At 39.4% G+C, this 48,380-nt stretch carries 42 protein-coding genes and 8 tRNA genes; 20 read left to right on the forward strand and 30 right to left on the reverse strand.

Features of this window, described 5'->3' with window-relative positions; genetic code table 11:
- The first annotated feature begins 662 nt into the window (after positions 1-662).
- Positions 663-2,078, forward strand: coding sequence for a sodium:alanine symporter family protein (locus H5122_RS18450; protein WP_182682266.1), 1,416 nt, complete (start codon positions 663-665; stop codon positions 2,076-2,078).
- Between the two features lie 164 nt (positions 2,079-2,242).
- On the forward strand, positions 2,243-3,841 hold the full coding sequence (locus H5122_RS18455; protein ID WP_182682267.1) for a BCCT family transporter: 1,599 nt from the start codon (positions 2,243-2,245) through the stop codon (positions 3,839-3,841).
- 469 nt (positions 3,842-4,310) lie between these two features.
- On the opposite strand, the gene H5122_RS18460 is transcribed toward H5122_RS18455, so the two are convergent.
- From H5122_RS18460 to H5122_RS18515, 12 genes are all read right to left on the reverse strand, one after another.
- Positions 4,311-4,397: transfer RNA gene (locus H5122_RS18460), tRNA-Leu, on the reverse strand.
- 38 nt (positions 4,398-4,435) lie between these two features.
- A tRNA-Cys gene (locus H5122_RS18465) sits at positions 4,436-4,509 on the reverse strand.
- A 19-nt stretch (positions 4,510-4,528) separates the two neighbouring features.
- Positions 4,529-4,604, reverse strand: a tRNA-Gly gene (locus H5122_RS18470).
- 49 nt (positions 4,605-4,653) lie between these two features.
- Positions 4,654-4,740: transfer RNA gene (locus H5122_RS18475), tRNA-Leu, on the reverse strand.
- Between the two features lie 39 nt (positions 4,741-4,779).
- Positions 4,780-4,855: transfer RNA gene (locus H5122_RS18480), tRNA-Gly, on the reverse strand.
- Positions 4,856-4,919: 64 nt separating this feature from the next.
- A tRNA-Leu gene (locus tag H5122_RS18485) sits at positions 4,920-5,006 on the reverse strand.
- Positions 5,007-5,043: 37 nt separating this feature from the next.
- A tRNA-Cys gene (locus tag H5122_RS18490) sits at positions 5,044-5,117 on the reverse strand.
- 31 nt (positions 5,118-5,148) lie between these two features.
- Positions 5,149-5,224 (reverse strand) — tRNA-Gly (locus H5122_RS18495).
- 212 nt (positions 5,225-5,436) lie between these two features.
- A complete protein-coding gene (gene pgsA, locus H5122_RS18500; protein WP_182682268.1) occupies positions 5,437-5,982 on the reverse strand; it encodes a CDP-diacylglycerol--glycerol-3-phosphate 3-phosphatidyltransferase in 546 nt (181 codons plus the stop codon).
- Positions 5,983-6,024: 42 nt separating this feature from the next.
- Positions 6,025-7,848 carry an excinuclease ABC subunit UvrC gene (gene uvrC / locus H5122_RS18505; protein WP_182682269.1) on the reverse strand — a complete coding sequence of 608 codons (1,824 nt, stop codon included), beginning with the start codon at positions 7,846-7,848 and terminating at the stop codon, positions 6,025-6,027.
- A 9-nt stretch (positions 7,849-7,857) separates the two neighbouring features.
- A complete protein-coding gene (uvrY, locus tag H5122_RS18510) occupies positions 7,858-8,508 on the reverse strand; it encodes a UvrY/SirA/GacA family response regulator transcription factor (RefSeq protein ID WP_002963136.1) in 651 nt (216 codons plus the stop codon).
- 108 nt (positions 8,509-8,616) lie between these two features.
- Positions 8,617-9,768 (reverse strand): dicarboxylate/amino acid:cation symporter, encoded by a 1,152-nt coding sequence (locus tag H5122_RS18515; protein ID WP_002963137.1) that lies wholly within the window; start codon positions 9,766-9,768, stop codon positions 8,617-8,619.
- 362 nt (positions 9,769-10,130) lie between these two features.
- Between H5122_RS18515 and cysK the strand changes: the two genes are divergently transcribed.
- Positions 10,131-11,099 (forward strand): cysteine synthase A, encoded by a 969-nt coding sequence (gene cysK, locus H5122_RS18520; protein WP_002963138.1) that lies wholly within the window; start codon positions 10,131-10,133, stop codon positions 11,097-11,099.
- Positions 11,100-11,241: 142 nt separating this feature from the next.
- A complete protein-coding gene (locus tag H5122_RS18525; RefSeq protein ID WP_182682270.1) occupies positions 11,242-11,676 on the forward strand; it encodes a hypothetical protein in 435 nt (144 codons plus the stop codon).
- A gap of 438 nt (positions 11,677-12,114) precedes the next feature.
- Here the strand turns inward: H5122_RS18525 and H5122_RS18530 are convergent, their stop codons facing one another.
- Entirely contained in the window at positions 12,115-14,391 is a 2,277-nt protein-coding gene (locus H5122_RS18530) for an acyl-CoA dehydrogenase (RefSeq protein ID WP_182682271.1), read from the reverse strand.
- Between the two features lie 167 nt (positions 14,392-14,558).
- On the opposite strand from H5122_RS18530, the gene H5122_RS18535 reads away from it, so the two are divergent.
- A complete protein-coding gene (locus H5122_RS18535) occupies positions 14,559-16,406 on the forward strand; it encodes a M2 family metallopeptidase (RefSeq protein WP_182682272.1) in 1,848 nt (615 codons plus the stop codon).
- A 66-nt stretch (positions 16,407-16,472) separates the two neighbouring features.
- Here the strand turns inward: H5122_RS18535 and H5122_RS18540 are convergent, their stop codons facing one another.
- The 8 genes from H5122_RS18540 to H5122_RS18575 form a co-directional block, all read right to left on the reverse strand.
- The gene (locus H5122_RS18540) at positions 16,473-17,276 is read right to left on the reverse strand and encodes a putative porin (RefSeq protein WP_182682273.1); all 804 of its coding nucleotides are present in this window, start codon (positions 17,274-17,276) and stop codon (positions 16,473-16,475) included.
- A gap of 648 nt (positions 17,277-17,924) precedes the next feature.
- Positions 17,925-18,719, reverse strand: a complete 795-nt coding sequence (locus tag H5122_RS18545; RefSeq protein WP_002962833.1) for a putative porin — start codon at positions 18,717-18,719, stop codon at positions 17,925-17,927.
- 199 nt (positions 18,720-18,918) lie between these two features.
- Positions 18,919-19,293, reverse strand: a complete 375-nt coding sequence (locus H5122_RS18550; RefSeq protein WP_007377979.1) for a PH domain-containing protein — start codon at positions 19,291-19,293, stop codon at positions 18,919-18,921.
- Entirely contained in the window at positions 19,293-20,201 is a 909-nt protein-coding gene (locus tag H5122_RS18555) for an ABC transporter ATP-binding protein (protein ID WP_182682274.1), read from the reverse strand. The genes H5122_RS18550 and H5122_RS18555 overlap by 1 nt, the downstream gene beginning before the upstream one ends.
- The gene (locus H5122_RS18560) at positions 20,198-21,025 is read right to left on the reverse strand and encodes an ABC transporter permease (protein ID WP_182682275.1); all 828 of its coding nucleotides are present in this window, start codon (positions 21,023-21,025) and stop codon (positions 20,198-20,200) included. The genes H5122_RS18555 and H5122_RS18560 overlap by 4 nt, the downstream gene beginning before the upstream one ends.
- A gap of 143 nt (positions 21,026-21,168) precedes the next feature.
- Entirely contained in the window at positions 21,169-22,350 is a 1,182-nt protein-coding gene (locus H5122_RS18565; protein ID WP_182682276.1) for a cystathionine beta-lyase, read from the reverse strand.
- A gap of 9 nt (positions 22,351-22,359) precedes the next feature.
- Positions 22,360-23,280: an NAD(+) diphosphatase gene (nudC, locus tag H5122_RS18570; protein ID WP_002962842.1), complete on the reverse strand. Its 921-nt coding sequence runs from the start codon at positions 23,278-23,280 to the stop codon at positions 22,360-22,362.
- Positions 23,281-23,454: 174 nt separating this feature from the next.
- Positions 23,455-23,958, reverse strand: coding sequence for an NYN domain-containing protein (locus tag H5122_RS18575; RefSeq protein ID WP_002962844.1), 504 nt, complete (start codon positions 23,956-23,958; stop codon positions 23,455-23,457).
- Between the two features lie 150 nt (positions 23,959-24,108).
- Between H5122_RS18575 and H5122_RS18580 the strand changes: the two genes are divergently transcribed.
- Positions 24,109-24,732, forward strand: coding sequence for a hypothetical protein (locus H5122_RS18580; protein ID WP_182682277.1), 624 nt, complete (start codon positions 24,109-24,111; stop codon positions 24,730-24,732).
- Positions 24,732-25,487 (forward strand): DUF3307 domain-containing protein, encoded by a 756-nt coding sequence (locus H5122_RS18585; RefSeq protein ID WP_182682278.1) that lies wholly within the window; start codon positions 24,732-24,734, stop codon positions 25,485-25,487. Before H5122_RS18580 ends, H5122_RS18585 begins: the two co-directional genes overlap by 1 nt.
- A gap of 124 nt (positions 25,488-25,611) precedes the next feature.
- Here H5122_RS18585 and H5122_RS18590 read toward each other — a convergent pair whose 3' ends face one another.
- Both H5122_RS18590 and H5122_RS18595 read right to left on the reverse strand, forming a co-directional pair.
- Entirely contained in the window at positions 25,612-27,006 is a 1,395-nt protein-coding gene (locus tag H5122_RS18590; protein ID WP_024595752.1) for a DEAD/DEAH box helicase, read from the reverse strand.
- A gap of 200 nt (positions 27,007-27,206) precedes the next feature.
- Positions 27,207-28,046, reverse strand: a complete 840-nt coding sequence (locus tag H5122_RS18595; RefSeq protein ID WP_182682279.1) for an isopenicillin N synthase family oxygenase — start codon at positions 28,044-28,046, stop codon at positions 27,207-27,209.
- Between the two features lie 266 nt (positions 28,047-28,312).
- Between H5122_RS18595 and H5122_RS18600 the strand changes: the two genes are divergently transcribed.
- Positions 28,313-29,515, forward strand: a complete 1,203-nt coding sequence (locus tag H5122_RS18600; protein ID WP_182682280.1) for a bifunctional alpha/beta hydrolase/OsmC family protein — start codon at positions 28,313-28,315, stop codon at positions 29,513-29,515.
- A 58-nt stretch (positions 29,516-29,573) separates the two neighbouring features.
- Here the strand turns inward: H5122_RS18600 and H5122_RS18605 are convergent, their stop codons facing one another.
- Positions 29,574-30,341 (reverse strand): alpha/beta hydrolase, encoded by a 768-nt coding sequence (locus H5122_RS18605; RefSeq protein ID WP_182682281.1) that lies wholly within the window; start codon positions 30,339-30,341, stop codon positions 29,574-29,576.
- A gap of 129 nt (positions 30,342-30,470) precedes the next feature.
- Here H5122_RS18605 and H5122_RS18610 point away from each other — a divergent pair, with 129 nt between their 5' ends.
- On the forward strand, positions 30,471-30,794 hold the full coding sequence (locus H5122_RS18610; RefSeq protein ID WP_007377991.1) for a hypothetical protein: 324 nt from the start codon (positions 30,471-30,473) through the stop codon (positions 30,792-30,794).
- A gap of 72 nt (positions 30,795-30,866) precedes the next feature.
- Here the strand turns inward: H5122_RS18610 and H5122_RS18615 are convergent, their stop codons facing one another.
- The 3 genes from H5122_RS18615 to aspS form a co-directional block, all read right to left on the reverse strand.
- Positions 30,867-31,463, reverse strand: a complete 597-nt coding sequence (locus H5122_RS18615) for a pentapeptide repeat-containing protein (RefSeq protein ID WP_182682282.1) — start codon at positions 31,461-31,463, stop codon at positions 30,867-30,869.
- A gap of 14 nt (positions 31,464-31,477) precedes the next feature.
- Complete coding sequence (locus H5122_RS18620; RefSeq protein WP_182682283.1) at positions 31,478-31,708, reverse strand: hypothetical protein; 231 nt, start codon at positions 31,706-31,708, stop codon at positions 31,478-31,480.
- A gap of 117 nt (positions 31,709-31,825) precedes the next feature.
- A complete protein-coding gene (gene aspS / locus H5122_RS18625) occupies positions 31,826-33,604 on the reverse strand; it encodes an aspartate--tRNA ligase (RefSeq protein WP_182682284.1) in 1,779 nt (592 codons plus the stop codon).
- A gap of 247 nt (positions 33,605-33,851) precedes the next feature.
- Between aspS and H5122_RS18630 the strand changes: the two genes are divergently transcribed.
- The 5 genes from H5122_RS18630 (at position 33,852) to H5122_RS18650 (ending at position 38,936) form a co-directional block, all read left to right on the forward strand.
- Positions 33,852-34,700: a DUF72 domain-containing protein gene (locus tag H5122_RS18630; protein ID WP_182682285.1), complete on the forward strand. Its 849-nt coding sequence runs from the start codon at positions 33,852-33,854 to the stop codon at positions 34,698-34,700.
- A 24-nt stretch (positions 34,701-34,724) separates the two neighbouring features.
- Positions 34,725-35,225 carry a M48 family metallopeptidase gene (locus H5122_RS18635; RefSeq protein WP_182682286.1) on the forward strand — a complete coding sequence of 167 codons (501 nt, stop codon included), beginning with the start codon at positions 34,725-34,727 and terminating at the stop codon, positions 35,223-35,225.
- Between the two features lie 71 nt (positions 35,226-35,296).
- Complete coding sequence (locus tag H5122_RS18640; protein ID WP_182713005.1) at positions 35,297-37,333, forward strand: PHP domain-containing protein; 2,037 nt, start codon at positions 35,297-35,299, stop codon at positions 37,331-37,333.
- Positions 37,314-37,604 carry a hypothetical protein gene (locus H5122_RS18645; RefSeq protein WP_182682288.1) on the forward strand — a complete coding sequence of 97 codons (291 nt, stop codon included), beginning with the start codon at positions 37,314-37,316 and terminating at the stop codon, positions 37,602-37,604. Before H5122_RS18640 ends, H5122_RS18645 begins: the two co-directional genes overlap by 20 nt.
- 345 nt (positions 37,605-37,949) lie before the next feature.
- Positions 37,950-38,936, forward strand: a complete 987-nt coding sequence (locus H5122_RS18650) for an IS110 family transposase (RefSeq protein WP_182682289.1) — start codon at positions 37,950-37,952, stop codon at positions 38,934-38,936.
- A 43-nt stretch (positions 38,937-38,979) separates the two neighbouring features.
- Here H5122_RS18650 and H5122_RS18655 read toward each other — a convergent pair whose 3' ends face one another.
- Positions 38,980-39,669 (reverse strand): DUF3334 family protein, encoded by a 690-nt coding sequence (locus H5122_RS18655; RefSeq protein WP_101163167.1) that lies wholly within the window; start codon positions 39,667-39,669, stop codon positions 38,980-38,982.
- Positions 39,670-39,785: 116 nt separating this feature from the next.
- On the opposite strand from H5122_RS18655, the gene cmoA reads away from it, so the two are divergent.
- The 5 genes from cmoA to H5122_RS18680 all read left to right on the forward strand — a co-directional run bounded on the left by cmoA (position 39,786) and on the right by H5122_RS18680 (position 44,133).
- Positions 39,786-40,511: a carboxy-S-adenosyl-L-methionine synthase CmoA gene (gene cmoA, locus H5122_RS18660; RefSeq protein WP_007378000.1), complete on the forward strand. Its 726-nt coding sequence runs from the start codon at positions 39,786-39,788 to the stop codon at positions 40,509-40,511.
- 12 nt (positions 40,512-40,523) lie between these two features.
- On the forward strand, positions 40,524-41,492 hold the full coding sequence (cmoB, locus tag H5122_RS18665) for a tRNA 5-methoxyuridine(34)/uridine 5-oxyacetic acid(34) synthase CmoB (protein ID WP_182682290.1): 969 nt from the start codon (positions 40,524-40,526) through the stop codon (positions 41,490-41,492).
- Between the two features lie 190 nt (positions 41,493-41,682).
- Positions 41,683-42,735 carry a phosphoribosylformylglycinamidine cyclo-ligase gene (gene purM, locus H5122_RS18670; protein WP_002959993.1) on the forward strand — a complete coding sequence of 351 codons (1,053 nt, stop codon included), beginning with the start codon at positions 41,683-41,685 and terminating at the stop codon, positions 42,733-42,735.
- A complete protein-coding gene (gene purN / locus H5122_RS18675) occupies positions 42,735-43,382 on the forward strand; it encodes a phosphoribosylglycinamide formyltransferase (protein ID WP_002959994.1) in 648 nt (215 codons plus the stop codon). Before purM ends, purN begins: the two co-directional genes overlap by 1 nt.
- A 16-nt stretch (positions 43,383-43,398) precedes the next feature.
- Positions 43,399-44,133, forward strand: a complete 735-nt coding sequence (locus H5122_RS18680; RefSeq protein WP_002959996.1) for a DUF3108 domain-containing protein — start codon at positions 43,399-43,401, stop codon at positions 44,131-44,133.
- Positions 44,134-44,181: 48 nt separating this feature from the next.
- Here H5122_RS18680 and H5122_RS18685 read toward each other — a convergent pair whose 3' ends face one another.
- The gene (locus tag H5122_RS18685) at positions 44,182-44,946 is read right to left on the reverse strand and encodes a class II glutamine amidotransferase (protein ID WP_007586947.1); all 765 of its coding nucleotides are present in this window, start codon (positions 44,944-44,946) and stop codon (positions 44,182-44,184) included.
- 324 nt (positions 44,947-45,270) lie between these two features.
- Between H5122_RS18685 and fadE the strand changes: the two genes are divergently transcribed.
- Positions 45,271-47,727, forward strand: a complete 2,457-nt coding sequence (fadE, locus tag H5122_RS18690) for an acyl-CoA dehydrogenase FadE (protein WP_002960075.1) — start codon at positions 45,271-45,273, stop codon at positions 47,725-47,727.
- 466 nt (positions 47,728-48,193) lie between these two features.
- On the opposite strand, the gene H5122_RS20110 is transcribed toward fadE, so the two are convergent.
- Positions 48,194-48,380, reverse strand: a 187-nt coding sequence (locus H5122_RS20110; protein ID WP_220496135.1) for a hypothetical protein, incomplete at its 5' end; no start/stop codon positions are given.

Genomic DNA, 48,380 nt, shown 5'->3' on the forward strand with positions numbered 1-48,380 from the left:
AGCCATGATCAAACTCTTCAATTAAAAAGTTTTATGTCTTTCGACAGCTCAATGAATTCTGAATTTTTGTTTTTGTTGCCAAAAACGAATTGACTGTGCGTTATTATTTTCACTTTTAAAAAAGTAAAATCAAAACAGCTCAAGGCTGAATCTTTTAATAACATATGGTCACTCAGTTTCAATTGAGACTCTAATTTGTTTGCCTCGCTACCTAAGTAGTTTGGCTGTTAGAACTCAATCTGTACGAGTGCCCACACAGATGATTGCTTTATATTGTTAAAGAACGTTTGAGTCGCTTTAGCGACTCAAGGGATGCGAATAATACACCCTTTATTTTTCGAGTCAACACTTTGTTTTAAACTTTCTTTTGGAAGATTTAAAACCGAAGTTTTATTTAACTCTCTGAGTAGTTCGTGCCTCGCTATGCGTTGGCGTTTCCCGTCTCAGTGTGGTCGCATTATAGGGAGCGGCGGATTTTACGCAAGCGTTATTTGCATAAAACAGTAATTAAAATTAAGCCCCAAGCAAGCGCACACGATAGACACAAGTTACCCACAAACCCCTGTTGATAACTCTGTTTTTGAACTTTAAAACTAAACACTTTTATCCTGATGTGATAAGTTGCGGTCACTTTTTTTAACTCATGTATTTAGGCAGTATCCATGACAGACATAATAAATAGTATAAGTGCCCTTCTATGGGGGCAAGTTCTCGTCTACTTATTAATAGCAGCGGGCCTCTTCTTTACTTTTCGACTAGGCTTTATTCAATTTGTGCAATTCCCACATATGTTCAAAGTTATGTTTGGTTCTCGTAAATGTGCCGATGACGAAATTTCATCCTTTCAGGCTTTTTGTACTTCATTAGCAGCTCGTGTCGGTACTGGTAATATGGCAGGTGTTGCTGTCGCCTTATACCTAGGTGGCCCAGGTGCTATTTTCTGGATGTGGCTTATTGCATTAATAGGTATGGCTACAAGTTTTGCCGAGAGTACTTTAGCTCAGGCTTATAAAACAAAAGATGCAGATGGTAATTTTAGAGGTGGCCCTGCTTATTATATGCAAAACGGTTTAGGTCAACGCTGGATGGGGACTTTATTCTCGTTATGTTTAATTTTAGCCTTTGGTTTAGTATTTAACGCAGTACAGTCAAACTCTATTGCTGCAGCATTTGAAGTAGCGTTTGATGTACCTAAGTATATAGTAGGCATTTGCTTGGTTATTGGCTCTGGCATCATTATTTTTGGTGGCCTAAAAACAATTTCTCGCTTTGCTGAAATGGTTGTGCCATTTATGGCATTAGCTTACCTGCTGGTTGCACTTTATGTATGCGCCATTAACTTTACTACACTACCTGATGTGCTAGTGCTTATTATAAAAAGTGCTTTTGGTATTGAACAAGCTGGTGCAGGTGCAATTGGTTATGGTGTTACACAAGCTATGATCCAAGGTATAAAGCGTGGCTTATTCTCAAACGAAGCTGGTATGGGTAGTGCAGCTAATGCTGCAGCCACTGCGACACCTTACCCTCCTCATCCAGCATCACAAGGTTATGTGCAAATGCTAGGTGTATTTATTGATACTATTGTTATTTGTACAGCGACTGCTTCTCTTATTTTACTATCGCAGCAATTAGTACCTGAATCTGGTGTTATGGGGATTGAACTTACACAAGCAGCATTGCAAGAACATGTCGGCGACTGGGGTACTTACTTTATTGCCATTGCTATATTGTTTTTTGCTTTTACTTCTATTGTGGCTAATTACTCTTACGCTGAAACAAATTTAATGTTTTTAGAGCACAACTCTAATAAAGGTATGTTTATCTTTAGACTTGTTGTTTTAGGTATGGTGATGTTTGGTGCTGTTGGTGAGCTTGGTTTAATTTGGACGCTGGCAGATATATCAATGGGTTTAATGGCCATTGTAAACGTTATAGCGCTATTTATGCTTTCAGGTGTTGTTGTATGGCTTTCAAAAGACTATAACGAACAACGCAAAAAGGGCTTAATACCCACCTTTGACAAAAGTAATCATCCTAAACTTGCTAAAGAGGTTGACCCAGAGGCCTGGGAATAGAAAATAATCAGCGAGCTACGGCTCGCTTTTTTAGTTCTAAAAATAACAAATACTACGCTTAATCATCTCATTTCTTATAAATAAAAGTTATATTAATTTTAAAACTATTTTATATTTAATTACGTAGGATGTATGAATTAAGTTATCTATAAAAAGGAGATCCGATGGATGACATGACAAAAAAATACAGTATAGACACTACTGATTACCAAGTTGGGCAAGATAATGTACAAAAGTGGGGATTTGATATCCATAATCCAGTATTTGGTATAAGCGCCTTCTTAGTTGTTTTATTTGTAATACTTACCCTAGTTTTTGACCCTACCGTTACCCGTGATGCACTAACCTCGACTAAAGACGCAATAATTAATCAATTTGATAGTTACTTTATGTTACTAGCCAATGCCTTTGTGATCTTTTGCGTTATTTTAGCATTTTCTCCTTTAGGTAAAATTCGGTTGGGTGGCGTAAAAGCTCGTCCAGAACATGGTTACATGTCATGGCTTTCAATGCTCTTTGCGGCAGGAATGGGGATTGGCTTACTGTTTTGGGGAGTTGCTGAGCCAACTGCATATTATACTGGTTGGTATCATATGCCTATGGGCGTTGAGCCAAATTCACCGCAAGCACACTCATTAGCTTTGGGTGCAACCATGTACCACTGGGGTTTACATGGATGGGCGATTTACGCAGTTGTTGGGTTAAGCTTGGCTTTTTTTGCATTTAATAAAGGCCTTCCTTTATCTATACGTTCGGTTTTTTATCCATTATTTGGTGATCGCGCCTGGGGATGGCTCGGTCATATCATAGATATACTCGCTGTACTGTCTACTTTATTTGGTTTAGCTACATCGCTAGGCCTTGGCGCTCAACAAGCTACCAGCGGGATAAATTATCTGTTAGGCACTGATTACGGGACTGCTTTTCAAATATCTGTTATTGGTTTAGTAACGTGCATTGCAATTTTCTCAGTTATTAGAGGTATTGAGGGGGGTGTTAAAGTACTGAGCAATGTTAATTTAATTTGTGCATTTATTTTATTATTAGCCGTTATTGCCCTTACTTTCTCTGATGCAATTACTGCTGTTTGGTTTACCCTTGGGGCGTACGTAGAGCACTTTGTACCTTTGAGCAATCCATTCAATAGACCCGATGAAGATTGGATGCACTCTTGGACTGTGTTTTATTGGGCATGGTGGATATCATGGTCGCCGTTTGTTGGGATGTTTATTGCCCGAGTTTCAAAGGGGCGCACTGTACGCGAGTTTTTACTCGTCGTCATTGGCCTACCAACGCTTATTAGTTTGGTTTGGATGGGCGTATTCGGAAATATGGCAATTACACAAGTTATAGATAAAGTTGGCCCACTTGGACAAAATGGTTTAACTGATATCTCAGTGACTTTATTTCAAGTATACGAGCAGTTACCTCTTTCTAGTTTTATTTCTATTATTTCTATAGCACTCGTTTTGGTGTTTTTTATAACGTCGTCTGATTCAGGATCGCTTGTAATAGATGGTATAACTGCGGGCGGTAAAATAGATGCACCAGTGCCACAACGTATATTTTGGGCTACAGTCGAAGGCGTGATTGCAGCAGTATTGCTCTGGGTTGGTGGCTCGCAAGCATTGCAAGCGCTTCAGTCGGGCGTAGTTACTACAGCTTTGCCGTTTTCAATAGTACTTATTTTAATGTGTGTTGCGCTTATTCAAGGCTTGTTGAGCGAGTATCCAATTTACAAAGCTCAGAGTAAACTGCAATAACAATTTATCCTTTATAAGCGATCCTCAAGGGTCGCTTATCAAATCTTCGCAATTGGTATAACTAAGTGCTTAACGCATTCCTTATAATCCTACCTTAAATTTATTTTAGACACCGCACTTCTATTACATTCATTAATGCCACCCCTCGTTAAAACTTAGGTACAGGAGTAATTGCCAAGAAAATTAAATAACCAGCGTTCTGATTTTTTGCTCTGTTATAAACAGGTGCTCTTATACCAATTCAGTTAATTAACCAGCTGGGATAAAAGTAGTAACGGTTAAATACAAACAGGCAGCTTTATAAATGTATGATGGTGAAACTCTAAGATATTAAAAAGAAATAGATTTTAAAGGTAAGTAAGTATTAAAAATAAGATTAGAGAATTTAAGTAAGAATAATTTTTGAATGTTTTAAAATTAGAAGCAATTTAGAATTTAAGTGAATTCTATCTGAGGATTTTAGTAAAGATGGTGCCCGAGGCCGGACTTGAACCGGCACGACTTGTTAGTCGAGGGATTTTAAATCCCTTGTGTCTACCAATTCCACCACTCGGGCATCGAGTTTGCTAATTAAAGCGTGTGGAGTAAATTATATGGAGGCGGAACCCGGAGTCGAACCGGGGTAAACGGATTTGCAATCCGGTGCATGGCCACTCTGCCATTCCGCCTAAATGTTTCCAAATAATTTGGAGCGGTACACGAGGCTCGAACTCGTGACCTCGACCTTGGCAAGGTCGCGCTCTACCAACTGAGCTAGTACCGCAAAATACTATTTTATCAACTTTAAATTATCTTGGTTAAACAATTTAAAGTGGTGCCCGAGGCCGGACTTGAACCGGCACGACTTGTTAGTCGAGGGATTTTAAATCCCTTGTGTCTACCAATTCCACCACTCGGGCATCGAGTTTGCTATTTAAAGCAAGTGGATAAAACTAATATGGAGCGGTACACGAGGCTCGAACTCGTGACCTCGACCTTGGCAAGGTCGCGCTCTACCAACTGAGCTAGTACCGCATCATATTAATTCTAAATTAACCATTTTATAAATTACACTTGGTAATGCAATTAAACCACAAAGTGGTGCCCGAGGCCGGACTTGAACCGGCACGACTTGTTAGTCGAGGGATTTTAAATCCCTTGTGTCTACCAATTCCACCACTCGGGCATCGAGTTTGCTAATTAAAGCGTGTGGAGTGTTGAAATGGAGGCGGAACCCGGAGTCGAACCGAGGTAGACGGATTTGCAATCCGGTGCATGGCCACTCTGCCATTCCGCCCCAGTACGGGGTATTAACCTTAAGATAAACTTGGAGCGGTACACGAGGCTCGAACTCGTGACCTCGACCTTGGCAAGGTCGCGCTCTACCAACTGAGCTAGTACCGCATTTTATTTATCAGTTATTTGAATTAGCACATGATGATTTATGTGAACATTCAGGTAACTGATTAATTACCGTTTTGTTTATCTCGGGGGCTATGCCCTCTCAACACGGACGCATTCTACAGAGATTATTAAACGCGTCAATACAAAAAATGCTAGTTTTGAACTGTTTGCTTGTTTTTTATCTAAAACGGTGCGTTATTATACATTTAGAGTTAATTTTTAGTCAATTCACCCCATGCTGCACGTAAATATTGCATCATAGAACTCAAGGTTAAAAAGGTCGCAATGTACAGTAGTCCAAAACTTAAATAGTTCATCCATGTATCATATTGCCAAATCAAACCGATAATGGCTAACATTTGTGCAGCCGTCTTAATTTTACCCATGTTTGATACAGCGACATTACCACGCTTACCCTGCTCTGCCATCCATTCACGAAGTGCAGATATGATAATTTCACGGCTTATTATAATAAGAGCAGGTATTGTCATGTACATTGACTGGTACTGATCAGATAACGCTACAAGTGCGGCACATACCATTACTTTATCAGCAACAGGATCTAAAAAAGCACCAAAAGGGGTTGATTGCTCAAGCTTTCTTGCTAAATAACCGTCTAGTATATCGGTGATTGATGCAAGCCAAAAAATAAAGGCGGCAACAAAAAAAGCCCAGCTATAAGGCAAATAAAATATCACCAAAAAAACGGGGATAAGAAAAAGTCTAAATGTTGTGAGTGTGTTTGGAATATTCCACATAACTACTTGGATATGTCTTTTTTGCTATATTCGCATGTAGGGCTAGCCCTTGTCATGCAAATGGTTAAATATCTTCTCAGCCATGTCAGGGCTGATCCCAGGAACTTTCTTTAACTGTTCTATATTAGCAGCTTTTACTCCCTGCATGCCCCCTAAATATTTTAATAATGTTTGCCGACGCTTAGAACCGACTCCATTTATTTCTTCTAGTAGTGATTGCGTACGTTGTTTTTGGCGTTTATTACGATGCCCTGCAATTGCAAAACGATGAGATTCATCACGTATATGCTGTATTAAATGTAGCGCAGGTGCATCTGAATCCATAGGAATGGTTTTTCGACCACCGTCAATTAATAGTGTTTCAAGGCCAGGCTTACGGCTAGTACCTTTAGCAACACCTACTAACAAAGGCATTTTTGTATGTGGCCAGTTAGAAAAGTACTGCTCCGCGCGCCCCAGTTGCCCCTTACCACCATCAATAAAGATAACGTCTGGAATTTTGTCTTCATCTACTAATTTGTTGTAACGCTTATTAAGTGCAAACTCCATTGCAGCATAATCATCACCACCGGTTATACCCGTTACATTATAGCGCCTATACTCTTTTGTATTTGGGCCTTGTGAGTCAAATACAACACAACTTGCAACAGTGTTCTCACCCATAGTGTGGCTTATATCAAAACACTCCATTCGTGTAATATCATCAAGTCGCAATGTTGCTTTTAATTGTGCATAACGTTTATTAATAGAGTCTTGGGTACTTTGCTTAACTGCGATACTGTTTAATGCATTTTTATTGGCCAGTTGTAAGTATTGAGCACGCTCACCACGGGTAACTACTTTAAGTGTTACTTTGCGCTCACTTATTTGTGTGAGTGCTTCACCGAGTGCCCCGCTCTCTTCTATTTCAAACGCTAATATGATTTCTTTTGCAATACGCCCTGTTGCTCCTGGCGCTAAATAGTACTGTCCTAAAAATGAAGTCAATATTTCTTGCTCACTTGAATCTTTAGGTACTTTTGGAAAATACGTTTTACTACCCAATACTTTGTGATCGCGGATCATTAATAAATGAATACCATTTAAACCATTTAAATGAGCAAAACCAACTACGTCCATTTCAGCAAAATTACCTGATATAGACTGTTGCTCCTGCATTTTACGAAGTAGCATTATTTGGTCGCGAACTTTTGCCGCCAGTTCAAAGTTTAATTGTAGGCTGGCTGCTTCCATTTTCTTTATTAAATCAGCAATAACTTCGTGAGATTTACCCGTTAAAAACTTACGGACATAGTCAACTTGCTCGCTGTAATCATCATCCGTAACTTTATTCACACACGGAGCTGAACAACGCTTAAGCTGATATTGCAGACACGGGCGACTTCTTGCGCGGTAATAAGCATCTTCACATTGACGAACAGGAAATATTTTTTGCATTAACCGCAAGCTTTCAGATACCGCTCCCGCGCTCGGAAAAGGCCCAAAGTACTCACCTTTAATTTTACGACTGCCACGATGAAACGCTAAACGAGGGTGTTTATGGCTAGTTAATAAAATATAGGGATACGACTTATCGTCGCGTAATAATATGTTGTAGCGAGGCTGGTATTTTTTTATTAGATTATTTTCAAGCAGCAGCGCTTCTGTTTCAGTATTAGTGAGTGTGACTTCGATGTCACAAATATTACTCACTAAAACGCGTGTTTTGCTATCGGTAATGTTACTTCTAAAGTAACTGCTCACACGCTTTTTTAAATGCTTAGCTTTACCAACATAAATAACTTGGTTGTCACTATCAAGCATGCGGTATACACCCGGCTCACTTGATAGCGTTTTGAGAAAATGTACGTGATCAAATTCAGACATAAATTATAGTTAGTACGAAACGTCTATATCAATCATTTTATGACGAATTGCTAAATGGGTAAGCTCAACATCACCACCTACATTTAGCTTTTCAAACATACGATAGCGATAGCTATTTACTGTTTTTGAACTTAGGTTTAAACGCTCAGCTATATTTTGTGCTTTTTCACCTTTAGTGATCATAAGCATAATTTGCAGTTCGCGTTCAGATAAGCTCTGAAAAGGATTTTCGTCTGTGCGACCTGTCACTTGCGCAAGTGCTATTTGCTGTGCAATTTCAGGGGCAATATAACGCTGACCGGCATGAACACAACGGATGGCACGCACCATTTCGTCAGAGCCAGCACCTTTAGTTAAAAAGCCATGAGCACCAATTTGCATTACTTTACTCGGAAACGGGTCTTCACAGTTAACGGTAAGCACAATAATTTTTACATCAGGGCAGTAACGACAAATCTTTTTAGTCGCTTCTAATCCGCCCATGCCTGGCATATTCATATCCATTAATACTATGTTTGGCGCATGCTGACGACAAAACTGTACAGCCTCTTCGCCAGTTTTAGCTTCACCAATTACTTTAAACCCCCGTACATCATCAAGAATACGCTTTATTCCTGTTCGTACAAGTTCATGGTCATCAACTAAAAGTACATTAATCAATGGAACATCCTCACTTACCTAACAACATGCAATTTAATTAAATTAATTTGCCACAGTAACATACATAAAGCGAAACAATAACTAATATTATTGCCTCGCCCTAATAGTTTAAGATGACGATTTTTCGCTAAATCTGTCAACCCATAACGCAATGATACCATCACCCGTTACATTACACGCAGTACCAAAGCTATCTTGTGCCAAATAAAGTGCAATCATTAATGCAACCGCGCCTTCATTAAACCCAAGCATGCTTGTTAATAGACCAAGCGCCGACATAACTGCGCCACCTGGAGCACCTGGTGCTGCAATCATTACTACACCTAACATCATAATAAACGGTAGCATACCCATTAATGAAGGGACTTCCATGCTTGGCGATAAAAACATAACAGCCATTGCACAGGTTACTATAGTGATAGTTGAGCCAGATAAGTGAATAGTCGCGCAAAGTGGTACGGTAAAGTTAGCTACATCTTCTTTAACGTTATTTGCTTTACTTGATTGAAGCGATACTGGAATCGTTGCTGCACTTGACATAGTACCTAACGCTGTAAAGTAAGCTGGTAGCATATTTTTAACTAATTCGATTGGATTACGTTTTAATAGTACACCTGTCGCTATATATAAAACGCTTAACCATAACCAGTGCATAACAAGCGCTGCAATTAGTACTACGCCAAATGTTTGCAGTGTATCTACCACAGTACCCGCTACCGTCATTTCGGCAAATACACCTGCAATGTAAAATGGTAAAGCAGGAATAATTACTTTTGATAATAATCCGTCAATCACATCACGGCCCTGATCAGACACCTTTTTAAGCGTATCCAGCTCTAATTGGCTCATGCCTATACCAAATACAAAAGCAGTTACTAATGCGGTCATTACCCCCATCAGAGGTGGAATTTCTAAATCAATAAAGCTGCCAATTTCTGTAGCAACTTCTGCCTCGAATGTAATACCACCGCTTAAAAAAGGGATAACAGCACTTACTAATAAAAATGCAAGCGTACCGGCAATAATTGTAGAGCTATAAGCAAACCCGACTGTTTTACCAAGTAAGTGACCAGACCCTTTTGGTAGGCCTGCAATACCTGATGCAATAAAAAATAATATAATAAGTGGAATGGTAAAGGAGATAATTTGACCAATCAGCTCTTTTACTGTGAATAAAAGTTCAACACCAGTTATAGGTACATATAGTCCAACTAGGATACCGGCCACAATACCGGCAATTAATTTTAAGATTAATTTCATTGTGATTGCTTAATTGAATTTAGATACGTGTTTTTATCATGTTTTAGACGCATTGTGTGATAAAACTATTCAAGTTACATTCATATGCACAAATATTGAACAAACACAGCTTAATTCAATACTCTTTTGAACATTTTTTGACTAAACGAGGTTTTACTCTTTAAATTTTAAATTAAGCCCGCACCTATAATAACTAAAGCACCGCTAATAATTGATTTTTATTTCGACTGGTTATAAGCCCAATAGATATATGTTATAGCCAAACTTTACTTTAGTTTTTTTAAACTCACAGTAAAGTGTGTTTATATACTTAGTAGCAAAGGCTATTAACACGTTGATCAGATTGCATCCAAAGGAACATTATGTCTACTATTTTTGAAGATAACTCACTAAGCATCGGTAATACACCGCTGGTAAAACTTAACCGTGTTACAGGTGGGAATGTATACGCTAAAGTTGAATCTCGTAATCCAAGCTTTAGTATCAAATGCCGCATTGGTGCATCGATGATTTGGGAAGCTGAAAAGTCAGGTCAGCTTGTTGAAGGTAAAGAACTTATTGAACCAACATCTGGGAACACCGGTATTGCACTTGCATTTGTTGCAGCAGCACGTGGTTACAAGTTAACGCTTACTATGCCAAACACCATGAGCCTAGAACGTCGCAAGCTATTAAAAGCATTAGGTGCAAATCTAGTACTTACCGACGGTGCAAAAGGTATGAATGGCGCAATTGAAAAAGCAAAAGAAATTCAAGCAACAGCACCTGATAAGTATATTTTATTACAACAATTCGAAAACCCTGCAAACCCAAAAATTCACTTTGAAACAACAGGCCCTGAAATTTATGATGCGCTTGATGGCAAAGTAGACTTTTTTGTAGCCGGTGTTGGTACTGGTGGTACTATTACAGGTGTTAGCCGCTACCTCAAAACAGAAAAAGGTCTAAACGTTAAATCTATTGCTGTTGAGCCAACTAACTCTCCAGTTATTAGCCAAACGCTTGCCGGTGAAGAAATTAAACCTGGTCCTCATAAAATCCAAGGTATTGGTGCTGGCTTCATTCCTGGCAACCTAGATATGGACTTAATTGATGGAGCAGAGCTTGTATCTAACGAAGACGCCATTGCAATGGCACATCAGTTAATGAAAAAAGAAGGTATTTTAGTCGGTATTTCGTCAGGTGCAGCGGTTGTTGCAGCTAAGCGAATTGCTGAAAAGCCTGAAAACGCAGATAAAAATATTGTTGTTATCCTACCTAGTGCAACTGAGCGTTACTTATCAAGCCCAATGTTTGATGAAGAGTTTAGTGAACAAGAGCTAGTACAATAAGTAATTTTAAGATTTTTAGAAGGATGCTTTAGGCATCCTTTTTTATTATTTATTATCCAATTTTCTATTTATTACCCGCCATACCTTTACATCTGCATAGATAAACCACACACTTTAAAAAAACTAATTAATAATAATTAATATGAAAAAAATCACGAGTTTATTAAGTTTGGTCATCTGTTTATTTTTATCAGCCTGTGGTGACGATAACAAAACACTCGGCGACACTCCTGGCGATACAGCAACCGCTTATTTTGATGCGCTTTATAACCAGCAAGACCTTCAAAAAGCCAGCACCATGGCAACCCCCAACCTTACACGTATAATGAAATCCTACGGCACCGCTAAACAGTTTTCCCGTAACTTAGTAAACATGCAATACGATGAAGTAACCATTGAAGTTGATATGACCAATATGAGCGTCCGTGAACAATACGGCGATAACGCTAAAATAAACCTTATTTTTACCGGTTATTTAAATGGTGACAAAATTGACGAAATGCGCAGTGTAAAAATGCTTCGTAAAAAGGGCAAATGGTACATAGATAAAATTGTTGCCGACCCTTACGCTCGTTAAAAACAACTGAATTAAACATAAAAAGGCCTTACATTTGTAAGGCCTTTTTCGCTTTAGTTAGGGCGTGTTGATCTTTGTGGATTGAAGTTTGTTCAATCTAGGGGCGATTTAATCGCGGCGCGAGGTTTGTAACCTAGTGAGCTCGGTAACTGCTTCTGCGTTACCCTACTGGCTTACATCCATGTAAGAATAAGTAAAAACCGAGCAAAGCTTCCGCGTCCTGCTCTCGCCCTTGACCTACATCCATGTAGGCAACAAAGAGTTAATCGTCCCTAGAAAGAACCCAAAGGGCAGCGCATGTTTGGCATTTATGCTGCGTTACCGCCTATTTATGGGGAATAACCACTCTACATAGGCTCTGCCTTGCCTAAAAACCAAACAGCCTGCTGCAAATTCAACCACGAAGGTTCAACACGCCCTAGTATTTAAAGTACTGCGCTACAGCTCACCAGGTTGAAAGTTATCAACTGCAATGGCTTTCTTACGTAGCTTATTAGCATGATGCATTGCATCTGCATCAGTTTGCTCTAACAACTTATTTTCAAGCGCATAATTTATAGCACCTTCAATATCAAGCGTTGCAGGCACACTGCCCTTACGCTGCCATTGTTTTAAGTCTTTAAACTGCGCTTGCATATCATGCATAGCTAAAAATGCGCTTTCCATGACCCCTGTACCTGCATTTTCATCTACATAACATAAATGCGTTAAGCGGTTTCTAAATACACCAGGTTGAGTCATACGCTCGCAAATACTTTGTGCTATTTCATCACTTGGTCTGTGGTAATGGTTTCCCAGCGGGAACACGATACGTTTAAGGATAAAATTAACAACCGGATTTGAAAAGTTTTTAAAGAAGCCATTAAACGCTTGGCCAATTTCAAATAATGAGTTCTCAATTGCATATTTTACAAATGGTAAATCAGCTTGTTGGCGCCCTTCATCTTCATAACGTTTTAAAACAGTTGATGCCAAGTATAAATGACTTAATACATCACCCAAACGCGCTGATATCATTTCTTTACGTTTAAGCTCACCGCCAAGCATTAACATAGCCACGTCTGTACAAATAGCTAAGCCTCGGCTCATTCTGCTCAGTTGCTTATAATAAATAGCCGTTTCACCACCTACAGGCGCTTTAGCAAAGTAGCTACGTGTTAAGCCATGCACAAATGCCATGCCTGCATTACTTGCTGCAAATAATATATGGTTCATTAATAAACCATCAAATTGTTCAAGTGCTGCGTCGTCATCTTCCATTGCAGCGGCTTCCATTTCTTTTAAAACAAATGGGTGGCAGCGCGTTGCGCCTTGGCCAAATATCATTAAATTACGCGTTAGAATATTCGCCCCTTCTACCGTAATTGATACTGGAATCCCCATGTAGCCATGCGCCAAATAGTTATTAGGCCCTACTTGAATTCCTTTACCTGAATGAATATCCATTGCATCATTCATTACCGTACGACCCATTTCTGTCATATGGTATTTAGCAATCGCTGTTACAACCGATGGGCTTAATTTTAAATCAATCGCACCTGCGGTCATTAATCTGCACGACTCAAGTGTGTAAGTTAAACCACCAATACGCGCAAGTGCCTCTTGCACGCCTTCAAATTGCCCAATTGATACACCAAACTGCTGGCGTACCATGGCATATGCCGATGTCATTTTTGAAGCTAAATGCCCAGTTGCTGCACTTAACGCTGGTAGTGATATACCGCGCCCTGCACTTAAACACTCAACAAGCATTCTCCAGCCACGCCCTGCGCACTCTTGACCACCAATGATCCAGTCCAGTGGTATAAATACATCTTTACCGTAAGTGGTACCATTCATGAAGGCCATGTTAAGCGGATAATGACGCTCACCTGTTTCAACACCCGGATGATCGGTTGGTATAAGCGCACACGTTATACCTAGCTCTTTTTTATCACCTAATAAAGCATCAGGGTCATACATTTTAAATGCTAAGCCGAGTACAGTAGCCACTGGTGCAAGTGTAATGTAACGCTTTGACCAATTTAAACGCAGGCCCATTACTTGCTCGCCATTGTGCTCACCCATACACACCACGCCTGAATCAGGAATGCTGCCAGCATCAGAGCCCGCCTCTGGCCCCGTTAATGCAAAACAAGGAACATCTGTACCATTAGCTAAACTTGGCAGCCAACGATCTTGCTGCTCTTTAGTACCATAGTGAAGAAGTAACTCGCCCGGACCTAAGCTATTAGGCACCATAACAGTGACTGCGGCTGTTAAGCTTTTAGTCGAAATTTTTGACACTATCGTTGAATTAGCAATTGCGGAGAACTCACGACCGCCAAATTTTTCAGGAATGATCAGCGCAAAAAAACCTTCTGTTTTTAGGTAATCCCACACTTCTTTTGGTAAGTCTTTGTCTTTTTGTACAATTTGATAATCATCAAGCATCGCCAATAAGGTTTCTACTTGGTTAGCCATAAATGCGTTTTCTTTATCGCTAAGCTCTGGTTTAGGAAAGCGGTGCAGTTTTTGCCAGTCTGGGTTACCACTAAATAACTCACCATCCCACCAAACATCACCTGCTTCCATCGCCTCTCGCTCTGTTTGCGATAATGGCGGAAGCACCTTTTTGAACATTTTAAACGTAGGACGACTAATCAAGTTTAGGCGAATATCTTTAACCGCAAAAATAATCACCACCACGACCAGCAATATTATAAATATTAACATGCGCACATTCCTTACACATTGAATGAAAATAGTAACTTAATTATGACCCATCTTAATTTAAATACAATCATTGCACGACGAGTCGTGAGCCTTAACGCATTCATTTTATTGTTTTAAACATCACTGCTATTATCAACGTTTTAATAACAATAAATTAAAGGAATAACATGACCCCCTTTCGATTTAAACTAAGTATGAGCGCCTTAATGGTAGCAAGTACTCTTGCTTTAACGGCCTGCGATGCGCAAGTATCTATCGACACTACCGATTCAAAACACACTAAAAAAGCTGTAACAGCTAAAGATGCAAATACATTTATAACAAACACAGAAAAAGAACTGAGTGCACTTTATTTAGAATCGAGCCGTGCAGAGTGGATTTACGCAAACTTTATTACTCATGATACGTCGGCTCTATCCGCTGAAGTTAACCGTAAAATGACCGAAACAGTCGTGCGTTTAGCAAATGAAGCTGCAAAATACGACGAACTAGAGCTTGATTACGATGCTCGCCGTAAGCTTGAGAAACTAAAACTAGCACTTACACTTCCTGCCCCACAAGACGCTGATAAAACAGCGCAACTTTCACAAATTGTCGCAGAGCTTGGCGGGCTATATGGTAAAGGTAAATACTGTAAAGAAGATGGCAGCTGTTTAAGCCTTGGCGACATGACCTCAAAAATGGCCACCAGCCGAGATTACAACGAACTACTTGATTTATGGCAAGGTTGGCGTGAAATATCAAAACCCATGCGCCCACTTTACGAGCAACAAGTAGCACTTACCAACGAAGGTGCAAAAGAGCTTGGTTATGCCGATACGGGTGCTATGTGGCGCAGTAAATACGATATGCCTGCTGATGACTTTACCACCGAGCTTGATCGTATTTGGGGCCAAGTTAAACCACTGTATAACTCGCTACATTGCCATGTTCGCGCAAAGCTAGGTGAAAAGTACGGCACCGACAACGTACCTCAAGATCAGCCAATACCAGCGCACTTACTTGGTAATATGTGGGCGCAAGCATGGGGTAATATTTACGATGTAGTTGCACCAGATAACGCCGATCCGGGTTACGATGTAACCGAGTTATTAGCTCAAAATAATTACGACGAACTTAAAATGGTCAAAGGGGCAGAAAACTTTTTTACCTCAATGGGTTTTGACGCACTACCAGAGACATTTTACGAGCGTTCATTGTTTGTAAAACCAAAAGACAGAGATGTGCAGTGTCATGCATCAGCATGGAATATCGATAGTAAAGACGATTTACGCATTAAAATGTGTATTCAGCGCACAGGCGAAGAGTTTTCAGTTATTCACCATGAATTAGGTCATAACTTTTATCAACGCGCTTATAATAAACAACCTTTATTTTATCAAGAAAGTGCAAACGATGGTTTTCATGAAGCCATTGGCGACACCATTGCCCTTTCGGTTACACCAGGCTACTTAAAAGAAATTGGCTTACTAGAGCAAGTACCTGATGAATCAAAAGACATTGGTCTATTGATGAAAATGGCACTTGATAAAGTGGCTTTTGTGCCATTTAGCTTAATGGTTGATCAATGGCGTTGGCAGGTATTTTCAGGTGAAGTAACCCCAGAGAACTACAATAAAGCATGGTGGGAACTACGTGAAAAATACCAAGGAGTGCAAGCTCCTATCGCACGTAGCGAAAACGACTTTGATCCGGGTGCTAAGTACCACGTTCCGGGCAACACGCCTTATACACGTTACTTTTTAGCGCATATTTTACAATTTGAGTTTCATCGCAGCTTATGTGAAATTGCCGGTAACGATAAAGCCATTCATCGCTGCTCTATTTATAATTCAAAAGAAGCAGGGGATAGGCTAAACGCTATGCTTGAAATGGGTTCATCTCGCCCTTGGCAAGAAGCGCTTGAAACTGTAACAGGTAAGCCGCAAATGGATGCAACAGCAATGCTCGATTACTTTGCACCATTACAAACATATTTAGATAAACAAAACGGAGGCCGCAACTGCGGCTGGTAAATAGCGCTGAACAAAAAGCCCGCTCAAATGAGCGGGCTTTTTATTCATATTCTAATTTTAGTTATATTAGAACTGTAAGCTTACATTTGCAAAGTAAGCATCATAATCAGAATCATCCCAGTTATTGCCGTAACCTGCTTCTAAACCAACATTGTTGTTGAAAAAGTGTTGAGCACCAAGAGTGTAATCATCATTTTTATTAACTGTAACAAAAACCGATGTTGCTTTGCTGAAATAGTAGTTAGATGCTAATTCCCAGTTACTTGAACCGCCATCAACATCTTCAAACTTACCTTCAACAGTTAAGTAGTTACCTTGCTGTAAATCAACAAAGTACTTAGCTGCTACTGCACGGTAGTCAAACTCATCATCTGCTGTTACTGTAAAGCCGATATAATCAGTGCTGTTTAACTGGTGGTTATATGCTAGGTCAAACACAAACTGATTGTCAGCATCTTCAACATCTACAAACGTTGCTTTTAATACAAGGTTTGGGTTAAAGAAGTAACCAGCTGAAAGTTCAATTACATCCGTGCTTGAGCCAAAATCACTATCGAAATTATTGTACTGTGCACCTAATACAAAATCTTCTACAAAATACTCACCGCCAATGCTAGTAACATCTCCAAAATCATTATCACTGTATGCACCATAAACATTTGTTTGCTTATTGATGTATTCAAATTGATCGTAAGGACCTAAAGTCGCTTTTGGAGAAAAATAATAAGTTGAGTCAACAGTTACTGTGTCATCACCATCTACATCCACGTATCCTACATGGCTGATTGATTGGTAAGTATCTGCAGCTATTGCAGTGGTTGCAGCGCTTGATAATAAAATGCTCGAAATGATAACGGCTAATTTTTTCATTTTAAATTCCCTATAAATATTACTTTTATGCCTCAGCTGTCTAGCCAAAGTCGGGGCGCATCCTAACGCCAAAAAAATGAACAAAAACTGAATGAGAGGTCAAATTAAAACCACTAAAAATGTAAATAATTACAAGCAAATGTAAACAATAGGTATCATCAAAATCTACGTAACAATAGCCTGTCATCATTTAAACTCAAAAAGTAACAAATAAGGTACAAATTGTCGCTAAATTAAACACAACTCAATTATTCGATAAACCTCATCAATATAACCTCCCCTAACTAAATTTTTCTAATTTCTCAAAATAATGACTATATTTAATTCATTATTTCTGAATTTATAATAAAAAATAGGTTTGTATAAGTGCATATTTTTATCTGTTTTTTCCAGTAACCATTATTTACCAGCAAAAAAAACTCCAATACTCATTATTTTATGGCTATTATCATCGACTCTACTTAATGGCTTTAATAACAATCTAGCCATTTATGGCAACTCTATTTATAACTTAAAGGGGTTATTTAGATGAGCATAATAAAAGCCGTAATTATGGTTAGTAAAAGATCAAACATTTAAAACGACAAAGCCCGCTAAATTTAGCGGGCTTTTGATATTACTTTTGTATTAACTAAGTACGGGACTTAATTAAAACTGAAAACGCATGTTAGCAAAGTACGCATCGTTGTCAGAATCATCAGCGTTGTTTTCGTAACCCACCTTTACGCCAATATTTTTATTGATGAAGTGCTGAGCACCAAAGCTGTAAGTGTCTTGCTTGTTGTAGTTAGCAAATACAGATGTTGCTTTTGAGAAGTAGTAGTTAGTTTCTGCTACCCATTGGTTTTCTGCGTCATCAATGCTTTCGTATTTACCTTCAAAAGTTAGGTAGTTACCTTGCTGTAAATCAATAAAGTATTTAGCAGCAACTGCACGGTAATCAAAATCGTCGTCTGATGTAAGTGTAACACCTACGTAATCTGTGCTGTTTAGCATGTAGTTGTAAGCTAAATCAAATAATGCGTAATCGTCGCCGTCTTTGTTTTCAACTAATGTTACTTTTGCAAGTAAATCAGGGTTGAAAAAGTAACCACCCGTCAGTTTATAAAGCTCACTGTTAGAACCTGAATCTGGGTCTAGGTTTTCGTAAGATGCGCCAACAACAAATTCATTAATAAAGTATTCACCACCAACCGATGTTAAATCGCCAAAGTCGTCATCAGCGTAGCCACCATATACGTTAGTTTGTTTATTGATGTATTCAAACTGATCGTACGGACCTAAAGTTTTTTTAGGAGATAAGTAGTAAATAGAATCTACAGCAACGGTGTCGTTGTTATCGCTATTTTTGTAGCTTAGGTTACTAATTGAATTATAGCTGTCTGCAGCAGCCGCAGTGCTAGATAATAAAATGCTCGAAATAATAACTGCTAATTTTTTCATTGTAAGACTTCCCTATGTACATTGCTTTTTATGCTCTAGCTGTATTGCTAAAGTCGAGGCACATGCTAACGTTAGGAAACTGAATGAAAACTTAACTAACCAGTTGTATTTATTAAGTTAATTGTAAGGAAGTGTTGTAAACTGTAAAATTAAAGTAGTTGCAACATCTAGTCAACAACTACTTAAAACATGTACCGTATTAAAGCGCGTGTTGGCTAATAATTCGGTAAACATCGTTAATATTATCGCCCGACTTAAACTCTTTACTAATAGGAGTAGGATCTGAGCCAACCCATATTTTTAGCTCAGCATCTAAGTCAAAATGGCCTGCACTTTCTTTACTAAACTTGGTAATTTTAGAGTAAGCAATACTCACCATTTCCATTTTAGAACCGGTCATACCTTGCTTATCAATTAAGATTAAGCGCTTATTAGTAAAAATAAACATATCACGTACTACTTTATATGCTTTTTCTACTTGCTCGCCGTCAATTAATGTATTGGCGAGGATTTTTTCTAAATCAGAATCGTCAACTTCGCTTGCATTACCCATAAGTCCGCTAAGTAAACCCATTATACTTTCTCCTGTTTAAATATTTGATTCTCTAATGTATGACCATTAACTAACTGTCGGTACTGCCAGTGTTGTTGATGACAAAAATTCAGTAGTGCAATATCAAGTGGATCGCTCGTTGGCTGATACTCAACTACATACTCTTTATGTTGGCTCATATACACACGACTCACACCTGCAATTGCTTGAAGCTGTTGCTCAACATTTTGATAAGCCTCGCTTAGCATTAATGTATAAAAGTGTTTATCGGTATTATTAGTTTTTGTTTGATGCTCGCTTAGTACGCCTTTATCTAAATGAAGTACCTGTGAGCATAGTCGCTCAAGCTCAGTTAAATCGTGAGAGCTTAAAATAAATGTAGCCTGTTCACTTAATTCTGATACCAGCTCACGTACTTCTCTGGCATGAATCGGATCAAGCCCTGCGGTTGCTTCATCAAGCATTACAATTTGTGGTGCGCCAATAAGTGCTTGCGCTATCGTAACGCGCTTGCGCATACCGTGCGATAAATCCCCCGCACGCTGCTTTGCAATTTCTTTTAAGCCAACTAAATCAAGTACACGTAGCGCCTCAGTTTGGCTTTGCTTAGCACCCATACCTTGCAGCTTTGCATAAAAGGCGAGTTGCTTATCTATATTAAAGCGAGGGTCAAGTTGCGCGTCTTGCGGTAATGCACTTACTTTATTAAATAAAGCAGCGCTACCTGGCTTATGTCCTAATATTTCAAGGCTGCCTTTACTTGGCGCTATATAGCCGCACAACAAACTAAATAAGGTAGTTTTACCCGCACCATTTGGTCCAACAAGTGCCACTGGCGCGCCTTTGTTAATTTCAAAGTTCACATTATTAAGCGCAAGTTTTGCACCATACGATTTACTCAAACCGCTAGCTGTAATTAATGGTCTCATAGTGAGCTCCTTGCAAAAATACGTTGAGCAACGCTTAGTAATACCGCTGTTTGCACAAGGGGAATAGCCACAGCGCTCAATAATGGTAAATTTTGCCCCGCTAATAGCTCTATTTGCACACCCGGAAATAAATAATCAAGCAAGCCTAATGCGGGTATTTGCCATTGTAGTATTCCCACAACAATACCTCCTGCTGCAAAATATAAAATTGCCAATACAATAGATAAACGCGATGAGCGAGCAAAGGTATTAATTAACGTCATTAGTGCTACAAATGGGCACAGAGTAATCACTAATATTAAAAATATAGAAAGCGCACGAGCAAAACCACCAGCCAGTAAACTTGGATCTCTAAAACCCAATACCGCGAGTGTAGCCACAAGCGTTATACCCACCAAACATGCTAATACTCCTAGCTGCCCTAAAAAACGGCCAAACAGTATTTCAAAGCGAGTGGAGCGCAGTGATAAAAACCTTAGTGTGCCGCGCTCTCTATCGCCTACCGTTTGGTCGCTACAAATAAATAAACCAAAAACGGGAAAGCTATAAAGGGCTATTAACCAGTACATAGCAAATTCGGCCTCAGGCCAATCCAATAATTTACTTAAACCAATAGAACCTGATATATCACGGGCTATTTGCTCAAAATCGGGGGCACTTACAATGCCTACTGCCTGCCCTATTGGGTAGCGCAGTATTATTAGCCACACCAATGCAAAGGCAGCTAATGCAATAAGTCCACGTTTAGTTAAAAACATACGTACAAGCTCAAATCCCGCTATTTGCGTTAATCGTCCTACGTTTATCGGTAATGATGTTGCCATTGACTATCCTTAATGACTTTTTATTTTCTGTGTATTTATCCACACTAAGTGTAAACACCTTGAATTACCAGCAAAAAAAAGCCCACCTGTGGTGAGCTTTGTAACAATACATTTAAATGTAACAGTATAAATTGCGATATAAATTATAAATGCCGCTTATAAACCTCAAGTGCTTGGCTTAAATCGCTAATTAAATCTTCTACATCTTCAAGACCTATGTGCAAGCGAATAACCGGCCCTAAATCCCAACCTGTATTTGAGCGCAACCCTTTCATGGTTAAATTAGCCGTTACCAAACTTTCAAAACCGCCCCACGAAAAGCCCATTTTAATATGCTCAAGACTATCTAAAAAGGCATCAATCGCTTTTTGATTGCCGGTTTTCATCACAAATGAAAACAACCCATTACTGCCATCAAAGTCACGTTTAAAAAACTCATGCCCTGGGCAGCTTTCAAATGCAGGGTGTCGAATATGATCAACAAGCTCATGTTGCTCGAGCCATTTAGCTACTTCTATTGCTGCTTTTTCATGTTGATTTAAACGCACACCCATTGTACGCAGGCCTCTAAGTGCTAAATACGCATCATCGGCACTGGTACATTGCCCTAGTAAGTATGAGTTTTCGCGCAAGGTTGGCCAATACTTTTTATTAGCAACAGCCACCCCCATCATCACGTCTGAATGGCCAACAATATACTTTGTTGCAGCTTGAATACTAATATCAACACCGTGCTCTAACGGGCGATAATGCAGACCGTTACCGTAGGTATTATCAAGCATGGTCATTACGTTGTGCTCATTGGCTTCTTTTACCATAGCGGGCACATCTTGCACTTCCATCGTAATAGAACCTGGAGATTCTAAAAACAACACTTTAGTATTTGGCTGAATGTAATCTTTAATACCTGCGCCAATGGTTGGCGGGTAATAGGTTGTTGTAATACCCAGCCCCACTAAAATTTTATCGCAAAAATCACGAGTTGGTTCGTACACGTTATCAACCATTAAAATATGATCACCGGTTTTTAAAAACGATAAAAATACTTGGCTGATCGCCGCAGCGCCACAAGGGTACAATGCACACCCTTCGCCGCCTTCAAGTTCTGTAATCGCTTCTTGTAGCGCAAAGTGTGTTGTTGTTCCTCGGCGCCCATAAAATAACGTTTTATCGCCACGGGTTTTAGCTGCTTCTTTTAAATCGGCTACAGTATCAAATACAATGGTAGATGCACGCTGTACAACGGGATTGACTACGCCATGTGTATAGGCTTTTTTTCGCCCTGATGATACCAGCTGAGTGTTTTTATTACTTTTACTCGACATTATTAATCCTTAGGGGTTTGTGCGCCAATGCTCAATTAAATAACGAGAGATAGAATCGGTTCTAGGCAGCTTTAAATGCTCGCCTTCTTCGTGCCAATTACCAAATTGCTCTAAGTCTTCACGACTAAACCATTTTGCATCGTCTAGCTCTTCTTTATCTACGTTAATTTGCTCAGATGTCGCCTGTGCAAAAAAGCCAAGCATAATTGACGATGGGAACGGCCATGGCTGAGATGCAACATAACGTACGTTATCAACTTCTATGCCTGCCTCTTCTTTAACTTCACGCGCAACAGCTTGTTCCAGTGTCTCCCCTGGGTCTACAAATCCAGCAAGCGAAGAATACATACCTGTGGGCCACGCAGCTTGGCGACCTAATAAACAGCGTTCTACTCCGTCAGCAAAGACTTTAGTAACGACCATAATTACCGCAGGATCGGTGCGCGGGAATGTAGGATGCTTACAGTTTTCGTTTTCACATACACGAGAATGCCCGGCTTCCACTGAACGGTTTTTACTACCGCAGCGCCCACAAAAACGGTGCGTAGCATGCCAATAACATAACCCTCTCGCAAGGGCGGCTATTGAGGCATATTTAATGGTTACTTGAGGCCCATATTGGCGAATATCAAAAAACTGAGCGCCCTCGATTAAAGGCGAAAGTACGCTTTCATCCAGATCAGAAACATCCAATGCAAACACACCATGTTTAGCATTGTTTAAACCAACAAAAATAGCACTCGTTAAATCTAAATGTGCCACTTGTTGATACGTTAAATAGCTTACCTTAGGAGTATCTTTAATAAATAGGGTTTGATTATTTTTAACTAAAACCCATTTACTTTGCGCCGACATTTGCGCTTTAAGCCACGATGGGTCTTTGCGAAAATTTGAGCCTCTATCTAGTGGCATGTTGCTGTAATGAAGCATGTAAGTCCTTGGTAACTCGTTATGCTTTAAAATTACCATAATCATTTAGCAAACCCAATTGATTACAGTAATAAAAAAAGCCTATATAAGGCTTAATTCATCTATTACGGCTTTGTATTAAAATCTCTCATGTTGCAGGCACTTAGCTTGCACTTTTTTAACTATTTTTTACTGTTAAAGTAGCAAAGTATTATCAATTAAATGAAATTGCTCTGCGCTTTGTTTTAATACCTCAGCAGTTAACCTGTCAGCACCGTATACATCGCACGGTACATTATATTGATTTTTTAAATGCCCAAGTAACAAAGCAAAGTCACCATCGCCAGAGAGCAAAATAACTTTATCAAGATTTTTACCCTGCTCTAACATGTCTATTGTTATGCCTACATCCCAATCGCCTTTAGCACTTCCATCACGGCGTTGAATAAATGGCTTTAGCTTTACCTCAAAACCAATCGCACGCAAAATATTTTGAAACTGATTTTGCTTTTCATCTCCTCGATAAATTGCATACGCAAAAGCACACTCAATATTGTATTGCGCCTCCATCATTCGCCAAAACGCATTGTAGTCAAAATTTTTCCCGTAACTCTCACGGCACGTGTAATAAATATTTTGCACATCAACAAAAATACCGACCCGTGGTTTCGTGCTTTGCTGCTCGTTTTGTAAAGTCATTTAGTGTCCTAGTGAGGATTAATAGCAATAAAAGTAACGTTATAAAATAAGTGTACCTTGCAATTTATATTTAAGTAACCTAAATTAGTTACATACCCTTATGTAACCAATATTGGTTACATATTAAAAAGTAACCATTTTGAGATTTTTATGATTGGTGTGATCAGCGGCGATATTATTAAATCGCAAACAATCCCTAAGCAGCAATACGATGCCATGCTTTACGAACTAGAGCAAAGTTTGCGAAACATTTCGGGTGAGCAAACACTTTGGAATATATACCGAGGCGATGCCTTTCAGTTACAAGTTAATAATCCTGAGCTCCTTTTTAAAAATGCCATACTTGTATATTTACACCTTAAATCGTCAGGTTATGAACTACGACAAAGCTTGGCACTTGGGCAAATAGATAATCCACGCAGCGATATAAAAACAGCAACCGGTTCTGCTTTTACTCTTTCGGGGCAAGGCCTTGATAAAATAGGCAATCAACGCTTTGTTTTTAATATTAACGAGCAGCAGCTCGATGAAAGCTTAAATCTTAATTTAGCTTTTGCCGACGTATTGCTCACTAAAATCACACAAAAACAAGCAAATGCCCTGTATGTCTATTTAACATCACCAGACAACAGCCACGCGGCACTGGCTAAAGAGCTTAAAACAAGTCGCGAAAACGTAACCAAACTACTAAATTTAGCGCACTACCAACTTATAGAGCGCTTTATTAAGCACACACAACACGTTATAAAAAATATAATTAAAGGAGGTGAATAATGGCGTTTTCACTTTTACTGGTCGCGCTTATTATTGGCCACTTACTCGCTGATTTTTACTGGCAACCTATGAGTTGGGTAAACGACAGAAATACCCGTCACTTTAAAGCCAGTAAGCTTTATTTTCATGTACTAGTGCATGGTGTAACAAGTGCACTCATTATTACCCTGTGGGAATACACATTCGGGTGGCAGCAACTAAGCAGTGTTTTAATTGCCACGGCGAGCATTATGCTGAGCCATTACTTTATTGATATAGCTAAATCGTATTCTGATAAAGGCGTGGTGCCTTTTTTACTAGATCAAATAGCGCACATACTCGTTATTATTGCGCTCAGTATTTGGTTAACTGATAACAGTAGCTTTATGGCTGCAATTAAAAATATGCTCACTGATCCCAAAATACTGTGGGTGGTATGCGGTTATTTAATTATTTTAAGTCCCAGCGCCGTATTTATAAGAATGATGTTAGAGCGTTTAACAAGTAACTTTTCAAGTACTGGTAGCTTACCACTTGCAGGGCAAAGCATAGGTATGTTGGAACGCGTACTTATGCTGAGCTTTATATTGCTTGACCAATTTGCAGGGCTTGGCTTTTTACTTGCGGCAAAGTCAGTATTTAGGTTTGGTGATTTAAGTGCAAGCAAAGATAAAAAACTTACCGAGTACGTTATGCTCGGCACATTACTTAGCGTAAGTGTTACTTTATTTGTCGGCTTGGGTATTAACTATTTTATCAGGCAGGCAATACAGTAAGTACAAATTACAGACAATAAAAAACGCGCTGCTTCTATTTAATTAAAGAAGGGAGCGCGTTTTTTGTATCTGCCTTTAACTAAATTCTAAATTAATTAAACGCTAGTGCAATCACTAATAATGATTAATCGTTATTGGTGCGACGACGGCGTTGGCCATTACCGCCAACAGATTCACGCTTTGCCCATGGGTTTTGCGCGCTGTCATCTGTTTTAGCTGCTGGCTTTTTAGAACCACCACGGCGTGGGCCGGTACCATTACCACCATTGTTCGGCTTTTTGCTGTTGGGCTTGCTGCTATCAGATTTAGGCTTATTAAAAGGCTGCTTTTTCTTAGGCTTTTTAGCCGGCAGTGGGCGAGCATCTAATGCGCGTTCAGCTACTGGATTAATAGGCTCAAAACCGTCTTCTTCAGCACGTGGAATAAGCTCACCAATAAAGCGTTCAATACCATATAAATCAACAGCATCATCAACCGTTACAAACGAAATCGCATGACCCGACGCACCAGCACGGCCTGTACGGCCAATACGGTGAACGTAATCTTCATATACATTTGGCAAATCGTAGTTAACAACATGCGGTAATTCAACAATGTCTAAGCCACGTGCAACAATGTCTGTTGCTACTAATACGCGTACTTCACCACTTTTAAAACCATCAAGTGCTTTAACACGTGCGCCTTGTGATTTATTACCATGGATAGCCGCGCCTACAATGTCATCGCGTTCAAGTTGTTTAACTAAGCGGTTAGCACCGTGCTTTGTACGGCTAAACACTAATACTTGTTGCCAATCGTTAGTGCGAATTAAGTGGCTTAGCAATGCTGTTTTACGTGTTTTATCTACCGCGTAAACGCACTGAGTAACACTTTTTGCAGTAGTATTTTTTGCAGCAACTGAAATTTCAACAGGGTCATTAATTAACCCTTTTGCTAATGCACGAATTTCGTCAGAAAATGTAGCCGAAAACATCAAGTTTTGACGTTTAGCAGGCATTTTAGCAATTAAGCGTTTAATGTCATGAATAAAGCCCATGTCTAACATGCGGTCAGCTTCATCGAGTACAAGCACTTCAACGCTATCAAATTTAACTGCATTTTGATTATGTAAGTCGATTAAACGACCCGGCGTTGCTACTAAAATATCAACACCTTTACGAAGACGCTGCATTTGTGGGTTAATTTTAACGCCACCGTAAACTACAAATGAGCTCACATCCGAATGCTTAGCGTACTCTTCAACGTTTTCGCTTACTTGCAAAGCAAGCTCACGTGTAGGCGTTAAAATAAGTGCACGTACGTGGTTACTTTTAGCTTTAGGGCCCGACGACAAACGCTCAATAAGTGGTAATGTAAAACCCGCTGTTTTACCTGTACCTGTTTGTGCTGCTGCCATAACGTCACGGCGTTCAATAATTGCAGGAATTGCTTGAGCCTGAATCGGCGTTGGCGTTTCATAGCCCTTTTCTAAAACCGCATTAACCAAAGACTGTGATAAACCTAAACCTTCAAAACTCATATAAACTCTCTTTTAAATTAGGCTACGTTAGCCAGTTGCGCGCATTATACCTGTAGTAGCTAAGAATGCATGCCATTATTTACGTTGCAGGCAATTGATCATAGTTTAATAAAATTAAACCTGTGCTCAAGTTGCTCAAAAATGCAAAAAACGGCCATAAGCCGTTTTTTGTTTATACTTAATTACTCTAAGTATAAGAGTTACTTAACACCTAACTCACGCAGGCGTTCTTGCAAGTAGCTATCTGCCGTGTAGCGCTCTGAAAGCACAACATCTGGATGCGGGTGTAAAAATAACGGTAGTGAAATACGCGATTTAGTAGATGCTTTACCCGTTGGGTTAATTACACGGTGAATTGTCGATGGGAAATACCCGCCCGACGCTTCTTGTAACATGTCGCCGATATTAATAATTAAGCTGCCAAAATCACATGGCACGTCTAACCAACCGCCATCTGTTTTTTGAACTTGTAAACCAGGCTCATTAGAAGCTGGTAATACAGTCAATAAATTAATATCGCCATGGGCTGCTGCGCGAATAGCACCTGGCTCTTCATCACCCGTCATTGGTGGGTAATGTAGGATACGTAACAATGTTTGCTCAGAATCGGCAATCATGTCTTTTAAATCAATTGAAAACTTAGCACGCACATCAGCTGGTGCTTCAGCCTGAACCCAGCTTAATAATGTGCCAGCAAATTCACTTGCTAAACGGTAGTATTCACGTACGTCAGCTTCAAGCTCTGCAGGAACGCGACCTTTAGGGTACACATGGAAGTACTCTTTAATGTCTTTTACTGTAAAGCCTTTCGCTACTTCTGATACTGAAGGCGGAAAGTAACCGTCTTGAGTGTCTTTAGAGAATAAAAAGTCGTGCTTTTGCTCTGAGTTAAAAAAGTCTTGCCAATTTTTGTAAATAGACTCAACTAAAGACTGTGGGATTGGGTGGTTTTTTAAAACGCCAAATCCAGTATTTCTTAACGATTCAACAAATTGTGCAGCCGCATCGGGAGCTTTATAATCAACAGTAGGTAATTGCATTGTACGTTCCAGTGAATAGGTTGTGTGAAGTGAGTTGCTTTTAATAGTGCTAAATTACTTATATAAAGTAGCAAAGCCTTCATTATAGCGCTATGCGAGGATAGACAAATGACCTCAAAAACATAAGGACATATGTCCGCAAAGCATAGTCACCGCCACTTGGCTTGATTAAGATCAACTAATAAAAAAACGTTGAATTTGCAAGGTTTAGTAACTATCTCTGGTCTATTATTAGAGTATATTTTATTTGTGTAAATAAGGCCCCCATGCGACAAAAAGTATCTTTTAAAAGCGGCGATTTAGAACTTGCCGGCCAACTTGAACTTCCCTCTGGTGACGTTAAGTTTTACGCGCTATTTGCACACTGCTTTACCTGCGGTAAAGACATTGCAGCAGCTACACGGATTAGCCGTGCACTCACACAACAAGGTATCGCCGTACTGCGTTTCGACTTTACCGGTTTAGGTAATAGTGATGGCGATTTTGCTAACAGTAACTTTTCATCAAACATTCAAGATTTAGTATCAGCGGCAAATCATTTACGTGAGCATTTTGCTCCGCCGCAACTACTTATTGGCCACAGTTTAGGCGGGGCTGCGGTTCTTGCTGCTGCGGAGCATATTCCTGAAGTATCGGCTATTACAACTATTGGCGCACCGTCAGATGCGCAGCACGTAGCGCATAACTTTGAAGCACACCTTGATGAAATTAACGCAGCAGGTGAAGCTAAAGTTAACTTAGCTGGTCGTGAATTTACCATTAAAAAGCAATTTATTGACGATATAGCCAAGTACGATAAACGCCACATAAGTAAACTTAAGCGCGCATTATTAGTAATGCACTCCCCTATTGATGCGACTGTAAATATTAGTGAAGCTGAAAAAATTTATGCATCAGCTAAGCATCCTAAAAGCTTTATTAGCCTAGATAACGCCGATCACCTTTTAACAAATAAAAACGATGCCGACTACGCAGCACAAATAATTGCAACGTGGGCAAACCGTTATGTTAAGTACGACAAAACTAAATACACGGCAAGTTTAACGGGTGGTAATGTACTTGTTGAAGAAAAAGACCATGTATTTACTCAGCACGTAAGTACAAAAGATCATACTTGGCTTGCAGATGAGCCAATAAAAGTAGGCGGTAAAAACTTAGGTCCCGATCCGTATCATCACTTATTAGCGGGGCTTGGTGCCTGTACGGCCATGACACTGCGTATGTACGCTACACGTAAAAACTTACCACTGGAGCATGTAAAAGTAGAGCTTGATCACACTCGCGATTACAACAAAGATTGCGACGATTGTGAGCAAACAGGTAACCTTGAAGCCATTACCCGTAAAATCACCTTACGTGGCGACTTAACTGAGCCAGAGCGTCAGCGTTTACTCGAAATAGCCGACAAATGCCCAGTGCATAAAACACTACATAATAACCCTGTTATTGTTAGTGAACTGGTAGAATAACTGCCGTAAAATAAATATAGCGCAGGTAACACTGCGCTATGATTTAACTTTTATATACCTAACTTTTACTATCTAAAAATCCCTCTACTTCTTTACTCATTCTACCCACCAGCCATTTTGGCCCGCCATCGTACATATCGTTATGGCGCGATTTTTCTATTAGTGTTTGTGTAACAGGAAACTTATCCAGCTCTGAATCGTTTAACAGCACATTCGCATCTGCTGGGTAATCACTACCGCGTAGAGTAAGTACGCGTATATTTTTATTGCGTGGGATCAACATGCGGCGATGATCGAGCGTAATAATTTGGCTTACTTCATTGGGGTAAATAGAGCCGTATAGTGACGAAATATCCCCGCCGTTTGAGTGCCCAAATAAGGTGAGTTTTGTAAAATCGTACGCTGGGTATTTACTCGATAGCTCATTAACTAAAAACTTAAGCGTTACTACGCCACGGTGCCAGTTTTCCATGCGAGTGGTTAAGTAAGGCTGCTCACGATTAAGATCAGGGTCGCTTTTTAGTTCATGTGCAACGGCTATTGTTAAATATCCGTGCTGATTAAACGCATTATTGGCAAACGTATACCCATTATGGCTAATCCCGTAACCTGCGTTAATAAACGCTACAGGGCATTTTACTTGTTCAGTGCACTTAGCATTGTTACTTGGTAGTGTGATATTGATAGGAATAGTGCGCTTGCGGCTTTCATCAGTCATAACGCCATCGTTTGCATAGCTTGTCGCGCTTATTGCTGATGTGCTTATAACTGATGCACTTAGAGCTAGTGCGCTTAACATAAAAAGCTTTTTAAGTGTTTTTTGCATATTTAAACTTATATAAATTATTGTTTTTAATTAAAAATAATTTTTACTTTATAGGTTTGCATTCTCTATTGTCAAACTATGCGATAATAGTCGCCATTGTTTAAATATATTTAGTAAAAGATCCAATAAATGAAATCATACAATAGCATTCAAGAACGTATAGAAATTTTAGAAGACAAACTAACGGCAATACATGACGAAATCGAAACACTAAAAACCCCTGCTAAAAACAACAATGAACGTATTATTTTTAAGTTTATTGAAACAGGCAGCACAGGTAAAACGAAGGATTTTGTTCGTGAGTTAGGTATTAAATCACCACGTGACGGTTTGTTTTCATCAGGTGACGTTACAAAACTAATTAAAGATGGCGCTGAAGATATTTCACCAGCGTTATTAGCAATCGCAAGACAGCTTGCCAGTGCACGTAATAAAAATGGCCCTAGCCGTTAATTACGCAGTTACGCAGTATCTAGAAGCCCAGCCAAGCTGTCGCTTCTAGATATGTAATCATATTAAACTAAATTAATCACATAGTTCTATATTAAGGCTGGTAAGCAAGTTTAGTGCTTCGAAGCGATCAAACTTAGCATTCGCTAAAATATTATTATTCAAATCTATATTAAACGCTGTCGCACCTACAAAATCACATTTTGTTAAGTTAGTTTGAAAAAACTCACTATCGCGAAAATCTGTCCCTGTAAATTCACTACCGCTTAAATCAGCATGTCTAAAATCAACATTTTTGGCAAAGCAGTGTGTTAATTTGAGGGCTTTGAGGGTTAATTCAAAAAAAGAACTATTACTGAGCTCGCAATAATTAAAGCTCACCGGTGCGTTAATACTAAGCGCTGGCCAATCCACGTCAGTCCATTGCAGACTATTTAATTTACAGTGGCTAAAACTTACATCTTCAAGCGAGCTGTAGTTCCATTTAAGTGACGATAAATTACAGTTTTTAAAGTTGCACTGTATAAATCGGCAATTTTTAAACTGCCCGTCTGAAAAGTCGCAATCGATAAATGTGCACTCTTCAAACTCAGAATTTTCAGTTAGTTGCTCTTCGTGCTGCAAAGCATTAAATTGCTCGTCGAAGTAGTGATTATTATTTGAAATTGACACTATTCACCTAGTTTTTATTGGGCGTAGACGTTATTTTTAGGTAAATCTTTTTTAAGCGCAAGCACTGCAATAAAAATCAAAGCAAATAGTGGAAATAGCGCTAAACAACCACCCACAAAAGCTAAAACTCCAGGCATAGTACTTTTACGCTTACCTATTTTGTAGCTAATTACAGCAAAAATAGGAATACTCAGCACAATAAAAAAAACTAAAAATTCACCAAGTAAGGTAGCATTGATCGACATAATAATTCCTTTTTCGTCTATTCGATTAAAATACATGTTGCTGTAAATTTAACCACAAAAAAACCCTTAAGCATATAACTTAAGGGTTTTTAAATTTAGCTTAAAATATAAGCAGAATTACTCTTCGCTTGAGACTTCTTTTTCTACAACACTAATTGCAAGCTCAGCTAACGAATCCATATTAGGCTTACTAGGCGCGTTAGTTAATAAACACGATGCTTGTGTTGTTTTAGGGAAAGCAATAACGTCACGAATGTTATCGGTACCACATAAAAGCATTGCTAAACGGTCAAGACCAAATGCTAAACCAGCATGTGGTGGTGTACCGTATTTAAGTGCATCAAGTAAAAAGCCAAACTTGTCTTGTTGCTCTTGCTCGTTAATACCTAAAATTCTAAATGCAGTTTCTTGCATATCTGCATTATGAATACGTACCGAACCGCCACCCACTTCGTAGCCGTTTAATACCATGTCGTAGGCATCTGAAATAGCCGCAGCAGGGTTTGCTTCAAGCTCACTTGCAGTAATATCTTTTGGTGCAGTGAATGGATGATGCACAGCATGTAATGTGCCTTCGTCATCTTCTTCAAACATTGGGAAGTCTACAACCCAAAGTGGTGCCCAACTGTTAAGGTTAGTGATTTCTAAGTCAACACCAATCTTAACGCGCAGTGCGCCCATTGCTTCATTTACTGTGTTGCGCTTATCGGCACCAAATAAAATGATATCGCCAGACTGAGCATTAGTACGCTCAAGTAATTTAGTAATTACGTCTTCGCTTAAAAACTTAGCCACTGGCGATTGAACACCTTCAGCGCCTGCAGTGTGGTCATTTACTTTCATCCACGCCATACCTTTAGCGCCGTAAATACCAATAAACTTAGTGTAATCGTCAAGTTGTTTACGAGAAAGCTTAGCGCCACCCGGTACAGTTAATACAGCAACACGACCTTTTTCGTCGTTAGCTGGACCTGAGAAAACATTAAACTCTACGTCTTTAACTAAATCTGCAACATCAACTAGTTTCATTGGGTTACGTAAATCTGGCTTATCAGAACCGTAAAGGCTCATTGCCTCGCTGTAAGGCATGATTGGGAAATCGCCTAAATCAACGTTTAACAATGTTTGCCACATTTCGCGGATCATCTTTTCAGTCATACCACGTACTTGATCAGAACTCATGAACGAGGTCTCTATATCTATTTGGGTAAATTCTGGTTGACGATCGGCACGTAAATCTTCATCACGGAAACATTTAACAATTTGGTAGTAACGGTCAAAACCAGACATCATCAACAATTGTTTAAACAACTGCGGAGACTGTGGTAAAGCGTAAAAACTACCTTTATGAACGCGGCTTGGCACTAAGTAATCGCGTGCGCCTTCTGGCGTTGCTTTAGTAAGTACAGGTGTTTCGATGTCTAAAAAGCCGTTTTCATCTAAAAAGCGACGTACAAAGCTGCTTGCTTTAGCACGTAATTTAATACGGTCACTCATTTCTAAACGACGTAAATCTAGGTAGCGGTATTTTAAACGACGCTCTTCAGAGTTTACTTGGTTAAAATCAAGTGGAAGCGGTTCAGAGCGGTTAATAATTGTAAGCTCAGTACCTAAAACTTCAATTTCACCTGTTGCCATATCTTTATTTACTTGGCTATCAGGGCGTGCACGTACTGTACCTTTTAGCTGAACACAAAATTCTTGGCGAAGTGTGTTAGCTGAACTCATTAACTCTTCAATGTCAGAGTCGAATACAACTTGTACTAAACCTTCTCTATCGCGTAAATCGACAAAGATAAGTCCACCAAGGTCACGTCGTTTGTTGATCCAGCCACATAGTTCAACTTCTTGATCTACGTGAGTTTTATTTAGCTGTCCGCAATATATAGAGCGCATAGTTTTCCTGTCAGATAAAAGGCTTAAACGGTTATATTTATTTGTTTTAAGGCGTGTGATTTAAAAAACAGGTCACCACAATACAAATAAAGCCGCTAGCAATCTAAAAATAATCAAATTAAGCCCTGCATTATACCCAAGTAGTATCAAGATGCTAGGGCGTGTGCCGCTTTTGCCCCTGAATTTACAGCAGCTCGTTTTGTTATTTGCTACACTATCGCCACTTTATAATAAGGCGCTAGTTTGTATGTTATATATTGGATGCCCTCAGTGGTCGAGCAACGCATGGAAAGGCAATTTATTTTCAAGCCAATGTAAAAACGCCGATATGCTTAGCCAATACGCCCAACATTTTAACTCAGTTGAAGGCAATACCAGCTTTTACGCTGACCCATCGCCAAGCACCATATTGCGCTGGGCAAACAGCGTACCCGACGATTTTAAATTTACGTTTAAGTTTAATCGTCGCTTTAGCCACGAGCTGCATCTAACTAATGTTCAAACCGAGCTTACTGATTGGCTTAACTTGTTCTCCCCTATTTTAGAAAAAACCGGGCAAATCATGCTGCAATTACCTAAAGCATTTGGCCCTAGTGACTTACCCAAGCTAGCACAATTTATTAGCCTATTACCAAAAGAGGTTAATTACGGTGTAGAGGTACGTCATACTGCGTTTTTTCAAAAGGGCGAAGCCGAAATAGCGCTTAATCAGTTATTAATGGCAAACAAAATAAATCGCATATCGATGGATACTCGCGCCCTATTTGCGGTAAAACCAACAACAGAAGCGCTAATAGATGCACAGCAAAAAAAGCCGCATTTACCCGTGCATGCCATTGCTACAAGCATGCAACCCATGGCGCGCTTTGTGATAGCTAACTTACAAAACGACTATAAACCCTTTTATAAACCGTGGCTGAGTAAAGTAAAACAATGGCTTGATGAAGGAAAAACCCCTTATGTGTTTTTTCATACAGCAGATAACCGAGAAGCGCCATTATTAGCAAGGCAGTTTTGCAAAGACCTTGGTTATAATCACAAAGCATTAAACCCATTTACTGGCGAAAAAGAAGCCCACCAGCAAGCACTTTTTTAAAAGTAAAACGACAGAGAAACAATAATGAGTGAATACGCACGTTACTTTACCGGCTACCCAGCTAACATCGTTGAGCAAGTATTAAGCCTTATAGATAACAACAAGGTATGTGACTACTTACTTAAAAAGTATCCGCAAGCACATACCATTACTAGCGATAAACTACTTTATAGCTACGCAACCGAGCTTAAAAAACAGTATTTAAAAAACGCACCGCCGTTTGGGCGCGCGGCGTTTAAAAAGCAAGGCGATATGGTGACCAATGCACTCGGTACACATACGTATCGAATGCAAGGTAAAACCCGAAAGCACGATTTAGCCATAAACAGTGATTTATTGCGCGCACCCGAACCATTACTAAAAGCATTAGTAGTACACGAACTCGCCCACTTTAAAGAAAAAGATCACAACAAAGGCTTTTATCAACTTTGCTGCCATATGGAACCGAGTTACCACCAATTGGAATTAGATTTAAGGATATTTTGTGTGGTAGTCGCAATGGGAGAGAATCCATATGGCTATTAAATATACTTGTAGAAAAACTTAGCAGGACCATGGTAATGTTCTAAACTACAGTGATTAGCAATGGATAGCATATGAAAAAAATAGACCTTCATTTACATACAGTTTCAACACCAAGCGATCGTAATTTCTCTTTTTCTATTGAACGTTTAAAATGGTACGTCGAAGAAGGTAATTTAGACGCTATTGCAATTACAAACCACAATATGTTTGACCTCAATCAGTTCTATGAAATCCAAGAAAAACTCAGTATTAAAGTTTTCCCAGGTATAGAAATAGATGTTGAAGGAACTCATATTTTATTGATTGCAGAAAATGATCAGCTATTAGATTTCTCAGAAAAATGTCAACTAGTGAAGGAACAAATACCCGACAGAAACACCTCTATAAATGTTGAAAAATTAAAAGAAATTTTTCCGCGAATTTCTGATTACTTATTAATCCCACATTATAAAAAGTCTCCCGAAATACATACAGATACCCTAAGTAAACTACAGCATTTAATTAGTGCGGGGGAAGTATCTAGCGCTAGAAAGTTTATTTATTGTATTAAAGATCCTGATGCTTTAGTACCTGTATGTTTTAGTGACTTAAGAATAGAAGAAAGACTTCATAAAATACCTGCAAGACAAACGTATATAAACGTTGGCGAAATTAGTCTTAAGTCAGTTAAACGAGCTTTAACAGACAAACAAAAGGTACATTTATCAAAAGAAGAGGGGCACAAGTTTTTCAATGCTCTCAATAATGGGCTTAAGTTGTCCACTGGATTAAATGTGATATTAGGAGAACGATCAAGTGGAAAGTCACATACACTGAATTCAATAGAAGAAGAAAATACCACTGACGATATTCGTGTTAAGTATGTAAGGCAATTTTCTTTATTACAAAAAGATTTAGATGATGAAAAAGACTTTTCAAATCGCCTGACTACTAGCCAGTCGCAAATAACTCAAAACTATTTAAAAGAGTTCCAAGAGGTCGTTGATAAGATTAAAGATATTGATTTGGATAACTCAAGTCGAACCTTGGATAATTTTGTTAACTCATTACTAAAACATGCCTCGGAGGCGGATAAGCTAGACTCATTCGCAAAAGTAAAGTTATTTACTGAGTCCAAATTCCAAATAAATAATTTGTTATCCTTAAAAGAGCTTATCAAAGCAAGTATTACTTTAGCCGACAATTCTGAATATCAACACATAATCAACAAGCACATCTCTAGCGACAACTTAAATTTCTTAACTGTTGATTTAATTGAAAAATACAATAAAACCAAGGAGTCAGAGCTTCAAAAAGCTTACGTTAACGATATTGTAGACAATATAAAAAGCGAACTTCAAATGCGAACTGCGGCCTCACCTGTCACCGAAATAAATTTGTATGAACATGTCTTGGATATTGAAAAAGTAAGTAAATTTAATGATGTTGTTGAAAACTTAAAAATCAGTAAAGAATTTATAAGACAAGACATTCAAGGCTTTTTAAAGGTTGCTAAAAGGGGAACGTTTAACTTCGCCAGAGAGCTTGGAGCTGTTCTCAATAAGCAAATATCTTTTGCTAATGCATTTAAAAGTTACGACATTAGCGGATACGAATATTTATCCGAATTAAAAAAAATATCGGGATTATCTGAGACTGATTACTACAAACATTTCGCTAAAATTAGTTACGATATTTTAAATTCATCAGGTTATACAGTTTCTGGCGGCGAACGTTCAGAATATAGGCTACTACAAGAAATTAGCGATGCTAGCCAATATGACTTATTACTGATAGATGAACCAGAATCATCATTTGACAATGTTTTTTTATACAACAAGGTAAATAAGTTAATCAAAGAAATGTCAAAGTTCATGCCCGTAATAATTGTTACTCACAATAGTACTGTAGGGGCGTCAATTAAGCCTGATTATTTGATTTACACAAGTAAAAAAAATGGAACCACCGGTGTTCAATATGAAATATACACTGGCTATCCTAACGACAAATACCTTGTAAACTTGGATGGTGATAAAACTCACAACCATAAGGTATTACTTGATTGCTTAGAGGCGGGTAAAACACCTTATTTAACAAGGAGAGATGAATATGAAATGCTTGCAGATTAAAAGTGGTAAGGGCTACTTTTCGGTGGACGGAAATAATTGGGCACTACTTGATCAAATAACCAAAGAAGATATTTTAAAGATAATAACAAGTGGTTTACAGCATGGCTTTGAACTAGATAGCCCTATCGACAACGAAGTTAAAAATAAAGCGCATGAGATAATATATAAAAATCTTCAAGCTAAATTTATAGAACTGAACGAACAAAAATCTCGCTTCAAAGACGAGAGTGAAAATTTATTTAAAGAAGCCTTAGTGAAATATAAAGAATAAAAGCAAATGTAACTATTAGCATTGTATTTAATAATTAATAAAAAAGCGCGATTTCAAATCGCGCTTTTTTATTAAGTTACTTTTCTTACTTACCACTGACAGCTTAAAACTGACAGCTCAAAAGCGTGTTGGGTTTCGCTTCGCTCTACCCAACCTTGTATCTCTTCTTGATGAGTGTTTAGCTAGCACTTGTCACATCGGGAAGACAGTGAGCTCGTACCCAACCAGAGTGTGAAAATGCTGTGACGTAGATTGAGCCCTGACTTCCTAACCTCCATTAAACTGAATGGTATCCTAGCGCCCCAACTAAGGGTGACGCTGCATGTACAAGGGGAGTAGATAGAGATGAAAGCTTTTATTGGCATTGATGTGGGTAAAGAAAAGTTAGATATTTCCTGGCTACGCGATGTAGTCAAAAGTAAAAAGAAAACGAAGATTTTTAAAAATAACCCAAAGGGCTATCAAGAGTTAGTTGCCTGGTTGATAAAGAATACAAATTTAGAAGCACAAGATATTGTTATTACAACAGAGCCCACAGGTGTTTATAGCGAGCCGCTGATGTATTTCCTATATGAGCAAGGATTTATTTTATTACATGTAAATCCTGGTAAAGCAAAACAGTACGCAAGTTCATTAGGGCTTGTCCATAAGACAGACAAGTCAGACGCCACAATGCTTGCTCGTTATGGTCATGACCAACAGCACTCACTTTTAAGTTGGCAGCCTGAGCCTGTTGAAGCGAGAGAGTTAAAAGTAATGACGCGTAGACTTGAAGCACTTGAGCAAGACTTACGTCGCGAAGAAAATCGTTATGAAGCTGTTGGTTTCTCAGGTGCATCTACTCGAGTTACTCAGTCAATTGAAGATATGATAGCTGTACTAAAAACTGAGATGGGCAAGCTAAAAAATGACATTGATGAGCATATTGATAGACACCCACAATTAAAAAAGAACCGCCAATTGCTTCAAAGTATCAAAGGTGTTGGAGAGGTCATATCACGTATGATGGTGTCCTTGATGGCATGTAAACAGTTTAAAAATGCCAAGCATTTAGCTTGTTACTTAGGCTTAATACCTAAGCTTAATGAGTCAGGCAAACGGGCTGGAAAAACAACCTTAAGCAAAGAAGGGCCTGGGTATATAAGGGCTAAATTGTATATGGCTGCTGTAGTAGCTGTACAACATAATCCAGATATAAAAGCCCAAAATAAGCGATTAGTGGAGCAAGGTAAAACAAAAATGCAGGCAATTGGTGCTGCAATGAGAAAGCTGACACATATCTGTTTTGGTGTTGTGAAGAATCAAACTGAATATCAGCCCCAAGCAATTTAAAGAAAGCTTGAGGCTGATTAGAAGAGATGGTATCTACGTAACATTAAAGCCCTAAGCCTGCCATAAAGTCGTCATCTGCGTCGTCTTGCACAACGTCTTTAGCCTTGGCGCTTTCTTTTTCAGCTTTCTTTTTAGCTTCGTTTTCAATTATGTCATCTGGATCTAGTGCTTCTGCAATATCAAAGTCATGTAATTTAATGAACTCTGTTTTATCCATCGCTAATTCCAAGTAAAAAATATTTTGTTTACTTGTGGTGAATGTTACGCGGCGGGCTTGCGGGCGATCCATTGTGGTATCTACCGATATTTGCACTTGCTTATTTATTGCCATCATTTTTGGCTGGTTTTGCGTAATTGAAGTATGTAATTGCTCACGCACTTTAGACGTAAAGTCGCCAACAATTTGATTCATCAACTCGCCTAGTACGTTTGATACGTCGTCTGATAAATGGCTATGCGCTATTTCATCTTCTGGCATTCCCATATTGCGCATGTAATCGCCATAAATTTCCATCGCTGCTTGCGAAGTAAAGTTGGTAATTACGAGTCCTGTAAAACCGCCGTCAAATAAAACAAAGCAACCAATATCTGGTCGCATACATGTACGTGTTATTTTTTGCACCATGGCTGAGTAGCTAATACCATTACCGCTGGCTGATGTGAGTACACCTGTCACTGAATGACAAAGGGTTGCTAATATATCGTCTGTGCTGATGACCTTACTTTTGCTCATTTAATCTTCTCTTTTGTACTTATTATTCATAATTCTAGTCAAGCTACTGAATTTATCACTGACTATCCAGTATAAAATGTTAAAATAGCGTCATTATTTACAAAGAGACTGCCTTCGTGACCATAAAAGACAGTATTTATGCCTCTGAGCAACAAGTAAAAGATTTTAGCTTTGACCAAAATGTAGTCGAAGTTTTTCCAGATATGATCCAGCGCTCTGTGCCAGGTTATGCCACCATTGTAAGCACGATGGGTAAGTTGGCAGGCGAATACGCACAAAGTAATTCAAACCTGTACGACTTAGGTTGCTCGCTTGGCGCAGTCACGCTTAGCATGCGTCGTAACATTCGCACCGATAACTGCCATATAATAGCGGTAGATAACTCTCAAGCTATGGTTGAACGTTGTAAGGTACATTTACAAGGTTTTAAATCAGATGTGCCGGTTACTGTTACTTTGGGCGATATTAACGAGCTTGAGATTCAAAACGCATCGGTTGTGGCAATGAACTTTACACTGCAATTTATTCCACATGCGCAGCGCCAAGCCGTGCTTGAGAAAATATACGCTAATTTAAAACCTGGTGGTGTATTGCTGCTAAGCGAAAAAATTAAAGCCGAAAACGAGCAATGCGATAACCTATTAATTGATTTGCACCACGACTTTAAACGTCACAATGGCTACTCTGAGCTTGAAATAAGCCAAAAACGTACCGCCATCGAAAACGTTATGCGCCCAGATACACTAAGCGCTCACTTTACTCGCTTACAAGATATTGGTTTTAGCCAAACTCAAGTGTGGTATCAATGTTTTAATTTTTGCTCAATGGTAGCAATTAAATAAAGAGAGTCATCCATGTCTCAATGGTTTAACCAATTTTACGCATCTATCGCACAAAGCCCACTTAGTCACTGGCTAGAAACCCTCCCTGCTCAATTAAAACATTGGCAAAACGAGGCTAGCCATGGTGATTTGCCTAAATGGCAAAAAGTACTTAAAAACTTGCCTGAGGTGGAAACTTCTCATGTTGATATTTCTACTAAGGTAGAAATAGGCGCCTCTGGCGAAATGAGTGATGGCGAGCAAAAGCAAACCATGCATTTATTAAAACGCATGATGCCATGGCGCAAAGGCCCATTTAGTGTGCACGGTATTGAAATAGACACAGAGTGGCGCAGTGATTGGAAGTGGGACCGCCTGCTGCCTCATATTGAGCTATTAAAAGGTCGCACCGTTTTAGATATTGGTTGTGGCTCTGGTTATCATTTATGGCGTATGCGCGGTGAAGGCGCGGAGTTTGTAGTGGGTATTGATCCGTCTGATTTATTTTTATGTCAGTTTCAGGCAATTAAACACTACAACCCAGACGAAAACGTACATTTATTGCCACTAGGTGTTGAAGCATTACCCGAGCTTAAAGCGTTTGATACGGTTTTTTCGATGGGCGTACTTTATCATCGTCGCTCACCTATCGACTTTTTAGCGCAGTTAAAAGCACAGCTTCGCCCAGGCGGCGAACTCGTACTTGAAACCCTAGTAATTGAAGGCGATGAAAACACGGTATTAGTCCCTACCGACCGCTACGCTAAAATGCGCAACGTTTGGTTTATTCCAAGTACTGCAGCATTAAAGCTGTGGATGGAACGCGTTGGCTTTAAAGATGTGCAAATAAAAGATTGCGCTATTACCACGCTTGAAGAGCAACGTAAAACCGACTGGATGGAAAACGAATCGTTAATCGACTTTTTAGATCCAAACGATACAAGTAAAACAATTGAAGGCTACCCCGCTCCACTTCGAGCCATATTAACCGCAAAAGCATAGCTGTTAATTTAACGACTTTAATACTAAAAAAACGCCTACGGGCGTTTTTTTGTTTATTTAAACAACAGACAGCGGACAAGTGTCCTTGTTAATTATTTCAAAATTACATTTACGCTAGCCGCGACCTTGCAATTGTTGTAAAATACGCGCGTTTCTAAGCAACCCAAAACAACTATTTTGAGGAAAACCTGTGAGCGAACAAAAACAGTCTCTAAGCTATAAAGACGCGGGCGTAGATATCGACGCTGGTAATGCACTTGTTGAGCGTATTAAAGGCGTAGTTAAAAAAACTCGTCGTCCTGAAGTAATGGGCGGAATTGGTGGTTTTGGCGCACTTTGCGAAATTCCTGAAGGCTACAAGCAACCAGTATTAGTTGCAGGCACAGATGGCGTTGGTACTAAACTACGTTTAGCAATCGACTTAAAAAAACACGATACGGTTGGTATTGATTTAGTTGCAATGTGTGTAAACGACTTAATTGTTCAAGGTGCTGAACCCCTGTTTTTTCTAGATTACTATGCAACTGGTAAACTAGATGTAGACACAGCAGCTGACGTAGTGACAGGTATTGGCAAAGGTTGTGAAATTTCAGGTTGTGCCCTGATTGGCGGCGAAACAGCTGAAATGCCAGGTATGTATGATGGTGAAGACTACGACATGGCAGGCTTTTGTACAGGCGTTGTAGAAAAATCAAAAATTATTGATGGCACAAAAGTAGCAGCAGGCGATCAGCTTATTGCACTTGCATCAAGCGGTCCTCATTCAAATGGCTTCTCTTTAATTCGTAAAGTACTTGAAGTGTCAAAAGCTGATACCAGCGCTGACTTTGAAGGTAAAACATTAGGCGAAACTCTACTTGAGCCTACGCGTATTTACGTAAAACCTTTACTTGAGTTATTCAAAAACGTTGACGTACATGCGCTTTCGCATATTACTGGCGGCGGTTTTTGGGAAAATATTCCACGCGTATTACCTGCTTCAGCAAAAGCTGTAGTTAAAGGTGATAGCTGGCAGTGGCCACCAATTTTTAATTGGTTACAAGAAAACGGCAATATTACTACACACGAAATGTACCGTACATTTAACTGTGGTGTAGGCATGGTTTTAGTAGTCCCTGCAGACAAACTTGAGCAAAGCTTAACAATGCTAAAAGACTTGGGCGAAAATGCATGGCACCTTGGTGAAATTCAAGATGCAGCAGCTGGCGAAGAGCAAGTTGAAATTGTAGGTGGTGCTAAGTAATGGCACCGACTCGTCTGGTAGTTTTAATCTCAGGTAGTGGCTCTAATTTACAAGCCATCATAGATGCCTGCGAACGTGGCGAGATAAACGGGCATATAGCGGCTGTTATTAGTAATAAAGCAGACGCTTATGGCCTAGAGCGTGCAAAACAAGCAGGTATTGCTACAAAAGTGCTCAGTCATAAAGATTTTGACTCGCGCGAAGCGTACGATGCGCAATTAATGAACGTTATCGACTCTTTTATGCCAAATCTAGTTGTATTAGCTGGGTTTATGCGTATTCTTACTCCTGGCTTAGTGCAAAAATATGTTGGAAAAATGTTGAACATTCATCCATCTTTGTTGCCTAAGTATCAGGGGCTGAATACCCACCAAAGAGCAATTGATGCAAAAGACGATGTTCATGGCGTAAGTGTTCACTTTGTTACTGAAGAATTAGACGGCGGTCCCGTTATTCTTCAAGCGCAAATACCTGTACTCAAGGATGATACAGCAGAAACATTAGCAAAACGCGTGCATGAGCAAGAGCATATAATTTATCCTTTGGTGGTCAAGTGGTTCAGTGAACACAGACTTACTATGGAAGCAGATTATGCAGTTCTTGACAAAAAACAACTTCCTGCACACGGCGCGCACTACCCACAATAAAAAAATAAGTGCCCTGTTGTTATGTGCGGGCGCTTTACTTCCAACTAGCCTAATTGCAGGCGAATTGACCCAGTATCAAGCTAATTACGATATTTTACGCAAAGGTAAAAATCATGGTGAGGCTGTTCGTGAGCTCAAAAAAACGGGCGACGATACTTATGAACTTACATACCACAGCAATATTGAGTGGATGATTTTCTCTGACTCTCGTGAAGAAACATCAAAGTTTACCTTTAAAGATGGCAAGGTTACCCCGCATCATTACAACATGATTCGTACAGGGACAGGCCCAGATAAAGATTACAAAATTGATTTTGATACAACAAACAAAGTAGTGACTAGCAGCGCTAGTGAATACCCACTCAAATGCGAATGGACTGATGAATTTCAGGATGCTATTTCGTACCAAGTGCAAGTGCGCGAAGGATTGAAAAAAGGCGAAACAAGCTTTTCATTCCCCCTTATAGATAAAAAAGGTAACCGCCGCGACTACAACTTTGAAGTTGTTGAAAAAGAGATGATCTCCTTACCTATCGGTAATGTAGAAGCCATTAAAGTGAAGCGTTTATACGATAACGATAAACGCCAAGCAATTGCATGGTTTGCGCCAGAAATGGATTACATGCTGGTACGTATGTGGAAAGGCGAAAAAGGTATGGAGCAGTTTGAAGTTCAAATGAATTCATTTACTGTTACTGCGCCTACAGCTGTTGCGCCTGCTACAGCACAACAACCTCAAGAAGCTAACTAAATTTAATTAAACCAAAGTTAAGTTAAGTTAGTATTTAAAATAGGTGGGCTAAATTAGCTCACCCATTTTAAATAATGCAAATTCCCCAGGCTCCATTTTTTGCCAGCGCTCATCATTCGTCAAAGGCCTTGTAGCTATAACTGTTACTACATCGTTTGGTGTGGTCTCTTGTTGAAAATCAACCACCATGTCGGCATCAATCAACGTTGCTTTACCAAATGGCGCACGGCGCGTTATGTAATGTAAGTTATTAGTGCAATACGCTAAAACAAACACCCCATCGGTCAATAACATATTAAACACCCCTTTTTCTCGCAGAGTATGCGAAAGCTTAGCCGCGTATCTAAAAACCGACGCCATATTACTTGGACGCTTTGGGTATTTTTCGCGAATTTTATCAAGCAACCAACAAAAAGCGAGTTCGCTATCAGTGTTACCTACTGGGCGATAGTACTGCGGTTTTAAATCATGATAATTAGATAGCTGCCCGTTATGAGCGTAAGTGATTTCACGCCCCCATAACTCTCGCGTAAAAGGATGAGTATTTTCAAGGCATACTCGCCCGCGGTTACCTTGGCGAATATGGCTAATAACCGAGACACTTTTAATGGGGTATGCTTTGACGAGCTTTGCAATTTCAGATTGATAACTCGGCTCAGGATCTTTAAAGGTTCTACAGCCTTTACCTTCGTAAAATGTAATACCCCAACCATCTTTATGTGGTCCCGTGTTTCCGCCACGCTCTAAAAGGCCTGAAAAACTAAAACAAATATCGGTAGGCACATTGGCTGACATGCCAAGTAATTCACACATTAATAAAATAACCCTTAAAAACCATACATTAAAATAAATAGCGTTATATTTGTGTATTAAGCGTACACTAATTTGCAGCCCGCTATAACGGCTATATTTACTTAAAAAGTGTCATTTTGCTATTAGATTTATTTATTTTTACGTTAACACTACTTACGGCTAATGCTTTGACTATACGATAGTTATTGAGTGTTCCTCTGTCGGGTAATTAAATATCGTATTTAAGTTACTTTCTACTACAATTTAACTTCGTTATGTACTTGAAAATTACTGTTACTAGCGCTACTCTAAGTGAGGTGGTCTGACCTCTATTAAGGAATAAAAATGACACTCATATTTACACTGGTTCTAATCGCGTTGCTTTGCACTGCGGTTTACCACAGAGCAAGTTGGAACACAGCACTTGGTGTTTCGGCTATAACTTTATTAATTGGTACCTTTGCGGGTGCTTTTGGTTTAATTAGCTGGTTGATCTTTTTGATCATCGCGGTTCCTCTTTCTGTTACTGGCCTTCGTCAGCAATATATCATCAAGCCTATTTTTGCTACGTTTAAAAAAGTAACGCCAAGCATGTCTGATACTGAAAAATCAGCTATTGATGCCGGTACGACGTGGTGGGAAGCTGACTTATTTTGCGGTAACCCAGATTGGAAAAAACTTCACCAATACCCAGTTCCTAAACTTACTATTGAAGAGCAAGCCTTTGTTGATGGCCCTGTTGAAGTAGTTTGTAGCATGTTGGACGATTGGGAAGCAACGCACGAACTAACCGACCTTCCTCAAGATGTGTGGCAGTATCTAAAAGATAATAAATTTTTTGCCATGATCATCAAAAAAGAATACGGCGGTTTAGAGTTTTCTGCATTTGCACAGTCTTGTGTACTTCAAAAACTAACAAGTAAATCAACATTACTTTCGTCAATTGTTGGTGTACCGAACTCTTTAGGCCCAGGTGAATTATTACAACACTATGGTACAAAAGAGCAAAAAGATCATTACTTACCGCGCCTAGCGAGCGGTCAAGAAATTCCATGTTTTGCATTAACTTCGCCAGAAGCGGGTTCTGATGCAAGCTCAATTCCAGACTACGGTGTGGTATGTAAAGGGCAATGGAATGGTGAAGAGGTTGTGGGTGTTAGTTTAACGTGGAATAAGCGTTACATTACACTTGCCCCAGTGGCTACCGTACTTGGTCTTGCGTTTAAGTTACAAGATCCAGATGGGCTAATTGGCGACAATAAAGAGCCAGGCATCACCTGTGCACTTATTCCAACGGACACTCCTGGAGTTGAAATTGGTCGTCGACATTTCCCGCTAAACGTACCATTTCAAAATGGTCCTACTCGCGGTAAAGATATTTTCGTACCACTTGATTATATTATTGGTGGTCCAGATATGGCTGGTCAAGGCTGGCGCATGCTGGTTGAGTGTTTATCGGTTGGTCGTGCAATTACATTGCCGTCAAATTCTGCCGGTGGCATTAAAATGATTGCCGTTGCAACGGGTGCGTATAGCCGTATTCGTCGTCAGTTCCGTTTACCTATTGGTAAAATGGAAGGTGTTGAAGAGTCACTAGCAAAACTTGCTGGTTACGCATACAGCTCTGATGCTGCGGTTAGTATGTCTACGGGTGCGGTGGATTTAGGCGAAAAGCCATCGGTAGTTTCTGCCATTATTAAATACCACCTGACAGAGCAAATGCGTGATGCAACTATTCATGCAATGGATGTACTTGGCGGTAAGGGCATCATGCTTGGGCCAAATAACTATTTAGGTCGTGGCTATCAAGGGGCACCTATTGCCATTACCGTTGAAGGTGCAAACATCTTGACCCGTAATATGATTATTTATGGTCAAGGTGCAATTCGCTGTCATCCATTTGTACTTACCGAACTAGGTGCGTGCGAAATTGAAGACCGCGAAGAAGCGCTTAACGTATTTGATAAAGCGCTAATGGGTCACATTGGTTTTACTATGTCGAATCTTGTACGTACTAAATGGCTTGCACTTACCGGCGCTCGTTTTACAAGTGTGCCGTACAACGACGAAACTGCTGAATTTTACCGTATAGCGTCACGCTTTAGTGCATCACTTGCTCTTATGTCTGACATTAGCATGGCAGTATTTGGTGGTTCACTAAAACGTAAAGAACGTATTTCAGCACGTTTAGGTGACTTACTTAGTTACTTATACTTAGTGTCTGCAACGCTTAAGCGTTACAACGATGAAGGCCGTAAAAAAGAAGACTTTGCTCTAGTAAAATGGAGTTGTCAAGATCACCTTTACCATTGCCAACGTGCACTTGCTGATTTAATTAATAACATGCCTTCCGCTCCACTACGTGCCGTGTTAAAAGTATTGTTATTCCCGTTTGGTCGCCCTGTTCGTAAACCAACTGACCAACTTGAGCATAAACTTGCGCAACTACTACAAGTACCTAGCGAAACGCGTAACCGTTTAGCAAGCTACGTATACTTAAAAAATGAGCCGCTTAACCTTGTGGGCCGTCAAGAGCAAACGCTTAAAGACATCCTAGACGTTGAGCCATTATTTGAAAGAGTATGTAAAGAGAAAGGTCTTAAACTGCCATTCTTCCAGCTTGATAAAGTAGCACAAATGGGGCTTGAAGCAGGTATTTTAAGCCAAGCAGAAGCTGATAAACTAGCTGCTGTTGAGCAATCTCGTTTAGATGTTATTAACGTTGATGACTTCGACCCTGCTGACTTACTTGCAGGCAAAGCCGCGCGTAATAGCGTTAAAAAAGAAGCTGATGCTGCTTAACTAAGCTAAGCATTTACAGACCAAAAGCCAGCATATAACGTGCTGGCTTTTTTGTGCACAATAAAAATTTTAACAACGTGATGGAGTAGTTTAATTCGTTAGATTGTTTAAATAATTATACAGCTTGGTATAACAGGCAGCTCTGACATCTAACCAACCCTAAAAGCTCTGTATTGATTAAATACCCTTAATTCATCTCTATACTCCTGTAAAAACTTAAACCCTCTCAAGAGCTCTACAAGTACAACACTATAAAGTTAATGACTATACCAATTAGCAATAATACTTAGAGCCTGCCTAGCAGTGTTAAAAGTCTCTGATATACGACTGCATGAATGCAGGAGATGGAGCAATGCAGGATCATTTGCCGAAAACAACTAAATAACGAATTATTCATTATTATCGACATGCTTTTCTTACATCAAAATAGATTACTTAATTAAGCGAACTGGGGTTAAACCTGCCGTTAAGTTAACTGCGGTAAAAGTTTCAAAGTTACGAAAGAAGGGATACAGCGCAATGCACAAGCACTTCCCAGAGCATCGGCAGATTGATATAGGTATTGATACGGATAATAAGGAATATTAGCAGGTTCGTGCAAGTAATGTGTTTGATAGCTGATAGCTGATAGCTGATAGCTGATAGCTGATAGC

It is taken from the genome of Pseudoalteromonas sp. SG43-8, assembly GCF_014164245.1.
Lineage (GTDB): Bacteria > Pseudomonadota > Gammaproteobacteria > Enterobacterales > Alteromonadaceae > Pseudoalteromonas > Pseudoalteromonas distincta.

Excerpts from the sequence above, each read along its gene's own strand:
- H5122_RS18545 (WP_002962833.1), bottom strand. The coding sequence starts at position 18,719 with ATGAAAAAATTAGCAGTTATTATTTCGAGCATTTTATTATCTAGCACT.
- H5122_RS18455 (WP_182682267.1), top strand. The coding sequence starts at position 2,243 with ATGGATGACATGACAAAAAAATACAGTATAGACACTACTGATTACCAA.
- H5122_RS18630 (WP_182682285.1), top strand. The coding sequence starts at position 33,852 with ATGTTATATATTGGATGCCCTCAGTGGTCGAGCAACGCATGGAAAGGC.
- H5122_RS18645 (WP_182682288.1), top strand. The coding sequence starts at position 37,314 with ATGAAATGCTTGCAGATTAAAAGTGGTAAGGGCTACTTTTCGGTGGAC.
- H5122_RS18580 (WP_182682277.1), top strand. The coding sequence starts at position 24,109 with ATGATTGGTGTGATCAGCGGCGATATTATTAAATCGCAAACAATCCCT.
- H5122_RS18525 (WP_182682270.1), top strand. The coding sequence starts at position 11,242 with ATGAAAAAAATCACGAGTTTATTAAGTTTGGTCATCTGTTTATTTTTA.
- H5122_RS18560 (WP_182682275.1), bottom strand. The coding sequence starts at position 21,025 with ATGGCAACATCATTACCGATAAACGTAGGACGATTAACGCAAATAGCG.
- pgsA (WP_182682268.1), bottom strand. The coding sequence starts at position 5,982 with ATGTGGAATATTCCAAACACACTCACAACATTTAGACTTTTTCTTATC.
- H5122_RS18635 (WP_182682286.1), top strand. The coding sequence starts at position 34,725 with ATGAGTGAATACGCACGTTACTTTACCGGCTACCCAGCTAACATCGTT.
- H5122_RS18535 (WP_182682272.1), top strand. The coding sequence starts at position 14,559 with ATGACCCCCTTTCGATTTAAACTAAGTATGAGCGCCTTAATGGTAGCA.
- H5122_RS18515 (WP_002963137.1), bottom strand. The coding sequence starts at position 9,768 with ATGAAATTAATCTTAAAATTAATTGCCGGTATTGTGGCCGGTATCCTA.
- H5122_RS18655 (WP_101163167.1), bottom strand. The coding sequence starts at position 39,669 with ATGAGCAAAAGTAAGGTCATCAGCACAGACGATATATTAGCAACCCTT.
- cysK (WP_002963138.1), top strand. The coding sequence starts at position 10,131 with ATGTCTACTATTTTTGAAGATAACTCACTAAGCATCGGTAATACACCG.
- purN (WP_002959994.1), top strand. The coding sequence starts at position 42,735 with ATGGCACCGACTCGTCTGGTAGTTTTAATCTCAGGTAGTGGCTCTAAT.
- H5122_RS18590 (WP_024595752.1), bottom strand. The coding sequence starts at position 27,006 with ATGAGTTTTGAAGGTTTAGGTTTATCACAGTCTTTGGTTAATGCGGTT.
- H5122_RS18600 (WP_182682280.1), top strand. The coding sequence starts at position 28,313 with ATGCGACAAAAAGTATCTTTTAAAAGCGGCGATTTAGAACTTGCCGGC.
- H5122_RS18540 (WP_182682273.1), bottom strand. The coding sequence starts at position 17,276 with ATGAAAAAATTAGCCGTTATCATTTCGAGCATTTTATTATCAAGCGCT.
- H5122_RS18685 (WP_007586947.1), bottom strand. The coding sequence starts at position 44,946 with ATGTGTGAATTACTTGGCATGTCAGCCAATGTGCCTACCGATATTTGT.
- H5122_RS18595 (WP_182682279.1), bottom strand. The coding sequence starts at position 28,046 with ATGCAATTACCTACTGTTGATTATAAAGCTCCCGATGCGGCTGCACAA.
- H5122_RS18585 (WP_182682278.1), top strand. The coding sequence starts at position 24,732 with ATGGCGTTTTCACTTTTACTGGTCGCGCTTATTATTGGCCACTTACTC.
- cmoB (WP_182682290.1), top strand. The coding sequence starts at position 40,524 with ATGTCTCAATGGTTTAACCAATTTTACGCATCTATCGCACAAAGCCCA.
- H5122_RS18450 (WP_182682266.1), top strand. The coding sequence starts at position 663 with ATGACAGACATAATAAATAGTATAAGTGCCCTTCTATGGGGGCAAGTT.
- H5122_RS18620 (WP_182682283.1), bottom strand. The coding sequence starts at position 31,708 with ATGTCGATCAATGCTACCTTACTTGGTGAATTTTTAGTTTTTTTTATT.
- H5122_RS18575 (WP_002962844.1), bottom strand. The coding sequence starts at position 23,958 with ATGACTTTACAAAACGAGCAGCAAAGCACGAAACCACGGGTCGGTATT.
- uvrC (WP_182682269.1), bottom strand. The coding sequence starts at position 7,848 with ATGTCTGAATTTGATCACGTACATTTTCTCAAAACGCTATCAAGTGAG.
- H5122_RS18530 (WP_182682271.1), bottom strand. The coding sequence starts at position 14,391 with ATGTTAATATTTATAATATTGCTGGTCGTGGTGGTGATTATTTTTGCG.
- H5122_RS18555 (WP_182682274.1), bottom strand. The coding sequence starts at position 20,201 with ATGAGACCATTAATTACAGCTAGCGGTTTGAGTAAATCGTATGGTGCA.
- H5122_RS18550 (WP_007377979.1), bottom strand. The coding sequence starts at position 19,293 with ATGGGTTTACTTAGCGGACTTATGGGTAATGCAAGCGAAGTTGACGAT.
- aspS (WP_182682284.1), bottom strand. The coding sequence starts at position 33,604 with ATGCGCTCTATATATTGCGGACAGCTAAATAAAACTCACGTAGATCAA.
- H5122_RS18605 (WP_182682281.1), bottom strand. The coding sequence starts at position 30,341 with ATGCAAAAAACACTTAAAAAGCTTTTTATGTTAAGCGCACTAGCTCTA.
- nudC (WP_002962842.1), bottom strand. The coding sequence starts at position 23,280 with ATGCTTCATTACAGCAACATGCCACTAGATAGAGGCTCAAATTTTCGC.
- H5122_RS18640 (WP_182713005.1), top strand. The coding sequence starts at position 35,297 with ATGAAAAAAATAGACCTTCATTTACATACAGTTTCAACACCAAGCGAT.
- H5122_RS18565 (WP_182682276.1), bottom strand. The coding sequence starts at position 22,350 with ATGTCGAGTAAAAGTAATAAAAACACTCAGCTGGTATCATCAGGGCGA.
- H5122_RS18650 (WP_182682289.1), top strand. The coding sequence starts at position 37,950 with ATGAAAGCTTTTATTGGCATTGATGTGGGTAAAGAAAAGTTAGATATT.
- fadE (WP_002960075.1), top strand. The coding sequence starts at position 45,271 with ATGACACTCATATTTACACTGGTTCTAATCGCGTTGCTTTGCACTGCG.
- H5122_RS18610 (WP_007377991.1), top strand. The coding sequence starts at position 30,471 with ATGAAATCATACAATAGCATTCAAGAACGTATAGAAATTTTAGAAGAC.